We start from the raw sequence: 57,192 nt of genomic DNA on the forward strand, positions 1-57,192 counted from the left end.
CCACCCGCTACGGGCAACGCGCCCAGGCCGAGACCACCATCAGCATGCTCAAACGCCTCCTCGGGCCCCAGCTGCGAGCACGAAAAAAGCCCATGCAGCGACGCGAAGCCGCCCTCAAGACCCTCACTCTCAACCTCATGATCCTCTAAACATCTAGAAGCTTTCTACAGAGCTACAAAACTCGCCGCACACCGCCGCCCCGATTCCGCTAACTGCTTTAAAAACAGTCGGTTGCGCCGATCGCCCCCCAACCACACGGCAGGGTTTTGTCCGTTCACGCGCGCCGGAAACGGACAAAACGATCCGAGCTACGAGCCGCCGACCCGACCCCTAACCGGCATCACAACGCCGACAGAGCGGCCGCCAACCCCTCATTGGACCGCGCGGGGTGGCCGGTTTCTACAACATTCCCGATAGGAGCCGAACTAGGTGCTGCGACCCAGGGCGCCACTGCGGGCTCGCCCGCAGTGCGAGTAGTAATAAGCAACCGGCAGGTTCCCGCCCCAGTGTTTGCTCCCAACATCCCGGCTAACTATCCAGGCGAGGATGCCCGGCATGCCTCCTCACGGAAAACGGGTCCGGCGCCTAGACAACGGGCCGATCCGCACAATCATCAACTCCCACCCACCTGCGCCTACCGAGAGAACACCGGGTCCTGGGCCGGAAGGTTGTGGTCGCCGCGCAGGATCTCGCCGCCCAGCCGTTCGATCTGGAAGGCGCGGGCCCAGCGGTCGTTGGCTCGCAGGCCGTGCGCCGCCTGGGTCACCGCGTTGATCACGCCGTACATTGAGAAGTCGGCGGCCTCGTCGAAGGCGCGCTGGATCGAGTGCTGCTCGTCGTCGGTGATGAGCCCCTGGGCGTAGAGGTTGCACAGGAATTCGTACGGCGTCATGACGATCTGCTGCGTCGTGGCGCGGAAGCGGGCGGCGTCGACGTCGATCCCGTCGCCACAGAACGACCGGTCGACAACCTCCTTGATCTTCTCCCGCCAGGCGCCGGGCCTGTCGCCGCCGGCGGCGACACAGAACGACTGCCCCTCGTCGCACTCGAGCAGCATGCCGTTCCAGCAGGCCACGCGGAACACCCGGGCGCAGGCCAGCGTGTCGAACCGGCCGGCCTCCGAGTTCTGCAGGAAGAACCCGGCGTTCACCTCGTCCCCTTTTTCGAGACTCCGCCCCAGGTCGGTCGCTAGCACCGCGACGTGCAGGCTCCCCTCCTGCTCGTGGCAGTGATCCACCATGATCTTCCAGGGGAGGTCGCGGAGCACCTCGACAAGGTGGTCGAGCAACTCCAGATTGCTAATCGAGCCCGCGGAGACCGACCGCGCGCCCGACGCCAGGGCGGCGCGCAGATCGGGGCGGCCCGCGTAGTCGCGCTCGCGGGTGTAGGTCGGGAACGGGAGCAGCGCGTAGTCCATGGCTTTCGCCTCCTCCAGAGAATGGCGAGTGGTACGGACGGCTTCGCAAGCCGCGGAGTTGCTCGGCAAACCTGACCGCGATTATTCAGGCACGACGCAGCCGGGTCAATTCGTGGACGCTAGTCAGTCTAGAGCGAACCTTTCCCCGCCGGGTTCGCTCCCGTCTTGTCGAAAGGAGAACGCTCATGGCTTACGTGGTTACCCCGCCGTGCGACGGCTGCAAGTACACCGACTGCGTCGTGGTCTGCCCCTGCGACTGCTTCCGCGAGGGCGACCGGATGCTGTACATCGACCCGGAGTCGTGCGTCGACTGCGACGCCTGCCGCAGCGAGTGCCCGGTTGAGGCGATCTTCTACGAGGACGAGGTGCCCGACCAGTGGCGGTCGTCGATCGAGCTCAACGCGCAGCAGGCGGCCGTCTGCCCGCCGATCACCGAGAAGCAGGAACCGCTGGCCTGACGCCGCCCGGCGGCCGATACTCCTACTTCCCCTCCCCCGCGAGCCCGCCCGATGCCCACGCCGACCGGCTGCCAGTTTGTCCCCTACCTCAGCATCCGCGACGCGGGACCGGCCGTGGCGTTCTACGCCCGCGTGTTCGGCGTCGAGCCGAGCCTGCGGCTCGACATGCCGGACGGGCGGGTGATGCACTGCGAGTTCCGCGTGGGCGGCGGGCGGTTCTTTGTCAGCGAGGAGCTGCCCGAGCACGGAGGCCAGGCCAGCCCGGCGGCCCTGGGCGGGACCACCGTGGCCGTGCACCTGTACGTGAACGACTGCGACGCGGTGGTCCGTGCGATGGCCGACGCCGGCGCGACCGTGCTGGCCGACCAGTTCTGGGGCGAACGCTTCGCCCGCGTGCGCGACCCGTTTGGCCACGAGTGGGGCGTGGCGACCCAGCTGCAAGAGATGACGCCCGCGGAAATCGAGTCCTCGGCGGCGGCGCTGTTCGCCAAGATGGCCGAGTGACGGGACGCCAGGCAGAGCGGTTTTTCATCGCTAGGCCGCGGAGGAACCTCGCGGCCTAGCGTGCGAACGCGGCGCTGCCATGCTCGAAGGACTAGAGCGGCAGTATGCTTTCGATTAACTGGGACTCCCCGTGTGACGACGCGCGACGCATCGAGCAGAAGCTAGGCGAGCCGTAGCTTTTCGCCCGGCGCAATACCGCCTACCTTACCTAGCCGGCGTGCTCGGCGGCCGGACTGACCCCCCATCGCGCATCCTGGTCACGGGGCGTGCTGTGCATTCTTCCGAGGCACGGGAATAACCCGTGACGTTCTCGATTGGCGCACGAGTTGCCAAACGAGGTGACGAGGCACTCTGCCTGTTTATTCGCCTTGTTACTTCATCGAGCTGGAGGACGCCCCATGAACGAACACACACACGAAACCGTCCACGAAGTCGCGCGACCGGTCGCGTTGGCGCCGCGCATCTCCTGGGCCGCCGTCCTGGCCGGCGTGGTTATCACGCTGAGCCTGTGTTGGCTGCTGCACCTGCTCGGCTTAGCCCTAGGGGTCAGCATCGGCGACGCCTACGACTCCGCCACTATGGAGGGCGGACTGGATGACGCCGCCGCCATCTGGACGATCGTCAGCTGGTTGGTGGCGTTCTTTATCGGTTCGCTCGCCACTGCCCGTCTGGCCGGCTCGATCGACGACTTCGCGGGCATGCTCCACGGCCTGACGCTGTGGGGCGTTGCGACGCTCGCCGTGATCGTGACGACCTACTTTGGACTGTCGATGCTGATGAGCGCCGGCCAGCGGGCGTTGTCCGCTACCGCGGACGCGGCGGCAGCGACGTCTCAGACGATCGGCGCAGCGGCGGTTGGCGCCGGCGAAACAGTCCAGTCGGCCATGCAGACCGACGTCGCCCAGCGGGTGAAGGACCGGCTGGCGGACCAGGCGGTCGAGCTAGCCGCCAACAGCAGCGAGCGTCTGACCGAGGACGAGATCCGCAGTGCGGTCGAGGATCTTGATCAGCGCACGGTGCGCCGCCTGTCGCAGGACCTGATGGACGACGACGCCGAGGGCGCAGCCGAGCTGCTGGCCGGCGCGACCGAGCTGTCGCAGCAGGACGCCGAGGCGCTAGTCGACGGCTTGTACGAAGAGGTCGAGGAGCTGATCGGCGACCCGGAGAACGAGGCGCCGCTCCGCGAAGACTTGAAGAACCGCCTCGCTAATCAGGTTGCTCCCTACGCCGCGTCGCTCGACGCCCGAGGGGGCGCAGACGTGAGCCGGAGCGAGGTCCGCACCGCGATCCAGCAGCTCGACGCCAACGCCGCTCGGTCGATCTTCGTCAGCCTCTACAACGGCGAGCCCGAGGAGGCGCGTCAGGCCCTGGCCCGCAACACCACGCTGAGCGAGTCCGAAGTGGACGAGCTGTGGGACGGCGCCGCCGAGGACGTCGAGGCCGAGGTGGAAGAGTACCGCGAGGCGGCCCGCCAGACGGCTGAAACAATCGGCGACTATACGCAGGCGGTGCTGTGGGTCTCGTTCGCCGGCGCCGCGACGTCGCTGGGCATCGCCCTGCTGGGTGGTTGGCTCGGCGCCCACGCCGGCCGCGCCACCTACCCGGTGACGGCCTGATCAACGCCGGCCGACCTCCGTTCCCTGCACCTACAACCTACAAGGACACGATAATGCGTCTTGGACTAATCGGTACGGTGATCGTCATCTTGATTGTGGCGGCCCTAGTGCAAAATGTCGCGATCGGCGGCATCGGCGGCTTGCTGCTGCTGATCCTGCTGGTGCTGCTGCTGACGGGCCGCATCTAGCACCGCAAGCCGACGACACGTTACTAAGCAACGAGAGCCCGGGCGCGCCCGCCCGGGCTCTCGCCGTGTCTGCCCGCGCGGTGGTTATCCTTCCGCGGCCCCCACCACCTGCACGTCCAGCGGCCCCTGGGCGTCGTCCTGCTTCCAGAACGAGTGCCGCTGGGGCAGCGACAGCGGGATCGCCTCGACCTCGAGCCCGCGGAGGATGGCGAGGTTCAGCCGGTCGCCGAAGGCCTTGAACTCCCAGTAGTCGGGCGGCGAATACCAGTAGTTGAACTCGACGACGAAGCCCTCGGGGGTGAACTCGTCCAGGTAGACGCGCGGCGGGCGTTCGGGGTCCATGCCCTCGTGGTCGCGCAGCAGGTCGCGGACGATTACCACCGCCCGCTCGACCTTCTCGGCGCCGGAGTTGATCGGGATCATCAGCCGGCCGGTGCGGCGGATGTAGGGTCGGCGTTTGACGTTCTCGATGTCGGCGTTGGCGAGCTGGTCGTTGGGCGCCTTGACCTGGTGCCCCGAGAGCAGCTGGATGCAGGTGGACCGCAGGCCGATGTCCTCGACCACGCCGTCGTACCCCTTGAAGATGATGCGGTCGCCGACGCGGAACGGCTTGTCGGCCAGCAGGTTGAGCGTGCCGAATAGCGTGCGGAGCGTGTCCTGCGACCCGAGCGCGACCGCAACACCGCCGATGCCGGCGCTGGCCAGCAGCGTGGCCACCGGGATGCCCAGGTACTGCCCGCCCACCAGCCACAGGGTGACCGTGGCGAACAGGCTCGCCAGCCGCGACACGATGCGGATGAGCTGGGCGTTGAGCCCCGCGGAGTTGATGTACCGCGATGAGATCACGGTCGCCGCCAGGCGGTTGCTGAACCCAAAGATCACGACCGTGGCCGCCAGGATCGCCGTCAGGATCGCCGCGAAGTCGACCACGTACAGCGGCAGGCTCCGCAGCGTCAGGTAGTGGTGAGCAACGTAGCGGAGCGCCAGCGGCGACAGCGCCGCGGTGACCGGCAGCGCAAGGGTCAGCCAGTACCCCAGCAGGCTGCGCTCCGCCGCCCGCTGCGTCAGGCGGATCTGCAGCCGGTAGCACAGCACCATCACCGCCAGCGAGGCGGCCGTGGTGACCAGCAGCCCGATCCATTTCCAGTTGGCCAGCCCGAGCGTGCGCCCCACGCGGACGCCCTCCGGCAGGCGGTCGACCACCCTCGCCAGGAACTCGTTGCCCGGCGCCGACAGGTACCACCGGTAGAAGCCCTTGGAAACCGGCGGCCCGCTCGTGCGGTAGGGCCGGCCCTTGATCGCTTCGTAGTAGGGCTGCGCGAGCTCCACCGTGCCGGGCGTGAACAGGTACTCGTGCCGCCGCGGTCCGTCCTCGACCCGCGCGATCGTGATGCGGGTGTTGGGGATGCGGTAGTAGCTCAGCTGCTCCATGCCGCCGGCCTCGGCGATCTGCTCGGCGTCGGGGATCTCGTCCCAGGGCGGCAGCTCCGCGCGGTCGAGGATCTCCTTCAGGCACACCGCGACCTCGCCCGCTTTCTCCGCGCGGGCGTACGCCGGGATCTCGCTGTCGTCGATGCAGTCGAGCGCCATCTCGGCGACCGCCAGGTGGAGCGGGTCGCTGCGGTCGAAGCGTTTGTCGGTGCGGATCCGGCGGTCGAGCTCGTTGCAGGCGGTGATGAAGCTCTGCAGCGTGTCACGCGGGCTCGTGGTGTCGGCCACCAATGAGGTTGGGGATTCCTGCGCCGCGAGCGGCGGACCGATGGCGAGCACCCACACGGCAGCGACGAGACGCAGGTGCTTCACGCACCCGGCGCGTAGGCGGGACGGAGGTTCGGTCATCGGCAGAGCCCTGTGCCAGCGTTTCGCGGTCGCCCATCCCCCCAATTCTGTTTTCGGCCACCCGAGAGCCGAGGCTTGGCCAGGCAGGTAGGTTGTCGTGTCGCGCCGACCTGCACGGATGGCACGATCGCGCCGGAAGGTTGGGATAGCACGCTAAAGCAGGCGGGAACGCCGCGGAGATAGCGCTGCCAAGCGCAGTCGGGCAGGTCGTTGGACCGGCTGCCGCAAAGGGCTACTTCAGAACTAGAGGATCGGCTAGTCGCTGCCGGCGAGCGGGAGGCGCAGCGCCCGCAGCCGCCCGTGCGGGCTACTGCTTGTCGGCTAGCGGCATCTGGACCTCGAAGAACCGTTGGTCGCCGCGCACCATCGGGCTGTTGTAGCCCATCACCACCACCGGGCCGGCGGCTTCCAGTTCGTCGTGCCGCTTGATCCAGGCGGTCAGCTGCTCGTTGGCGGCGGCGATCGCCTCGGGCGAGGCGTCGCCACGGACGCCGATCGCCAGCACCCGCTGCGGCCGCGCGTCCTTCACCTCGACGCGGCCCTGTCGGCCGGCCTCGCCGATGCTGGGCGCGCCGTAGTAGAAGCTCATGTTCTGCTGACGCATGCGGCCGCCGTCGGCCTCGGCGAACTCCATGCGAACCGGGGTGGTCATCGCGATGCCGTTGGACGTGATGTGGTTGAACAGCGTGAAGAACTCGCCGGCCTGCGCGCGACGGAGCGCCGGGTACTCCTTCACCTCGATCACGCCGACCGGCGTGTACGTGGGGAACTTTTTGGGCAGAGCAGCCTCGCTGCGGGGCGTGAAGGCGAGCATCTCTCGCGCGGCCCGCACCGCGTCGGCGAGCTGCTGAGCATCGCCCGAATCGAGCGCCACGCGGAGCGCGGCACCCACCGGCATCGGCGGTGGGAGCAGCTCGACAACCCGGCGGGCGGCGGCCTGCTGGTCGGCGCCGGGCTGGCTCGCCGCGGTGAGAGCTTCGAGTGCTTCGCGGCTAGCGCCCTCCGGCGTGGGGAAGCCATCCGGCTCGTCGCCCCGCTCCGCCCCCAGAGTCAAGCCCGCCAGTGCAAGAGCTACGATCGAGCAACCGATTCGCCACATGCCCACCTCCACGGCCAACCTGAGCCGCGGACACCTGCGAAGGGCCCACGGTTCGATAACTGAATCCTCATCACGATGCTAGCGCGCAACACCCGGTTGCCAAGCCTCGGGGACCTAAGTACTGCGTTTCTGCGGAGCCGCCAATCGGTGCCGTGCTACTCGGGCGCAGATTGAACTGGGCTGTCCACCTTCCATCCACGCAGCGTGGCGGGGTCCTTGAACGGGTGCGGCGTGTCGCGGCTGGCGGCGTAGCGGTGGGCGGTCATCCAACCGTACTCGCGTTGTGACGCGTCGGCCGGGTCGGGCTCTGGGAGCGGCTCGCCGTCCGCTTCGGCGTAGAGCGTGCGAACCACGTTCACCCGGCGGCCGGCGGGGGGCGCCAGGTCGTAGTCGGCGCCACGCGTCATCAGCAGCCACGCCGACTCGCGGAAGCCGCTGTGCAGGCGGCCGCGGGCGGCCGCACCGAGAGACTCGCGATTGGATTCAGGGACCGACTTGTCGGACTCGATGCGGTCGATCAGCTTCTGGGTCTCCGAGACGTCGAAGCTCACCCAACCGTAGGGCGGCAGGAAGGCCTCCAGCTTGCAGTGCGATGGGGAGTTCTTCGGCACGAGCGCCAGCCCGTAGGTGACGCGCGTCGGGAACCTGAGCGCCCGCCCAAACGCCGAGCAGAGGCCGTGGTAGTCGCTGCAGTGCCCGGTGCGCTGCGTAATAGCGTGCCGCGAGCTGGCCTGCAGCGACGCCCGCGAGTGGTCGTACGTCAGGTTGGCGTCAACCCAGTCGATCGCGTTGAGCAGGTTACCGAAACCCGACTCGGCCGGCCGCGACACCTGCCGCACCACGCCCTCGATCTCGGGCGTAATGGCGACCGACTCATCGGTCCGCAAGTAGGGGGCAAAACTGCTGGGCCACTCATCGACCGAAGCCACGCGTCCCGCCTCGACTCCCCACTTCACCTCGCGGGTGACAACAGTCAACTGCCGGCGGATGATCTGCGCGCCCTGCGGGTGGTCGAACTCAAAGTAGGCGAAACGGTTGCCATACAGGGGTTCGCTGGCGTGGGTCGGCTCGACCTCTGCCGGGAAGGTGCTGAAGCGGTCGGAGACGACCTGCTGGATCGCGTCGCTCGGCGGCGTGGGGATCCAGACCCGCAGTTTCTCGGTGTGGTACGGCGCGGTCAGGACCGCGCGGAAGTCGATCTCGTAGGTGACCGGCTCACCGAACTGGCCCTCATAGGGTTGATGAGGCGTCAACTCCGTCGGCGCGACGGCGGAGCTCCGCGGCGCCAGCCCGTAACCGGCCAGTAGCACAACAGCGGCAAGCAGGGGGCGAGGCATGGGCGGCGAGTCCTGTCAGTTGGTGGGCGCGGCGGCGAGGCCCGGATCATTCTATCGAATCGGGACACCGGCTGCACTCAAGCGCAACATGGCCGAAACAAGTCATGCACAACCTCGACGGCCCGCGGGGCCATTGGTACGGTGGCCGGATGTCGACCGACACAGCTCCGCCAGCCGCCGCACCGGACCACGCCCGCCCGACAGCCGGGCTGGTGGTGCTGCTGGGTACGCTCACCGCGTTCTCGCCCCTGGCGATCGACATGTACCTGCCGGCGTTCCCGCAGATCCAACGCGACCTGGCCGCGCCCGACGGCACGATGGAGCTGACGCTCTCGCTGTTCCTAGCGGGGCTGGCGGTTGGCCAGTTCGTGATCGGCCCGCTGAGCGACCGCTACGGGCGGCGGGCGCCGCTGCTGGCGGGCTGCGTGGGGTTCGCGGTCGCGGCGGTGGGGTGCCTGCTGGCGCCCGCCGTGGGCTGGCTGATCGCGGCGCGGTTCGCGATGGGCTTCGCCGGCGCGGCGGGCCTAGTGATCTCCCGCGCGGTGGTGCGTGACCTGTTCGACGAAGCGGCTTCGGCCTCCGTGTACTCGCTGCTGATGATGGTGACGGGCGTCGCGCCGGTGGCGGCGCCGCTGGTCGGCGGCCAGCTGCTGACCTTCGCCCCGTGGCGGTCCGTGTTCTGGGTGCTGGCCGCGATCGGGCTGGCGTGCGCGGCGGCGGTCGCCGCGACGCTCGAAGAGTCCCTCCCGCGCGAGCGGCGGGCGCCTCGGCTGGCGGGCGTGCTCCGCCGCAGCGCCGGGCTGCTCGCCCACCCGACGTTCTTTGGCTACGCCGCGGCTATCGGCTTGTCGTCCGGCGCGTTGTTCGCCTATATCGCCGCCGCGCCCACCGTGTTCATGGACCGGTTCGGGCTCTCGCCCCAGGCGTTCAGCGGCTTCTTCGCCGGCAACGCGGTGGGGCTGATGGCGATGGCGCAGGTCAACCGCCGGCTGCTGCCGCGCTTCGGCCCGCACGCGTTGCTGATGTTCGGCGCGCGGGTGTCGGCCGCGGCGGGCGTGGGGCTGCTGATCGTCGCGGCGACCGGGCTGGGCGGGTTCTGGCTGTTCTACACGCTGCTGTTTGTGTGCGTGGCGATGCTGGGGCTGTTGTTCCCCAACGCGGTCGCCGCGGCGATGGCCCCGTTCGCGGGCCAGGCGGGGGCGGCTTCTGCCGTGCTCGGCCTGCTGCAGTACGCAGTCGGGGCATTGACCGGCGCCGCGGTCGGCCTGCTGCACAACGGCACCGCGGTGCCGATGGCCGCGGCCATCGCCGTTTGCGAGCTGGGCGTGTGGCGGGTGCTGAGCACGGCGGAAAGACGACGCGCAGCAGATCGCATCGCCGCGTGACCCGCCCTGTCCGCTACTCTTACCGCCGCGGCTCCAGGTCCCACAGGTGGCGGACGAAGAAGTCGCGCATCCGCCGCTGGCCGTACCGGCTGCCGCCGGCACCGTGGCCGCCGCCGGGGAACACGATCAGCTCATAATCCTTGTCGGCCTTGATCAGCGCGTCGACCACCTGCATCGTAGACGCGGGGTCGACGTTGCGGTCCAGCTCGCCGACGGTCAGCAGCAGGTGGCCCTGCATGCGGTGCGCCTGGGCGGCGTTGGAGGCCGCCTCGTAGTGGGGGCCCACCGGCCAGCCCATCCACTGCTCGTTCCACCAGATCTTGTCCATGCGGTTGTCGTGGCAGCCGCAGTCGGCGGCGGCCGCGTCGTAGAAGTCGCCGTGGAAGATCAGAGCGCCCATGGCGTTCTGCCCGCCGGCCGAGCCGCCGTAGATGCCGACGCGGTCGGCGTCCATCCACGGGTAGCGCTGGGCGGCCGCCTTGATCCACTTGACCCGGTCGGGGAAGCCGGCGTCGCCCAGGTTCTTCCAGCAGACGTCGTGGAAAGCCTTGCTGCGGTGCGACGTGCCCATGCCGTCGATCTGCACGAGGATGAACCCCAGCTCGGCCATCGCTTGCGCGCGGTGGTAGGGGGCGAACCGCTTGGGCACGTGCGCGGAATGGGGTCCGGCGTAGATCGCCTCAATGACGGGGTACTCTTTCTCGGGGTCGAAGTTGGTGGGGCGGTGGATGATGCCGTAGATGTCGGTCTGGCCGTCGCGGCCCTTGGCGGTGAACCTCAGCGGCGGCTGCCAGCCGGCGGCGAGCAGATCGGACCAGTCGGCGCGTTCCAGTTCGCAGACCAGCTTGCCGTCGTCGCTGCGGCGCAGCTCGGTGACCGGCGCCAAGTCAACGCGCGAGTAGCGGTCGAGGTAGTAGCGCCCGTCGGGCGAGTAGGTCAGGTCGTGCGTGCCGTCGCCCTCGGTCAGGCGGACCAGACCGGAGCCGTCGTAGTTGATGCGGAAGTGGTGGACGTGGTAGGGGTCCTGATCGGAGTCGTAGCCGCCGGCGTGGAACCAGACCTGGCGTTTCTCGTCGTCCACGCGGTCGACGCCGCGGACGGCCCATTCGCCGCTGGTGATCGGGCGGACCGAGCCCTGCTCGTCGACCAGGTACAGGTGGCACCAGCCGTCACGCTCGGACATCCAGAGCCACTCCGGCTTGTCCGCCACGCGGTGCAGGTAGAGCTTGCTGCTGTAGCAGAGGAAGGTCTCGGCCTGCTCGTCGATGAGGGGGGTGGCCTCGCCGCTCTCGGCTTCGATCGCCACGACCCGCAGCACCTGATGGCCCCGCTGGTTGTAGAGGAACGTGAACCGGCTGGAGTCCTCCTCCCACGCGAAGCGTTCGATGCTCCACGGGTTGTCGAACAGCTCGTCGGAGACCTCGACCTGCTCCTTGTCCTCGATGTGGAACAGGCAGGGCCGCGTCTTGGCCAGGCGGTCACCCGGCTTCACGTACTCGAAGGTGTGCAGCTTGGGCTGCAGCTGGTCGTCGGGCGTGGACTCGACGAACGAGATCTCTCGGTCCTGCCCCGGCTGCTCGCGGAGCACGATCAGCTTCGCCGAGTCGGGCGACCAGAAGAAGCGCGAACGGTAGGCGTCGTCAGGGGTTCCGTCATCGGTGAGCTGTCTCCGCTCGTCCGACTCCAGATCGATCAGCACGACGTTGTCGTCCTGGATCTCGGCCCGCCAGCGTCCGTCCGGCGAGGCCGCGCCGCGGTCGCGCTGGCCATCGCCCTGCCGGCCCCGGCCACGCCGGCGCCGGTCGCGGGGCTCCCACGAGCCGTCCACCACCGCGGCGCCGGGCGGCGACACCGCCTGGTACACGCCCACGGTTTCCCCATCGTCGTCCTCGGCCACCCAGACATGGCCGTCGTAGGTGTGCTGCACGTGCGACTTGCCGGGCTCGAGCGTGGCGTACTCGCGCCGCGACCCGGACGAGACCCACGCCAGGGTGATCGGCTTCTCGGTGCGGTTGATGAACGTGATTTGCGTCTCCTCACCGGTACCGCGTTCGGGGCGGATGCCGCCGAGCACACGGACGGTCGACTTCTCCGGCGCGTCGTCGGCGCTGGCCTCGGTCAGGTTGTAGGTTTCCAGGTCGCACCGCCAGCCCTTGCCGTCGAGGCTGAAGCCGAGCACGCCGTCCGCCGGGAAGTCGATGGTGCGGAACGGCAGCTGGTCGGCGTCGTGCCGCTGGCCGGTGCGGGCGAACAGCGCGGCGGCCAGGCGGTCCTGGTCGAAGGCGGGAGCGCGGCTGCCGGCCTCCGCGTCGACCAGGATGAACTGCGCGCGGTCGTCGCCCAGGTCGACGCGGTACCAGAACCGCGAGCCGCCCTCCAGCCAGTTGGGGCGCACGTCCATCCGGGTGACCTTGCCGCGGACCTTGCTGGCCAGCGCGTCGGCGCGGTCGTAGTCGGCCTGCGTGCCCTGGGCGTGGCAGGGGCGCGCGGTGGGGACGGCGGTTACGGCTGCGATCAGCAGCCACGCGGCGAGGGGACGGGGCATGCGGTCGGTTGGTGAGCGGTAAGGGGGGGACCAGCCGCCAGCGGCGGCGATGGGTTGCATTGTACTCAAAAACAAACCCCCGTGCCGCCTGGTCGCTAAAAAGCCCGCAGAGCACCTCCGAACCGGGTCCCAGGTCGAGAGGATCGCCCCGGGGGCTCGCGAGTTGGCGTGGGAGGATCCCCTCCCCTACACTGCAGCGGCGACGCTGCAGCCCCTATTCTGACACCAAGGATTTGTGTGGAGATAGAAGAGAGCGAGCCGGCGGACATTGTGCCCGCCGACCCCCTTGCGACCGTGGACGACGACCAGCCGGCGCCGCGGCGGGAGTACGACCTCCTCGCGCTGCTCGCGTTGGCGGTGCTGCCAGACATCGCCAACTGCTTCCTGTACTCCGACAGCGCTTGGGCCGGTGAGTACTCGGTCGTCGATTTCACGCTGCAGCTGATCGTGCGGAGCATCCAGGTCTCGGTTCCGCTACTGGTGATCATGCGGCTGATGCGCGTCGACTGGGCCGAGTACGGGTTCCGGCCGTACCGCCTGGCCCGCGACACCGCGGTGGCTTTCGGCTTGATTGTGCTGTCGTACTTCATGGCCGGCGTGGCGGCCGGGCTGCTGACCGCGCTGGGCTTCGACCTGCACGGCGTGGGCGAGGCCGTCGAACACGTCTCCTCAGAATCGACGAGTCCGCTGCTGGCGCTCACGCTGGTGCTGATCTCCAGCCTGGCGAACGGGTTCGCCGAAGAGTTGGCGATGCGCAGCTTCCTGATCACACGGCTGCGGTCGCTGGGCGTCCCAACCGAAGGTGCCGTGCTGGGGTCAAGCTGCCTGTTCGCGGCCTACCACGCCTACCAAGGAACCTACGGAATGGTCTCGGTGCTCGGCGTGGGGCTGGTGTTTGGCGCCTACTTCGCGTGGGCCCGCCGCCTGTGGCCCGTGGTGACCGCGCACTTCCTGATGGATGTCATCGCGATGGTCTACTACTTGGACCTGTCGGGGGGCTAAGCCCGCGCTCAGTCGTCTGCCTGCCCCCGCTACCGCACGATCCACAGGAAGCCGCCGATCAGCGCGGCAACCATCACCCAGCCGGCGGAGAAGCCGAGCCAGCTGGTAGCGGACGGCATCGGGACCTCCAGGCCGCCCCAGGTCAGCAGCATGCGGCGCTCGGCCGGCGCGACGCCCGGCGGCAGCGTGCAGGGCTCGGCGATCTCTTCGTCCGGCGTGACCGGCGTGCGGGTGAGGTCGTAGAACCGCTGCAGGCGCTCGGCCGGCGTCCGCGGGGTCACCAGGCTCACCGCCACGCACGCCGCCACGCCGGCGACCATGTAGGTCAGGATGACCCACGGGTCGTTGACCTGCAGCGCGTCGCCGCTGCCGCTGACCACGTGCCACTCGCGGGCGGCCTCGAACTGGGCCAGCCACTGGGCGGTCGCGCCCCGCGAGGCAGCGAACCAGCCGGCGATCGCGCCGAGCGTGCCGGCCCAAGCGCCCAGCGGAGTCGCGCCACGCCACAGCAGGCCGATCCAGAACGCGATGCCGATGGTCGGCGAGATCTTGAACCAGAAGTTCAGCGCCTCGACCACGTCGGGCGTCCAGAACGCGAACAGCACGCCGCAGGTCACCACCACCAGCGACGAGACGCGGCCCACCTGGATGTAGTGCCGCTCCGACCGCCGCGGCACGACCGGCTTGTAAACATTCTCCGTGAAGAGCGCGGCGGACGAGATCATGATCGCGTCGCACGAGCTCATGATCGACGCCAGCAGGCACGCCAGGAACACCCCCAGCAGCCCCGGCAGCACGTCGGGCAGGAACTCGCGGGCGATGTTGCCGTACAGGTGGTCGGGCGTGACGTCCGTCAGCGTGACGCCCGACTGCAGGTACCAGGCCACCGCGCCCAGCGCGGTCAGGCTCCAGGCGGCCGTGCAGACCCGCTTGAGGATGTTGCCGCACATGAACCCGACGCGGCCGTCCAGCTCGGTGCGGCCGGCGCCGCACACGCCCATGATGAACGGGTACGCCACGATGCCCACCAGCGCCTGCAGCGAGAACATCACGACGAAGAACGCGTCGATCTTGCCCGGCACCACCAGGCTGAGCATCTGCGGGTTGTGCGCGGCGATGGTCGCCTTGACGCCCTCCAGGCCGCCGGTGGCTTGCAGCACGAACGGCAGCAGCAGGAACGAGAACAGCACGGTCATCAGGCCCTGCACAAAGTCGGTGACGATCGCCGCCCCCAGCCCGCCCGCCATGCCGTAGGTGACGAACAGCGCGGTCACAACCATGATCGCCAGTGTAGCGCTGACCGCGCCGCCGGTGCACGCGTCGACCATCGCGCCAACGCCCTCCAGCAGCAGGCCGATCTTCGCCATCAGGCTCGCCACTCCCACCACAGCGAACAGCACGCCGACGCTGCGGTCGTAGCGCAGCTCGTACACGTCGGCGGTAGTGATCGCCCGCAGCCGGCGCATGACCGGGGCGATCAGCCAGTAGAACGGCGTGGCCGGCAGCCAGAGCCACTGCCACCAGATGGCCGACAGGCCGTTGGTGAGCGTCTTCGACGCGACCGTCACGGCCTGGTCGCTCGAAGTGCCGGTGCCGAACGCGAAGGTGACCATCATCGCCTTGCCGAACCGGCGGGGCATGAAGAAGTCGCCCGAACTCTTCACCCGCCGCGCGGTCCACGCGCCCAGCGCAGTGATGCCGATCAGGTACAGCGGCAGAACGGCCCAATCAATCGGCTGCATCGTGCGAGAGGTCTACTGTCTGCGTTCGGGATGAGTTGTTGAACGGCGGAGGAACCACGAAGCCATCCAGTCATCGAGTCCAATGCTGATCGCGCGGGACGAGGCGGCGCTGCGAGCTAGTCTTTCGTGACTTGGTGTTCCATCACTGCGTCGTCGTAGCGGCGAGAAGCTCGAGGTAGTGTTGGTAGGCGTCGTTGATCTTGTCCGACGTGAGCTCCGCGCCCGCGTACAGCAGCACGCCGTAGCGGAGCCGCAGGCTCTCGCCCGGCTTCACCTCGGTGCGGGAGGCGGGGCCCAGCTTGAACGCCGCCGTGGAAAACGCGTTGGCGCAGATGTAGCCGTAGTCCCGCGCGTGGAAGTAGGTCGGCCGGAAGTTGGACGGCGGGCAGAAGAGGGTCACGCCGGCCGGCTGGCCGTCCTGCACGCCGGAGTAGTCGACCCAGTCGGCGGTCTGGCCCCACACCTCCGCGGCGTTGACGCGCCCCTTGGCGTCGAGGATGCGGCCCGTGCCGTCGGGCAGCCCGCCACCGGATTCGACGCGGAGCGGGGTCGCCATGCGAATGCCCAGGCCCATCTCCTCCTGGTCGCCAAACGAGAACGGCCGATCGCCGTAGAAGGTGCTGTCCCACGTCAGCAGGTAGCCCCACGGCGTGGCGTGCAGCTCGTACCGGCAGCGTTCGCTGCACAAGGGCTCGCCGCCAGCGGGGTTCGCGTAGCGGTTCTCGACGGCCAGCGACGCCACCCCGCCGTCGACGGTCGGAGGCTGCAGCATCCGCGCGTGCTGGACCGGCGCCTTCAGCCGCCAGTTGTCCGCGCCGCTCAGCTCGCCGAACGCCAGCCACAGGCCGGGGTGGTACTCGGGGTGGTCCGCCTTGTCCTGCCCGGCAATCGGCGGGTGGTTGCGCGACACCCGCACCCCGCCGGGACCGAACAGGTCGCAGAAGTACGGGCGGCTGATCTGCTCGTCCTGATAGACGTAGGTGATGACCGGCTCGCCGCCGGCGGTCAGCGCCACGCGGCCGGGCGATTCTGCAACGGCCAACTCAACCTGCTCGCCAGCCCCGCACACGCCGTGCGAACCGGCCAGCGCCGCAACAACCAACAGGCTCCGAAACACCAATCGCCCCGTAGCCTCCGGCTCCGCCGGGGGATGAATTCCCGCGCATCGATCGCCCGCAGGCAATCCCCCGGCAGAGCCGGGGGCTACGGGCGAATCTTGGGGCGATCGGTAAATAGGGCTGCTAGGCATCGCCGTGCTCCATGTCCTGCGGCACGCCCCAGTGGCCGCCCTCGCGGTACGTACGGCCCAGCAGCGCGGCGGCATGGGGATTGTCGATCACGCGCTGCTCGTCGGGGTCGAACTTCAGTCCCCCGCCCGTCTGCAGCGCGATGTTAGCCAGGTGGATCAGGCCGATGCTGCGGTGGGCTTCGATAAGCGGGGCGTTGAGCTTGGCGTCGCCGCGGATGGCGTCCACGAAATTCGCTACGTGCGCGTAGCTGTCCTCCTTGCCGGGGCGTTTCTCCAGCACCACCTCGTTCTTGGGGCCCAGCACGCGGAGCTTGCCCCGCTTGCTCAGGAACATCTGCCCGGCGGTGCCGTAGTACTCGACGCCGGAGTCGCAGTTCATCGGGTAGTTGCGGCTCCACAGCCGCATCTCGAACAACAGCTGGCGTTTCTTGCCGTCGGGCAGGTCGAACTCGAACCCGCAGTTGGCCGTGTCGGGGAACTGCTGGTCGTCGTCGTAGAAGTACTTGCCGCCCAGCGCGGTCACTCGGTTGGGCAGCGCGTCAACGCCCAGGCCCCAGCGGGCGTAGTCGACCTCGTGGGCGCCGTCGTTGCCGATGTCGCCGGTGCCGAAGTTGCGCCACCAGTGCCAGTCGGAATGGAACCGGTTCTCCTGGTACGGCATCCACTCCGCGGGGCCGACCCAGGCGTCGTAGTCGACGGTGGCCGGCGGCTGGGAAGGCTTGTGCTTGCCGATCGAGCCCCGGTGCTGGATGTTCCACGCCTTGGCGACCAGCACGTCGCCGATGGCGCCGTCGTGCAGCATGGCGATCGCCTCGCGGGTGAACGGCCGCGAGCGCTGCTGCGTGCCGTGCTGCACCTGCACGCCGGCCCGCTCGGCGGCCGCCATCAGCAGCTGGGTCTCACGGAAGTTGTGGCTGACCGGCTTCTCGACGTACACGTGCTTGCCCGCCGCGCACGCCAGGATCGCCGCCGGCGCGTGCCAGTGGTCCGGTGCGGCGATCACGACCGCGTCGATGTCCGGCCGGTCGAACAGCCGCCGCATGTCCGACACGGCGTCCGCCTCGCCGACGCCGGCCGACGCCGCGGCCGTAGCCAGGCGTTCGCTGTCGGGGTCGCACACCGCCACAACGTGCTGCAGGAACGACCGCCCGCGCACGCCGCAGCCGACCAGCCCAATCCGCACTTGGTCGTTGGCGCCCGCTGCCCGGGCGGGGCCGGCTAGCGTCATCCCGGCGGCCGCGGCGGTCGTGAGTTTGAGGAAGTCGCGGCGGCTGGTGTGGTTCACGGCTGGGCGCCTGAGGGTTGGGTGTCTTGAACGGCCTGCGGGCGGGCTACCGCGCTGCGGCCTCGGGTTGTTGCGCGGCGTGCTCGATCGCGCGGATGATGACGCTGTTGTCTTGTTCGCTCATGCCGAGCCGCTCGCCGAGCTCGAGCAGCTCGAGGTGCTTCGCCGTGAGCGGCAGCCGCAGGCCCTGCTGGGCCGCCTGCTCGGCGATGATCCGTACGTCCTTGGCGTGCTGGGTGAGCTTGGCCTGGGTCGAGAACTCGCCGTCGACCATCTTGGCGCCCTTGGTGTCCATGACCCCCGAGTACGCGTTGCCCTGCCGGAGCACCTCCAGCGCGGTCTTGGGCTCGAGCCCCAGCCGCTCGGCAAACACGAGCCCCTCGGCCAGCACGGCCCGGTTGAGGCCCAGGATCAGGTTGTTCACCAGCTTCATCTTGGCCGCCGCGCCCCACCCGCCAACGTAGTGCGCCTGGGCGGTGATCGCTTCGAACAGGTCGGCCGACGCGTCGAACGCCGCCCGCGGCCCGGCGACCAGCGCCATCGCCTGGCCCTGCCGCGTCTGCTCGCTGGAGGCGGCGATCGGCGACTCCAGGTAGTCCACGCCGCGGCCGGCCAGCCTTGCGCCGAGTGCGGCGGTCTGGTCAGGATCGCCGGTGGTGCAGTCGACCAGCGTGGTCCCCGGCTGCAACCCGGCGTCCATCTGCCGCAGCACCTGCTCAACGACGTCCGTCGTGTAGAGGCAGACCACCGCGCGGCGACAATCCGCCAACGGATTATCCGACCAGACGGCGCCGCGATCGATCAGCGGCTCGGCCTTGTCGCGCGACCGGTTCCAGACGTGCACCTCGTGCCCGGCGGACAGCAGCCGCTCGGCCAACGCGGCGCCGAGCAGGCCCAGACCGATCATGCCAACGGGTTGTACGCCGCTTGCCGGCTGCATGCACGAGACTCGCTATCGAGAAGGGAGCAACAGAACCCGTTCAGCTTACCAGCCTCACCACCCGCCAGCACGGGCGGGCGGTGGGCTGTCGCAAAAGGGGGCTTGTTGCCAGCGGCGAAGAGTAACGTCCGAGTCCGCCCTTTATTCAGACAACAACGCGTTTCGGAATTGCAGTGACCCGCGAACTACGCCAAAGATAGCCCTCCAGCAGACCCATGAGCAACTCATCTCCCTCGACCCCGCTCACGATTGACGACCGGTCAGCTCCGGCCGCCCATCCGACGCGCGTGGAGTCCAACCAACCCGGAACAGCCAGTCGAGCAGACGTGCCGCGTTTCCAGCAAATCGCCCTCGCCTTCCCCCGTGGCGCCCACCAAGAACACTTCATCGAAGGGGTGACGCGGTACGCCTCGGAGAAGGGGCTGTGCTGGTCCTTCACGGTGGCGCCGGAGTCGCTGGCGTTGTCGGTGCTCGACCTGGTCGAGTGGCCCGGCGACGGCGTGCTGGCGGCGATCAACACCCCAGTCGAGGCCGCCTGCGCCGCCGAGATGTCCATCCCGGTGGTGAACATCTCCAGCACGCTCGCCGAGTCGCCGGTGCCGCGGGCGATGGTCGACAACCTGGCGATCGGCAAGCTGGCGGCCGAACACCTGCTGAGCCGCGGCTTCACCAACTTCGCGTTCTACGGCCTGTCCGACGTGGAGTACTCGCGGCAGCGGTGGATCGGCTTCAGCGAGCGGCTCGCCCAGAACGACGCCACCTGCGAGCGGCACCTGTCGACCCCGACGTTCGGTTTCCGCGGCACCGTCTGGCTGGAGCAGCACCAGCAGATCTCAACCTGGCTGCAGCAGCTCCCGACCCCCTGCGGCGTGTTCGCAGTGTCCGACTATCGGGCCCGGCACGTGCTGGACGCGTGCCGCCAGTACGGCCTGTCGACGCCCGACCAGATCGCCGTGCTGGGCGTCGACAACGAGCAGGTGATCTGCGAGCACGTCCACCCGACGCTGTCGAGCGTCTCGCGGAACGACCAGCTGGAGGGCTACCGCGCGGCGGAGATGCTCGACCGGCTGCTGAGGGGCGAGGAGCTCTCCGACCGCGACGCCTTCGTGCCGCCGCTGGAGGTCGTGGAGCGCGACTCCACCGCCACCTTCGCCGTGACCGACGAGCGGCTCCGCCGGGCGCTCTCCTACCTGCACGACTACATCGCCGACCCGATCACCGTGGACGAGCTGGCCCGCCAGTCGGAGGTCTCGCGCCGGTGGCTGGAGTACGCCTTCCGCGACGTCCTCGGCGAGACGCCCTACCAGTACCTCCGCCGCCAGCGGCTGCTGCTCGCCAAGCACCTGCTGAAGGAAGACCCCAAGCAGAGCATCAGCCGCATCGCGCAGCGGGCCGGGTTCTCGTCGGTCAAGCAGATGCGCGTCGCGTTCCAACGCGAGTTCGGCGTCACGCCCGGGCACTTCCGCCAGGTGATGAACCAGTAGCGCCGCCGGAGGCGGCGCTTGCCGTTTGCAATCGCTCCGCCGATGGCCGCATCCTCAAGCCAGTCGCGTGCGTGCCGCCCGGCCCGCAGTTAACCTGAAAGCTGCGCGGCTCATCCCCTTCGCTGCCCTTCCCCCCTTGCACGCCCCCCGCGACGAATGCCCCCCCACCCGCTCCGCTGGCTCGCCTGCCTGCCGCTGCTCGTTCTGCCCGCCGCCGCCCAGCCGCTGCCCACGTTCCCGGGCGCCGACGGCGCGGGATCGGTCGCGACCGGCGGACGCGGCGGCCTGGTGTACCACGTCACAAAGGTGGACCAGAACTTCAGCGACTCCGGCCCCGGCACGCTCCGCTACGGGCTGAGCGACAGCAACTTCGGCGGCGCGGCGCGGACCATCGTGTTCGACGTCGCGGGGACGTTCTGGCTCGGGCGGTACGGCGCCGAGCGCGGCCACGACAACGGCTGGGACACCCAGTCGCGGCTCAACCTGGGCAGCAACGTCACGATCGCTGGCCAGACGGCGCCGGGGCCCGTGATGATCATGGGCGGCGTGATAAAGGCCAACGGCCAGAACACCGTGCTGCGGAACGTCACTATCGCCCCCGGCTACGGCATGCGGAACTTCGCCAAGCCGGAGGACGGCGTCGAGCCCACGCCGGGCGACTTCCCGGACGCCTACGTGTACGACGCGCTGGACATCAGCGGCCAGCAGGTGATGATCGACCACGTCACCACGCTCTACGCCACCGACGAGACGGTCTCCGTCAACGAACTGGCGGACGAGCTCACCGTTCAGTACAGCAGCATCTCGCAGGGGCAGAACTACCCGCAGGCCGACGCCGAGGGGGGCGGCAACTTCACCGGGCACGGCCTGGGGTCGCTGATCCAGCCCGGCTCCGGCGCCAATGTCAGCTTCCACCACAACCTGTACGCGCACCAGAAGGGCCGCCTGCCGCGCGTCGGCACCGAGACCGGCGACCTCACCGACCCCTCGGTCGGCGGCTACAACGACTTCCGCAATAACGTCTTCTACAACTGGTTCGGCACGGCCGGCCAGGGCGCCGGGGGCCAGCCCAGCCAGAACAACTTCATCGGCAACTTCTACCTCGCCGGCCCCGGCGGCGACGACCCCATCGGCGGCTCCAACCCGGGCATCACCCAGCGGAGCGGCGGCACGGGCGTGTTCAGCGGAAGTTCCAGCACCAAGGTCTTCTTCGACGACAACCTCAAGGACACCAACAAGGACGGCGACGCCAACGACACCTCCACCGCGACCTTCTCGGGCTCGATCCAGCGGGGCGCGTTCACCCAAACGCCCTACCACGGCGTAACCGACAGCGCCGCCGACGCGTACAACCGCGTGCTCGACTACGCCGGCGCCACGTGGTGGGACCGCACGTTCGTGGACCAGCGGCTCTTCAACGAGACCCGCACCGGCACGGGCAAGATCCTCGCCTGGGCCGACGACCCCTTCAACGACGACCCCAACGAGGGCGTCGAGTGGCGACAGATGCTCGCCCTGCGGGCCGACCCGTCGACCGGCGCGGCGCCGTTCCAGCACAGCCCGGGCTGGGACGACGACCAGGACGGCATGCCCAACTTCTGGGAAGAGGTCCACGGCCTGCCGACCGGCGTGGCGAACAACAACGCCGACTTCGACGCCGACGGCTACACCGACCTCGAAGAGTACCTGAACGACGTGGCCGCCTGGCCCGCGACAGCGCCGCTGGTGTTCACTGGCGCGAGCAGCAACCGCTACGCGCTCACGCAAAACTGGGATATTCCCTGGCAGCCGTCCCGCTTCGACCAGGTGCGCGTCGAGAGTGGCGCCGCCCTGGTCGACGCGGTCGGGCAGCACGCGGGCGGCGTGTTCGTCGGCGATCAGGCAGAACTCCGGGTCGAAGGCGGCTGGCTGATGGTCGAGGCAACCGGCGTCAGCAACGGGCTGATCGAGCTCGGCGAGTCCCCAACCGACGCCGCGAGCCTGAGCGTCAGCGGCGGAGAGCTGTACGCCCAGCGGATCGAGAAGGCCCCCGGCGGAATGCTGCAACTCACCGGCGGCAAGCTCCACGCCGACGAGGTGGGTTTCGGCTTCACCGTCGAGGGCGGCGCTGTCGCGCCCGGGTGGTCGATCGGCCAGACCACCGTCGAGGGCGACCTCACATTCGCCAGCGGGTCGCTCGAGGTGGAGCTTGATGGCGAGTCCGCCGACCTGCTCAGCGTGCTCGGCGACCTCAACCTGGGCGGCGTCGCGACGCTCGACGTTGTGACGCTTGGAGGGTCGTCCGCCGGCCCGCTGCTGATCGCCGAGTACACCGGCGCGCTCAGCGGCGCTTTCGCCGCCGTAACCGACGGGTACCGCGTCAGCTACGCCACGCCGGGCCAGATCCTGCTGCTCATCGGCGACGGCCCCGCCCTGCCGGGCGACTTCAACGGCGACGGACTGGTCGACGCCGCCGACTACACGCTCTGGAGGGACAACCTGGGCGGCGCGTTCGACCTGGCCGGCAACGGCGACGAGTCCGGCGCCAGTCAGGGCCTGGTGGACCAGCAAGACTACTTACTATGGCGGGCCAACTTCGGCGCCTCGTCCGCCGCGCCAGGCGCCGCCCCGGCGCCGGAGCCAGCCGCCATGGTGCTGCTCCTCGCCGCATCAGGTTTGCTCGGCGCTGGTCGCCGCCGCGGCTAGTCATCTACAGCGGGCGACCGCTTCTCTCTCCTCTTTGAGCTGCCCAATCACGCCAAACCTCGTGCGTGTGACCGGCGTTTGCCGCAACTCTAAATGCCAGTTGCAAAACATGGATTGCGGCGCCCGTGAAGTGCATTTTTGCGCACACCTTTCTTCACTTTTTCTACATCTGCTTTTAACTCTGGCTTCACCTACCCGCAGATCGATGCCGCTATCCTCTGGGCCTTAGGAACGCGAGGAGGCGCCCAAGGTCTGATTCCTTGCGCCTAGAGACAATTCTCTGGGCCTGGGCCCTACGGATTCATCGGTCAAGCAATGGCATGCCAAGTTACGCGTCGCGCCCGTCGCGCGGCGTCCGAGCTCTTTCTCGTATCAGACATTCGCAAAGCTGACGCCTGCGCAGGCCGCTACGCTCTGCGTGGCGCGTTCACGCTGGTTGAGCTGCTGGTGGTGATCGCCATCATCGGGATCCTGGTGGCGTTGCTGTTCCCGGCGATGACCGCCGCCCGGGCCGCCGCCGCCCGCACCGAGTGCAGCAACAACCTCCGCCAGTTCGGCGTGGGGCTGCACTCGCGCGCCGAGCGCAACCGCGGGCAGCTCTGCAGCGGCGCCTTCGACTGGCAGAACGAGGGCTGCATCACCGAGAAGGGGTGGGTGGCCGACATGGTTAACGACGGCATCCCTGTCGGCAACATGCTGTGCCGCGCGAACCCCGCGCGTGGTTCGATCGTGCTGGACCAGCTGCTGACCTTCAGCAGCGGCGCCAACTTCCCCAGCCCCGGCTTCTCGCCCGGCTGCGAGGAGTTTGACGGCAAGGGGAGCGAGGGTACGACCAACCCGGCCGGCGAGAAGATCATCAACCCCTGCCGGCGGATCCTGGAGAACAACCTGACCGAGGCCAGCCGGGCCGACCAGATCCGCGCCGATGTGATCGATGAGAACTTCAACACCAACTACACCGCCAGCTGGCTGCTGGTGCGGGCGAAGCCGCGGCTCGACGGCAACGGCAACGTCCATAGCGGGAAGAAGGGCTGCGGCATCGCCGACCGCAAGACGCTCCGCAGCCGTCAGACCAGCGTCGGTCCGCTAACCCTGGCGTTGGTGGACGCGTCCAAGTCCGCCAGCAACCTGATCCCGCTGCTCGCCGACGGTGGAATCGGCGGCGAGCTGAGCCAGGACATCGGCAACCTGAGTCGCGGCTCGCTGCTGGTCGGCTCGTTCACCCGCGGCCCCGTCTGCCGGTCGGCCGGCGCTACCGGATGCAGCCAGGCAATGCAGCCGCCCCAGTTCCCCGACGGCACGCCGCGTGGAGGGCCGTCCGGCTGGTGGAAGACCTGGGCCCAGGAGGTCCAGCAGGACTACCGCGGCTTCTCGCCGGTGCACCGCGGCGTGTGCAACGTGCTGATGGCCGACGGCAGCGTGCATATCTTTAACGACGAGAACCGGGACGACCTGATCAACAACGGCTTCCCCGCCGACGGCCAGAACGGCTACGAAGACGAGATGGTCGAGGCGCCCGACACAACGCTCTTCAGCAAGACCGCGCCGCACGGGTTCTAACCGCCCGGCGGCCGCTTCTCCCGCCCGCCTCTGCCGGGCGCCCTCGCGAGCACAGCACAACCACCACTGAAAGGAGACGCTCAGCTAGCACCCACAATCCGGATACCGGCTCACTGATCGAGCACCACGCACCAACAAAACGAGCCCAGACCCGCTGGCGGCTTCATCGGCAAATGAAGCCATGGCGCCAGGGGCCGGGCCCGCGAGTCGTGAAACTCTTAACTTATTATTCACACGCCGAGCGGCAGCAGCAACTGCGGTTCGGACACCTGCAAGGACAATACAGATGAAACGCAACCCCAAGGGTTTTACCCTTGTCGAGCTGCTGGTGGTGATCTCCATCATCGGCGTGCTTGTCGCTATCCTGCTGCCCGCCGCCGGCAAGGCACGTGAGGCCGCCCGCCGCGCCCAGTGCAAGCAGCAGCTGAAGGAATTCGGCATCGGCTTCCAGGTCTTCATGGACTCCGACCCGGCCCACCGCCTGTGCACCGGCGCCCACGACTACCGCCGTGACGGCTCGCCCGACACCTACGGCTGGGTGGCCGACCTGGTGAAGATCAAGGCCGCCGACCCGAACGCGATGCTCTGCCCGTCGAACCCGCTGAAGGGCTCGGAGAAGCTGAACGACTTCTACGGCGCCGAGACCGACGACGGCAAGGACGGCGCCCCGCTCGCCAAGCTGCAGGCCGGCCTGGCCGGCGCCGATTCGTGGAACGGCTTCACCGGCGGCGCCACCGGCGCCGGCTGGGGCGGCACCTCGCCCGGCTCGCCCGAGCGGATGGCGTTTGTCGCCCGCGCGATCGTCGCCCGCGGCTACAACACCAACTACGCCGCGAGCTACTACTTTGTCCGCACCGAGCCCAAGACGCAGGGCTCCGCCAGCGGCGCGATCACCGACATCGAGTCGTCGTCGATCGGCAGCTTTAAGGGCCTGGCCGGCTCTTTCGGCCCGCTGACCCAAGCGGTGATGGACAACGCGACGGTCGTTACGAGCAAGATCCCCATCCTCGGCGACGCCGGCCCCGGTGACATCGACGAGGCCCTGCTCGCCCAGGCGCCCATGTCGTCCACCGGCGCCGTGCCCGCGAACCCGGTCGACCTGGCCTACGGCCCGACGCTGCAGGCCTCGGCCGGCGTGTTCGGCAGCACCGTGGACCCGTTCGCCAACAACAACCAGGAGTCGGTCACGTTCATCCGCACCGGCGAGCAGCTGACCGAGGCCTTCAACGACGGCGCCGCCTTCGTCGACCCCTCGAACATGACCGTCAAGCTGATCGACTCGAACGAGAACCTGACCGCTCAGCTCGAGTGCGACAACAACGGCTCGTGCAGCTCGCCCTACGGCGCCAACTCGGGCCCGAACGGCGAGCCCGCCGGCTACTACCTGCAGGACACGCGTGACTGGTTCGCCGTGCACGGCGGGTCGGCCAACATCCTGTTCGCCGACGGCCACGTGGAGCAGTTCGCCGACGACAACGGCGACGGCTTCCTGAACCCGGGCTTCCAGATCGACCCGAACGCCTCGGGCTTCGACCCCGGCAAGACCGGCTACACGGACTCCACGCTGGAGCTGCCGCCGGCCCGGATCTTCAGCGGCATCTTCCTGCGTCAGATCTCCGGCAAGCGTTCGGCCTTCGAGGACTGATCCTCAGCCGAGCCGCCTTTGACGGCTTCTGATTGTGTTTCCCGGCGGCCGGCCCTGCAGGGCCGGCCGCCGCCTTTCTCACCAGCCCCACCAAGGCTGGAACAAGCCACCTTTCCGGAGTACGCCCGCGTGCCTTGCGTGTCCCTCCGCCCGGCCCCCCGTGCGACCGCCCTCAAGATCGCCTGCCTCGGCGTGCTGCTGCTGACCGGCTGCGTCGGCGAGTCGGCCGACGGCCCAACCGCGAAGACTCCTCATACCAATGAGGCAGTCAGCACGACCGCGCTCAAACCGGTCCGCTCGGGCCCGGCAAGCAACGGCGTCGGGTCCGAGCGGCGGCCCAAGCTGGTAGCGGCGGCCACAACGCACGAGTTCGGCGGCATGTCGATCCGCGAGGTGCGCAGCCACGCCTTCACCCTCCGCAACGAGGGCGACGCGCCGCTCCAGATCAGCAACGCGGCCGCCAACTGCAAGTGCTTGTCGCACGAGTTCTCCCGGCAGACCATCCCGCCGGGCGAGGAAGCCACGCTCACGCTCACTTGGCGCGGCGGTGAGGAGCCCCGCGAGCGGCTGACCGCCCGCGTCAACGTCGAAACCAACGACCCCGACCAGCCGGTCGTGCAATTCTCGGCGGTCGGCAGCGTCGGCGCCGAACTCGACGTCGCGCCGGCCCAGCTGCACGCGCAGGAAGTGGCGCCCGGCGAGCCTCTCACCCTCTCGACGGTCGTCACCAGCCCGGTGTGGAAACAGATCTACCTAGTAGACATCGCGTCGCCGTCCGACAAGCTGCGCGTGACGACCACGCCGCTCTCGCCGGCCGAGTGTGTGTCGATCGGCTGCCGGAGCGGCTGCCGCGTCGAAGTGACGGCCAACGCCGACCTCACCACCGGTCCGTACAGTAACTATCTGGAGCTGTCGGCCCAGCCCGCCAGCGATCCGGGAGCCGCCGCGCCGCGCCGGCTGCGGATCCCGATCGGCTGGGCCCCGCGTCAGTCGATCGCGGTCTCCGGCCCCGGCGTCGACGAGGCAGGCGTGATCCACCTGGGACGCATCGACAAGGGCGCCCACACCAAGCGCTACCTGGTCAAGGTCACCGACGAGCTGCCCGAGCTAGTCGTCACCGATCAGCGGGTCAGCCCCGACTTCCTGGGCGTTCAGCTCGAGCCCTACCGCAAGGGCGAGTTGGGCTGGCTGTACCGCATGGAGTTGAGCATCCCCGAACACGCCAGGGCGACCAAGTACGGCAAGGACGGCGTCGTGCAGTTCACGTTTGACCACCCGCGGATCAAGGAGCTGCGGGTGGAACTCGACCTTGGCGTCGGCATCTGACCGCGGCCCGCCCGCCCCGCGCGAGATTGATCCCCTATGACCAACCCAACCGCATCGGACCCCGCCACCCAGCTCAACCATTCCTCGGCGGGCCACGCGGCCCACGCCGGGGCGCAGGTGGTGTGCGCCAAGTGCGAACACGCCAACAGCGCCCAGACACGCTTCTGCGGCGAGTGCGGCGCCCGCCTGTGGGAACCGTGCGCCGCCTGCGGCGAGCCAACCGTGGTCGACCGGCGGTTCTGCGGCGGCTGTGGCGAGTCGCTGGACGAGGCGCTGCAGCGGTTGATCGACGCCGTACAGGCAGCGCTGGCCGACAGCGAGGGCCTGGCCCAGGAGGGCCGCTACGTCGAGGCGGCCGCGCTGCTCGAGCCGATCCGGCTCGTCGAGCACACAGCGTTGACGCCGCTCAGCAAAGAGATTGACCGCCAACGGAGCGAGCTGGACGACCGCCGCAAGGCGGCGGTCGAGTCGCTCTCCTCCCAGCTTGACAGCGCGAAGCAGCTGCTGGCCGCCGGCGAGCTGCGGAAGGCGTTCGCGGCGGTCGACCAGACGCCCGTCGCGCTCCGCAACAACGAGCTCCGCGACCTGCACCAGACACTCAAGGGCCGCATCGGCCAGGCGGACCAGCTCCGCGTGCAGATCAAGCGGGGACTCAAGGAAAAGCAGTTCGAAGGATTGGCCGCGGCCGCCCAGCGGCTGCTCGAGCTCGAGCCGGCCGACCCACAAGTGGTGCAGCTCGCCGAGAAACTACGCTCCAAGCAGTCGCAGATCAACGCCAGCACCAGCGTGGCGTTGCTGCAGAAGGCCTGCGCGGCGCTCCGCTCGTGCGACTACGGGACCGCCCACCAGGCGATCGCCCGGATGCCCGGCGGCGAACTGAACGACGAGCAGCAGAAGGGGCTCCGCGGCGCCAAGGAGCGGGTCTGGCTGGCCACACACCTCGCGCGAACGAGGTACCTGGACGCGGTCTGCCTGAAGGCGGCCGAGCGGTTCGCCAAGCTGCAGCCGCAGGACGAGAAGGCCGCCTCGCTGGTCGAGTCTCTAGCCAAGCAGCGACGCGACTCGATGGCCGCCGCGCCGGGTCAGCCGATCGTCTGGCGGAAGAAGGCGCCGCCGGAAAGCCGCCTGGGGGCGCCCCTGCTGCTGGCGCCCACGCCCAAACTGCTCGCCGCGCCCGCCGCCGCCAAGGGAATCCCGGCCGGGCAGCTACTGACCGCGTACGGACTGGCGCTGCAGTCGATCGGCGAGGCCGACCACTGCCTGAACCTCACGCCGAAGAAGAAGTCGTGGCTCGCGTCCCGCCCGCGGCGCGCCAAGCCGGCGCCGGGCGGCGGCTGGGGGATCGACATCGGCGCGTCGTCGCTCAAGGCGATCCACCTGACGCGGGACGCGGACGGCGAGCTGTCGGTGGAGTCGATCGTCTGCCTCCCCTACGAGCGCGGCGGCGACGTCCGCAGCAAGCCAGAGCTGCCGCTGGGCACGCCCGAGTACGTCGGGGAGGCGATCGGCAAGTTCCTGGAAGACCGCGACCTCTCAACAGCGGCGGTCACGATCGGCGCTCCCGGCCCCTGGACGCTGTCGCGCTGCTTCCAGCTGCCGTTCATCGACGAGGCCAAGTTTGACGAGGCGGTCCGTTACGAGGCCCGGATGCGGATCCCGCTGGAGCCCGAAAAGGTGGTGTTCGACCGCATCATCACGCCGCTCCCCGAAGAGACCGACCTCGACGCCCGCGCCGTGACCCTGGTGGCCTGCGCCAGCAACCACGTCACCACGCTGCAGGAGCGGCTCGAGAGGGTCAAGTGCAAGTCGCTGCAGATCACCAGCAACTGCGTCGCGTTGCTCAACGTCGCGCGGGCGTTGCAGGCCGAGTCGGCGGCGGCCGACGCGGTCGCGCTGATCGACGTTGGCGCGAAGACGACCAATGTCGCGGTCGCCCACGCCGGCGGGTGCTGGGTCCGTGGCCTGTACCACGGCGCCGACCTGTTCGACCACGCGCTGGTGAAGCAGCGGCAGATCGGCTGGGACGCCGCTGAGCGGCTCCGCCGGGAGCCCTGGCGCGACGCCTGGATGCACGAGGTCGACGAGTGCCTGGCCCCCACCGCCGACGAGCTGGCGGCCGCGCTGCAACGCAACCTGGCCCAGTTCCACAACGAGAGCGTCGCCACGATCGAGCAGCACCTGCTGTGCGGCGGCGGCGCCCAGCAGATCGGCCTTCTCAGGCGACTCACGACCGCGGACTGAGCCCCCGGAGCCCCCATGACCGCACCCCGACTGTTCGCCTGCTCTCTGCTGCTCGCACCGCTGCTGTGCGGCTGCGGCGGCGGCCCCAGCAAGAACGAGATGCTGGAACGCGCCCGCATGCGTTCGGCGATGAACAAGATCAACGACCAGCAGGCCGCAGCGAGCGAAGCGGCGCAGCCCGCTCCCCAGCCGCCCGCCGAGGTCAGGCACGAAGAGCCGGTCGACTCCGCCGCCGTAGCTGACGACGCACCGCCCACAGCAGGCAACCAGCCGCCGGCGGAGAGCCAGCCGTCGGCGCCTGCGGTGGCCCAAACGCCAGCTGCGGCGGCTACCTCCGAGCCGGCAGCGCCGCCCGCGGCCGTTGCGCTCGCCCCGCTGGAGCGGGACCGTCAGGCGGCGGACAAGCTGCGTCGCATCGCCGCCGCCGTGATCGCCTACGCCGAGGAGCACGGCGAGTACCCCCAGCAGGGCGCCGACAAGCTGAGCTGGCGGGTGCGGATCCTGCCCCAGCTGGGCTTTGAGGAGCTGTACAAGCAGTTCAATCCCAAGCAGCCTTGGGACGGTCCACAGAACAAGGCGCTACTGCCTCAGATCCCCGACGTGTTCCGCTCGCCCAGCCGCGCCGACGACCGCACCAGCTTCTTCGCGGCAGGTGGCCAGGCGACCATGTTCTGGCACCCCGTGCGGGCGACCTACCTCCGCACCCTGGAACGCAATGCGGCTAGCACCGTGATGCTGGTCGAGGGCGCCGACGCGGACGCCGTTCCGTGGACCCAGCCGACGGACTTTGAGCGCAGCCTCGAGTCACCGCAGCAGGGCCTCGACAGCCGCGGCGATAGCGCGTTGGTGGCCTGGGCGGATGGGACCGTCAATCGGCTGCTGCTGACGGCGCCCGCCCAGCAACTCACCGACGCATTCCGCGTCTACGAAGAAGACGACACCAAGCGTCTGCAGACCGCCGGCATCACCGCGCCGGTCGACCAGCCGGCCGAGGTCGCCAGCACCGCGGCGGGCGGAGGGTCGGGCGCCGCGCCGGGATCGGCCGGGTCCGGCGGCGGGGCTCGCACAGCGGCCGCTAGGCCGACCAGCGAGCTGGCGCAGTCCTACCTCGCCGCCGCGCAGGCGGCGTTCCTGCAGGGCGAGAGCGGCCAGGCGTGGTCGTGGTGCTCCGGCGCCATCCTGGCCGGCCTGCCCCAGTCGCAGTGGCGGGACGACTTCCGCTGGGTGTCCGGCCTGAAGCGTCCGACGCTCGGGCCGCACATCGCGTTGGGCGTGTTGCTGGACATCGCCCCCAACGGCGCGCTGCCTCGCAACCCCAACCGTGACGAGCGGCTGAAGCTCTCGCTGCAGGCTGCCGCGCCCATCGGCGAGCACCTGGTGCGGATCCTCGACGAGCACGCCGCCGAGCGGCTGCCCGGCGCCCTCCGCCCGGCCGAGGGCGACCGCCGGCGACCCGCCCGGCCCGACGACCTGCCCGGCATCGTCACCTGCCTGACGCCGTCCATGCAGATGGCCACGATCCGCCGCGAGGCGATCGAGAGCGGCTGCGACGTGCTCGCCCTGATGACGGTCGACAACTCCGCGAGCCGCCGCTCGCGGTCCATCGAGCTCCGCCTGTACGACATGCAGCGCGGCGCCGACCAGCTGCTCCGCGTCCGCAAGGTAACCGCGGCCGTCAACGAGTCGCCGCTGCACGAGTCCACCCAGGAGCGGCTGCAGGCGGCCCGCTGGCAGCTGAAGGACTTCCTGCAGGACTCGCTCACGCCCGGCGAGTGGCCGGTGAAGCTGACCGACGAGCTGGCCGCGGGTCGGCTCACCTCGCTGGCCGCCGGCCGCTCCGATCACCCGCTGCCGAGCCTGATCGAGATGCTCCACTACCGCGACCTCGGCCTGGTGGACGACATCGCCGTGCTCCGGGCGTACGGCGGGCTGCTGGGCGACGAGCGGGCGGCGCCGCTGCTGCTCGGCTCGGACCTGAAGAAACGCCGCGTGCTGCGGCACTTCCTCCCCAGCGACGACCCGGACGCCGTGGTCGCAATGACCGCTCGCAACCGCCGCGACAACGACGACGACTGACCGCCAGCCGGGCGGCCGGGGCTGCCGGGCTTGAAATCGCGGGCGGCGGGTGGGAAAACTCGGGCGTTCCCAAACGCTCCTCTCGCCCCGCCGCCGTGCCTTGGTTGCTATCGCGTCGCTGCTGACTGTGTTGACCATCTCGCTGCTCGTCACCCGGGTGGCGACCATGGCGTTGATGCTGACCGGCATGTCCCGCGAGGCGGCCCGCTTCCAGGCCCGCAGCGCGTTCACCGGCTGCGGCTACACCACCACCGAGGCGGAGGACATCGTCGCACACCCGGTGCGGCGGCGGATCGTGATGCTGCTGATGCTGATGGGCAACCTGGGCGTCGGCGCCGTGGTGGCTACGATCATGGTGTCGTTCATGCAGACCGCCCAGTCCGACCCGGGCACTCGGCTGCTCTACCTGGTGACCCTAGTCGTCGGCCTGGCGTTGCTCTGGCTGGCCGCCACGAGCCAGTACATCGAGCGGCGGCTGAACATCTTCATCGCGTGGTTCCTCAAGCGGTGGGGCAACCTGCAGGTGCGCGACTTTGTGGCGGTGCTGCAGCTGCAGGGCGGGTTCGCGGTAAGCGAGCTGCTGGTCGAGCCGACCGACTGGATCGCCGACAAGACGCTCATCGAGCTCCGCCTGCCGACCGAGGGCGTGCTGGTGCTCGGCGTGCAGCGGCCCGGCCGGCCGTACGTCGGCGCCCCGACCGGCGACACCACCATCGAGGCCGGCGACACCCTCATCCTGTACGGCCGCGTGGAGCGGATCCAGGAGCTCGACGAACGCCGCCGCGGCCGACGCGGCGACGCCGCCCACAAGGAGGCGGTCGAAGAGCACGAGCAGGAGAAAGAGGAACAAGAGGAGCAGCTGGACGACGAGAAGCAGTCGGCGGAATCGCCGTGAAACGCCCGGGGTGCACAGCCTCCAACTAGCGCACGGCGGCGCTATCGACGGCGCGGTCCCACGGCTGGCGCCGTGGGCGTACAGGACTCGCGGCCTAGTCGTGCTGTGCTGGTAGGCACTCTGCGAGCCGCTCGTCGACCGCTCGCCGCACCTCCGCGGGGACGCTCAACACGATCCGCTTAGGATAGGTGAGCCGGAAGCGGAGCGTCAGCTCGTCGTCTTCGTCTTCCTCAGGCCGCGCGATCACCGTGACCACCTTCCAGGGGTAGCACCTCGACTCGGACGCGACAAACACGCCATTCTGACCGAGGGCGACCCCACGGATCGAACAATGGTTAATCGCGAACCAGCAGCCGACCCCGATCATCAATGACCAGATGTTGAATCGGAAATAACCCGAGTCGCCAGCGTTGCTTGGCAGGTAGAGTGTGCTCGCCTCAAAGAACGCCACAACAAGCAAGCTTAGAACCGCAAACACGCCGGACACCGGCCCCGGCGAAGAAGTGAGCATAGTGGATCGGCTCTTGATCTCGGGATCCGACTCCGCGCGGACCAGCCACACCAACCCGCCGCCTGCCTTACGGCGTTCCCGCCCCATGAATAATCCCTGCCCCGCGTAGCCCGCGGCGGCAGAGAGTAGCGACACCACTAACGTCCCGCCAAAGACCTTCCACCGCTCTGGCTCCCACCCCCGCATCGTGGGCCCCGCCCAAGCGGCGCCCAACGCCAGCACCGTGGTCAGCAACAGCACCCACCGCACACTGAACCGTGGCGGCGGGTCGATCAGCTCGGCGGGTTTATCGTTAGGATCCATTCGGCGGCGGCCGGCTATTCTACTCTGCCGCAAAGGTCCCCACAGCAACCCCCACCAACCCACGGCTTCCGCCGCGGGTCATACGATGCGGCCCGCGGGGATCAATTGCTGCGCAATCAAAAAAACCCCGGCGAGCATGCTCGCCGGGGTTAACTGGTTTTCGATCTGGCCCGCCCGCTATTACGGGATCGCGAACACCGCACCGGTGACCGCGGCCCCCTGGAAGGCCGCCGCCCGCCAGGTGAACGGGATCGGCTCGATCATGTACGGGGCGCAGCTGCCCGGGCGGTAGTGGCCCAGCGTGTACACGCACTCGTTGGGCGTCTGGATGCCCATCATGTACGGGATCGCCGGGATGCGGGCAAAGAAGTGCACGCCCGACACAATCGGCTGCAGGCAGGGTCCCCAGCTGTGGCCGTAACGCTCTAGCTGCACGTTCTCGAAGTACAGCGGCTTGTGGCACAGGGCCGAGGCCTTCCACATGTAGCAGACCTGGGGCCACTGGCGGTCGGCGAACGGCGTGCCGTCGTCGATGCCGCACTCGAATGGGTAGTCCTCGCCGGCGTCGCCCTCCGGGGTGATCGCCAGGCTGATCTCGTTGATCCGGCTGGCCTTCAGCTCGGCGAGCTCTTCGGCGCAGTCCTTCATCGCCCGCTGGTAGTCGGCGGAGGTCTCGTGCTCGATCTGCGTCGGCGGACGGCGGAGGTCGTCCTCGGCCACGTCCTGCAGGCCGCCGTCGTCGTCGAACATGTCACGGGCCTGGTCGTCGGACGGCGAGGGCGTGGCGGGGTCGACACGGGGCTCGTCGAACGGGTCCCTGGTGGGCTCATCGTCCAGCGGCGGCAGCGGGTCGTCGATCGGGTCGCTGAACGTGGGCTCGTCGAGCACCGGCTCCTCGAACATCGGCTGATCGAGGCCGGGCTGGTTGTCGGCGGGCGTTTCGCCGCTGCCGAAGGGTTGCTCGAAGCCCTGCAGGAGGTCGTCGTCCTGGGCGACGCGGTACCCGCGGCGCTGGCCGTTCTGGTCGACCACGATGCTACGCAAGCGGGCGGCGCCGTGCTGCGCCTGGACGACCTGCGAGCCGTCGGCGTCGGGGTCGAAGGCCACCAGCCGCACCCTGCCGCGGTTGACGGACCGCTTGTGCTCGGCCGCCCGTGAGACGGGGCGGAACTCCTGCACGCGGCGGCTGGGCGTGGCCTGCGGCGTGGGGCCGGTGCTCCGCCAGCCCGAGTCGGAGACCTCGCCGCCGAACGCGCCGAGCGCCGACACGAGCGTCAGCAGCACGGCCATCAGGCCGGCCGGGACCCACAGCGGCTCCGCCCGCGGCAGGTCGGCGAGGTCGATGTGGCGTGTCGCGGCGCGGGCGTAGGCCTCGCGGGCGATCTGCACGCCACACGGCGTGTCAGTCGGAATCGCCGGCCGAGTACTCGGCCGAGTAGTTTGGAGCTTCTTGCGTGATGGCGATGTCATGGGGATGGTTCTCCCTAACCGTTGCCGGCGATACCCGGACAAACTGCGTATCCTGCCGCAGCTCTTGAATAGTTTTGGCGCCGCAGTAGCCCATGCCGGCCCGCAGCCCCCCCACCAGCTGGTACACGTAGGAGCCGAGCGGCCCCTTGTAAGGCACGCGGCCCTCGACCCCTTCGGGGACCAGCTTCCCTTTGTTCTTCTCGCTTCCCTTCTGGCGGTAGCGTTCGCTGGAGCCATGCACCATGGCGCCGAGCGAGCCCATCCCGCGGTACGACTTGTACGAGCGTCCCTGGTAGAGCACGCGGTCGCCCGGGCTCTCGTCGAGACCCGCCAGGAGGCCGCCCACCATGACCAGGTTGGCCCCGGCGGCGATCGCCTTGGTGATGTCGCCGGAGTAGCGGATGCCGCCGTCGGCGATGATCGTGACCCCGCTTCCCTCGGCCGCCTTGGCGGCGGCGTGCACCGCAGAGATCTGCGGGACACCCACGCCGGAGATGACGCGCGTCGTGCAGATCGAGCCAGGCCCGATGCCCACCTTCACGGCGTCGGCGCCGGCCTTGATCAGGTCGCGGCAGCCGTCGGACGTGGCGATGTTGCCCGCAACGACGTCAATCTCAAAGCGGCTCTTAATCTCCTTTACGGTTTCGATGACGTTGGCCGAGTGCCCGTGCGCGCTGTCCACGACCAGGAAGTCGACGTCCTTGGCGATCAGGCTCTCGGCACGGTCCAGGTCCATCACGCCAACCGCGGCGCCGACGCGCAGGCGCCCCTGGCCGTCTTTGGCGGCCTGCGGGTACCGGCGCATCATGTCGATGTCCTTGATCGTGATGAGCCCCGTCAGTTTGTAATCTTCGTCAACCAGCAGAAGCTTCTCGACCTTTTTTGCCATCAAGATCTTCTCAGCTTCCTCAAGCGTCACGGTCCCCGTGGCCGTTACGAGCTGACCGCTGGTCATGACCTCGCTGACCGGCAGATCGTCGCGCTCGAGGAACCGCAGGTCCCGCCGCGTCAGGATGCCCGCTAGCTTGCCGTCGGCCTGCGTGATCGGCACGCCGGAGACCCGCGCGTGGCTCATCCGCTCGCGGGCCTCCGCCACGCTAGCGTCGGGGCGGAGCGTCACCGGGTCGACGATGATGCCGTTGGCCGACCGCTTCACCTTGTCGACCTCGTTGGCCTGGGCCTCGATCGACATGTTCTTGTGGATCACGCCCAGCCCGCCCTCTCGGGCCAGCCCGATCGCCATGCGGTGCTCGGTGACCGTGTCCATCGGCGAGCTGAGGATCGGGATGTTCATCGGGATCCCGGCGGTCAGCCGCGTCGAGACGTCCACCTCCGAGGGCATGGCCTCGCTGTACCGCGGGACCAGCAGCACGTCGTCGAAGGTCAGGCCCGTGGTGATAATCTTGTCTTCCAGCGGCTGCAGCATGTCGGGGGCCCTCGGAGCGTAGTGGAGAATCCCGGATTTTCCGCCCTGGCGGCCCCGCTGGCAAGGTGGTCGCCCGGCAGGTAACCGGCTTTCTGAGCGGCGGCCGCCCTGCGTTCAGCCCCCAATTTGGAAAACCGCAGATCCCCATTCTGGGCGGGTTAGAATCTGGGCCGCGGGAATCTGGCGCCGGCTTTGCATCTGGGTCTCTTGAGTCAATCTGCGCGGAAGTGCGCATTTTGCCGACCACGGTCGGCGCCTCCTCGAGGAACACGAAACATGAAGCTTCAACTTGCATGCGGCCTGCTGGCCGCCGGCCTGACCGTCCCCGCGACGCTGGCCCAGCTCCCGACGCCCGCTGACCCGGGCGCGGATCCAAACGTCCGCCCTGCTGCGGGCGAGCCGCAGGTGCTCGACCATGGTCCGGTCCATGAGGCGTTCGCGGACCCCCTCAAGTATGACCCCACCGCCGAGCAGCTCATGGCGCCTAAGCCGCCGCCCGAGCCGGTCAACGAGATCCCGCCCGAGTTCAAGCCAGAGGGAGAGAACGTCGAGTGGATCCCCGGCTACTGGATGTATGACGAGCCGCGCAAGGACTACATCTGGGTGAGCGGCGTCTACCGCGCCCTGCCCCCCGGGCGGACCTGGGTGGTGGGCTACTGGAGCGAGTCCGACCGCGGCTATGCCTGGACCCCCGGGTTCTGGACGTCCGTTGACGAGCAGTCCGTCCAGTACCTGCCCTACCCTCCGGAAAGCCTGGAGGAAGGCCCAACCAGCCCTCCGCCTGGTGATAACTACTTCTGGATCCCGGGCTGCTGGCAGTACCGCACCAGCGGCTACGCCTGGCAGGCCGGCTACTGGTACCAGGGCAACACGAATTGGGTGTGGACCCCGCACCACTACTGCTACACGCCGCGGGGCGCGATCTACGTCCGCGGGTACTGGGACTACCCCCTTGCCGGCCGCGGCCTGCTGTACGCACCGGTCTACTGGAACTCGGGGTACGCCGTTGGCTACCGGTACCGCCCCCGCAGCGTGCTGAGCACGGTCGGGCTGCTGACGTCGTTGTACATCGGTCCCCGCTACAGCTACTACTACGGCCCGGGCAGCTACTACGCCAACTACAACGGGTTCCGCCCGTGGTACTCCGCGTACTCCGGCTACGGCTACTACGGCCGCCGTGGCTACGACCCGCTGCTCGCCTACTACTCGTGGAACTTCGGCCGGAACCAACGCGGCTGGCAGGATCGGGCCCACAACCACTGGAACGACGACTGGCGCCGATGGAATCAACGTGACGACAGGCGTGGTCGCGGCGACGACAATTTCCGGCGCGACAGCCTGGTCCGCTCGGTCGATCAACTAACCCGCGAGAACCGCAACGACTTCCGCCTCACGCGGGTCGACGACCGTCAACTCGAGCGGTATCGAAACCAGGCCGGCCGGTACGACGAATTCCGCAACCAGCGGCAGCGGCTCGAGAACTCTGGCGACCGCGTCACCCGCGACCAGCTGACCCGCGGCCAAGGCGAGCGGGGCGATCGCGGTCCGCGAGGCGACCGAACCGATCGCGGCGACCGCGGCAACCGGGGTCCCAACACCGGAGAACTCGCCGACCGCGGCAACCGTGGCGATCGCGACGGGAACCAAGGCGGCCGCCAGCGTGGCGACTTCCGACCCGGCGCACGCGGCGAGCTGAGCGACGCCCGCCGCCGGGGCGAAGAAGTCACGACGCCGCAGCAGGGTGACGCGAACCGCGATCGTCGCGCCAGCGGGAGCGTGGCCGACAACCCGCGGCTAAACGTGCCCGATTGGGCGCGGGAGCGTGGGCGGTCGCTCAGCGACTACCGTCGGGGGAATGATACCTCGGCGCAGCGCGCTCAGCAGCAGTCGCAGGCCAACCAGCAGGCGGCGCAGCGCTCGCATTTGGAGCAGCAGGCCCGCGCGCAGGCCGACGCCCGCCGACAACTCGACCAGCAGCGTAGCCGCCAGACGTTGGGCGGTCGGGATGGCAACCCACTCCGGTCGGCCGACCCGCGCAGCCGTGAAGGTCAGCCAAGCCGCGAGATGCGTGCCTACCGTGGGCCCGTCGATCAGGCGGAGCGCGGCGCTCAATCGCCCCCCGCGTTCCGTGGCTTCCGCGGCAACCAGGCGCCTCCCACTCGGCCCGAGTTTAATCGGTCGACGCCCCAACAGGGCACGCCGAACCTGAACCGCGGCACGCAGCTTCGCGGGAGCCAGCCGGACGCGAGCCGTTCGCGTCGGATGCAGGCGCCGCAGCAGACGCAGCGCCGCAGCGTCGCGCCGTCCGCTGCGCAGTCGCGGGGCGCCCCCAGCCGAGCGCCGGCGCAAGCGCAGGGTGGCGGCGGGGGGCCTAGGAACTTCCAGGGCTTCCGCGGCAACCGCGGCCGAGGAAACGGGAACGACTAGCTGGAACAGATCCTCCCCTGGTTGAACCCATAGAGATAACCCTTTAAGCCGCGTCCGGGACTTCCGGACGCGGCTTTTCTTTTGCGATTCGGCCCGGTTGCCGACGTCAGTTCTCGCGCTGGTTTAATTGTTTACATATGGACCCGATGGTCGTGATTAAAACCTTGTCGACAACGTTTGCACGGCGGCCCGCCCGCGGCTAAGCTTAGCGCCACAGGGAAACATCAGCGGCCCTCTTCACTTGCTCTGCCCGCTGACCTCGCCGCATGGAAACGCCGCGTGAGCGCCCGCAACGCCTTTCTGAGCCTGACCGCCCTCGCACTGCTGTGCGCCGCGTTGATTGGCGCGGCGGTCGGGCTGGGGGCTTTCACGTTTGTCTACGCGGAAGGCGCCAGTTACCTGACGAACGACCCCAACGCGTGCGCCAACTGCCACGTAATGCAGGGGCACCTGGACGCCTGGGTGAAGTCTTCGCACAGCAAGTTCGCCACCTGCAACGACTGCCACGCCCCCCACAACTTTGTGGGTAAGTACTACTGCAAGGCGCGTAACGGGTTCTTCCACTCGCTGGCGTTCACCACCGGCGAGTTTCCCCAGAACATCCGCATGCACGAGTACAACCGCGGCGTCACCGAGCACGCCTGCCTGGACTGCCACGCGGACGTCACCCACTCGATCCAGGTCTCGGCCACCGGCAGCGGCGGCTTCGAGGCGGTGTCCTGCATCCGTTGCCACAGCACGGTCGGTCACGACACCTGAGCCGCCGCCAGCAACAACGCCAGCAAAGTCCATCTGATTAGAGGAACCGACCCACCATGCATCACTCCGGCAAAACCTCCGCCTGGCTGCTCGTGCTGGTCGCAATCATCTCCGGCGCGGCGTGCTTCGCGATCGCGTCGCTGCTGCTGAACGTGCAGCAGCACAAGATCGAGGCCCGCACGCCCATCGTGCGTGTGGCGGAGGTGACCGACGACACCACCGACCCGGCCGTGTGGGGGCAGAACTGGCCGCAGCAGTACGACGACTACCTCAAGACCGCCGACATGACGCAGACCACCTACGGCGGCAGCGAGGCGATTCCCAACGCGCCCACCGACGAGGACCCGCGTGACATCGTCTCGAAGAGCAAGCTCGAGACCATCCCGCAGCTCAAGCGCATGTGGGCCGGCTACGCGTTCGCCAAGGACTTCCGCGAGGAACGCGGCCACGCCTACATGCTGACCGACCAGCTCTACACCGAGCGGCAGAAGGTGGGCCAGCCCGGCACCTGCATCAACTGCCACGCGTCGACCTACACCGCGATGAAAGAATTGGGCGACGGCGATATCATGGTCGGCTTCGAGAAGCTCAACATGATGCCCTACATGGAGGCCAAGGAGCACCTGTCGCACGCGGTGGCATGCATCGACTGCCACGACCCCGACACCATGGCCCTGCGGGTCACGCGGCCCGCGTTCATCGAGGGCATCGCCGCGGCCAAGGCCGCCGAAGGGGTCGACGACTACGACGTCAACGCCATGGCCACCCGCCAAGAGATGCGCACCTACGTCTGCGCCCAGTGCCACGTGGAGTACTACTTTAAGGGCGACAAGAAGCGGCTCACCTACCCGTGGAGCAAAGGCCTCACTGTCGACGACGCCTACGCCTACTACGAGGAAACCGGCTTCAAAGACTGGACCCACGCCGAGACCGGCGCCCCCATGCTCAAGGCACAGCACCCCGAGTTCGAGCTCTGGAGCCAGGGCATCCACGCCCGCAGCGGGGTCACCTGCGCCGACTGCCACATGCCCTACAAGCGGGTCGGCGGCACCAAGGTCAGCGACCACCACGTCCGCAGCCCGCTTCTCAACGTGAACCGCGCCTGCGGCACGTGCCACAAGCAGGGCGACGCCGAGCTGGTCGCCCGGGCGGAGAACATCCAGACCACCCACCGGCACATCGTCGACTCCGCGCTCGACGCACTGGTCGACCTGATCGACGACATCAAGGCTGCCAAGGAGGCGGGCGCCACCGACGAGCAGCTCGCCGAGGCCCTGCAGTGGCAACGCAAGGCGAGCTTCTACGTCGACTACGTCGAGGCGGAGAACTCCTCCGGCTTCCACGCCAGCCAGTACGCCGCGCGGGTGCTTGCCGACTCGATCAACTACTCCCGCCAGGGCCAGAACGCGCTGAAGAACCTCAAGCTGGCCGACGCCGGTGACGCTACGGGGAACGACCAGGGCGAGGCGGATCAGACCGGCGGCTGATCCAGCGCCGCCCGCACCGCGGCAACCGCTTCTGGGTCGACGACCCGCAGCTCGCCAGCGGCAAGGCGATTCAGGTCGCAGAGCGACGCGGCCTGCGCGCCGGTGATGGAGGGATCCCACGCAGAGGTCGCCGCGCCGATGTGCACCTGCGTGCAGCCGGCGCGGCGGACCAGCTCGCCCACGCCGCCTGCCGTGACGCCGCCGCCCGGCAGCACCTCGATCCGCCCCTTCGCCTGATCGATCAAACGCCGCAATGACTCGGCGCCCTCGACCGCCGACGGTGCGCCGCCAGTGGTCAGCACCCTGGTAACGCCAAGCGAGATCAGTTCTTCGAGCGCGGCAGCCGGGTCGGCAACAAAGTCGAACGCGCGGTGGAAAACGGTTTCGCTGCCGGCGGCCGCGTCGACGAGTCGCCTCACTCGCTCGGCTTCGATGCCCCGCTCGGCGGTAAGGGCGCCGAACACGATGCCGCTGGCGCCGGCGCGGATCAAGTGCGACGCATCACGCAGCATCGCGGACCACTCGCCCGTGTCGTACGCGAAACCTCCGCCCCGCGGGCGGAGCATCACCACCACCGGAAGGTCGGCCGCGTCGAGCACCCCCTCAAGCAACCCGAGCGAAGGCGTGAGCCCGCCTAGCTCAAGTGCGCCGCAGAGCTCCACACGGTTCGCGCCGGCTCTCCGAGCGGCTGTCGCGTCGGGGACGGATCCTACGCAAACTTCGAGGATAGGCATTGCAAAGCGAGTCTGTTGGAGCCCTTGAAACCTCTGACATGACCGCCTCAATTCGCTGGAAGTCGCGAGCGTGGGTCGAAGTTACGACGAATTCAGAACGTTCTGTCAGGGCTTCTTAGTTCTCGTTGTGCCACCAATGGCGGTCTGAAACGTATAGCGGCGCATAGAAAGTCATCAGTGTTAGATTCCATTCCATACCGTCCTCTGAGGCAAATCCTCGCGGCGCCCAACCGTAGGATCGAGGGCCTTCGATTCCGTATGTGGCAGGCCGGTACTCGCCCTGCACTGTAAGCAGAAGATAAGACCCAACGTAGAGTACGAGTACAGAAACCAGAAGCACTGCTGTCGATCTACTCACTCCCTTCTTACTCTCTTGCCGGATAGTCATCTAACCTTGTGTCCGTTGCGGGAGTGGAATGGCTCGAACCCCGGTAATTCCCATTTTACTGTACCAAGCGACGCTATTTCTGAATGGGTCGCTGCATGTTTTCTCAACAACACCGGGAACCAACCCGCTTAACACAACGTCTTAGGGGGACACGGTATCTACTTGCTTGCATATTCTCCGGAGTTCTCCCATGACCGCCCGCCTTGCGCCAGCCCTGCTGGTTCTGCTGTCCTCCGCCCTCCCCCTCCACGCCGCCGACCCCATCACCACCGAGGGCCGCGTGGCGGCCGTCACGGTCTACCAGGGTCAGGCCCTGGTGACGCGCGACGTGGAGCTTGGCGACGCCGGCGGGCTCACGGAGATTGTGGTGACGGGCCTGCCGGAGAAGGTGCAGCCCGGCAGCCTGTACGCCGAGCCCGGCGACGGGGTCGTGGTCCGCAGCGTGCGGTACCGCACCCGGCCGGTCGAGCAGGACGTGCGGGCGGAGGTTCGCGAGCTGGACGAGCAGCTGCAGGCCGTGCGCGACAAGCTGAACGCCAACGCGCGGCGGCGGGCGCTGCTGGGCGAGCGGACCGAGTACCTCAAGAAGATGGAGGGCTTCACCACCGGCACGGCCAACGCCGAGCTGAAGTCGGGCGTCCTAAACGCGGAGACGCTCAAGAGCCTCACCGAGTTTGTGTTCACCGAGCGGACCGAGATCGCCGAGCAGGAGCTCGCCTCGCAGGTGGAGGAACGGGAGCTTAATCAGGAGCTCGAGCTGCTGCAGCGCAAACGCAACGTGCTGACCCAGGGCTCCGCCAAGACGGTCCGCGAGGCGGTGGTGTTCGCCGACCTCGGCGAGGAAGCCGCCAAGGCGCTGCGTCTGACGTACATCGTCTCGGACGCGACGTGGTCGCCCTCGTACAACCTGCGGGCCGACGCCGATCAGAGCCGCGTGCTGGTAGAGTACAACGCGTCGATCCAGCAAATGAGCGGCGAGGACTGGACCGACGTGGACATGACGCTTTCCACAGCGACGCCGTCCCTCGTAGCCACTGCGCCGCGGCTCGACCCGCTCGCCATCCGCCTGGCGGCGCCGACCCAGCAGCAGATCGAGGCCCGCCGCGACATCGCCAAGGCGAAGAGCGAGCTGCTGGCCCAGCAGCGCAAGCTGGCCAACTTCCGCAACCTCTACGCGGCCGACAGCCCCGTGTTCACCGAGGGCCTCAACGCCGAGGCGGCCGACGAGCTGTTCTCTCGGCAGGCGGCGCAGACGCCCGCGTCCAGCATGCCCAACGCCCCCGCCATAAGCGGCGAGTTCCGCGGAGGGCGGGCCGCCGGCGGCTTCGGCGGCATGTACGCGTCGGCTGCCAACGGCGCCATCGCCGACGCCGGCCTCAACCGCATCAGCAACGAGATGCAGCTGCTCGACTACAACGGCGACCTCTCCCGCGGGCGCCGCGCGGAACGCGGCCCGTCGGACAGCCAGGGGATCAGCGTCAGCTACACGCTGCCTAGCGCGACCTCGCTCCCCAGCCGGTCGGACAGGCAGCTGATCCAGATCGCCGCGCTGCCGCTCGAAGGGCAGTTCTACCGCATCGCCACGCCGGTGCTGACCGAGTTCGTCTACAAGGAGGCGATGCTGATCAACAGTACGGACATGGTGCTGCTGGCCGGCCCGGCCGCGACCTTCCTTGGCGGCGAGTTCGTCGGCCGCGGCACGGTCCCGACCGTAGCCGCCGGGGAGAGCCTTCACGTCGGGCTCGGCATCGACACCTCGCTGCGGGTGTCGCGTGAGCTGGTCAAGAAGGAGAGCCGCACGCAGGGCGGCAACCGGCTAGTGACCTTTGACTACCAGCTGGCGCTGGAGAACTTCAGCGGCCAGGAGGTGGACGTGCGGCTCATGGACCGCCTGCCCAAGCCCGAAAGCAACGAGATCAAGGTCACGCTGGTCGACCCGGGCAAGCCGCTCTCGGAGGATCAGGAGTACCTGAAGAACCAGCGGAAGGACGGCCTCCTGCGGTGGGACCTGCAGGTCCCCGCCGGCGCCACCGGCCTGAACCAATCGACCGTCGACTACACGATCCAGCTGGAATACGACAAGCAGCTGCAGATCGTCGGCATGCCGGCGAAGTGATTGCAGCTAGGCCGAAGACAAGAGCCGGGAGCGTAAGCGACCGGAGCAGCAGCCCGTAGTCGCTTCGCGCTCGCACAGTGAGGTCCTGCTCCAGGCGCTGACGCTTCTGGCTCTCGGCTGCGCGGCTGGCCGCGGTTGGTGCGTGGGGTACAATGGCGGCCCACCCGCCACCTACCACCAGCTGCGCACCGCTGCCCCATGGACCTCTTCGCCGCGAGCGAGCAATCGAACCTAGACCGAGTCGCGCCGCTGGCGGAGCGGATGCGGCCGCGGTCGCTGGCAGATGTCGTGGGCCAGACCAAGCTGCTCGGCGAGGGCGGGCCGCTCAACCGGCTGCTGAAGGTCGGGCGGCTAGGGTCGATCATCCTGTACGGTCCGCCCGGCGTGGGCAAGACCACGCTCGCGCGGCTGCTGGCCAAGGAGATCGGCGCGCGGTTCCAGCAGCTCAGCGCAGTGACCTCCGGCGTGAAAGACCTGCGCGAGGCGATCGACGCGGCGCGCGACTCGGTCGCCACCGGCGGGTCGAGCACCGTGCTGTTCGTCGACGAGATCCACCGCTTCAACAAGTCGCAGCAGGACGCGCTCTTGCCGAGCGTCGAGCAGGGTTTCGTCGCGCTCATCGGCGCCACCACCGCCAACCCGTTCTTCGCGGTCAACAGCGCACTGACCAGCCGCAGCCGCGTGCTGCAGCTCGAGCCGCACTCGCCCGAGGAGATCCTCACGCTGGTTGACCGCGCGCTGGCCGACCCCGACCGCGGGCTCGGCCGGTACCAGGTAGAGCTGACCGAAGACGCGCGGCGGCAGCTCGCCACCCTCTCCGACGGCGACGCCCGCCGCGCGCTCAACCTGCTGGAGGTCGCCGTCAAGTCGGAGGCCAGGACCTCTGGCGACCCAACCTCCATCAACGGCGCCACGATCATCGAGGTAAACGGCGCCCGCGGCGTGGTGTACGACCCCACCGGCGACGAGCACTACGACTGCGCCAGCGCGCTGATCAAGAGCATCCGCGGCAGCGACCCCGACGCCGGCCTGTACTGGCTGGCCCGCATGCTGGAGGGCGGCGAGGACGTGCGGTTCCTGACCCGCCGGCTGGTGATCCTGGCGAGCGAGGACGTCGGCAATGCCGACCCGCAGGCGCTGCCGCTAGCGGTGGCAACCATGCAGGCGTGCGAGTTCATCGGACTGCCCGAGTGCCAGCTCACGCTGTCGCAGTGCGTCACCTACCTGGCGTGCGCGCCCAAGTCGAACGCGGCGACCGTCGCGATTGGCGAGGCCCGCCAAGACGTCCGCGAGGGCGAGGCCGTCCCCGTCCCCCGCCACCTGCGTGATGGCCACTACGCCGGCTCCAAACGGCTGGGCCACGGACAGGGCTACGAGTACGCCCACAACGCCGAGGACGGCATCGCCGAGCAGGACTATCTGGGCGTGGAGCGGGAGTACTACCGCCCAGTGGGGCGGGGGTTTGAGAAGGAGCTGGCGGAGCGGCTCGAGGCAATCCGCAAGAAGCTGGGTCGGACGGTATCCCCTCCCCCTCCGGGGGAGGACTAGGTGGGGGCGCCCTGGTGAGAGGCTTCGCTACCCCACCGCACAAGGATGCTGGCGCCACTTCCAAAACTGCCGTAGCAGGCAACCGCGCCTTCCCCTATTCTCCGCCCCGACTGTTTGCCGCGGGCCGGTCATCCGAGCGCCAGGACCACAATCATGGCGAGGATGCCGGCCAACCCGAGGGCGACCCACCAAGTGGGGCGGCCGGACCAGGGGCTCGTGCTGTGCGTGATGTATTCGCCGCACACGGGGCACCGCTCCGCCTCCTCGTAGACGGGCGCGCCGCAGGCGGGGCAGTCGACCAGTTCCGCTTCGTCATCGTCGTAGTAATCGTCGTCCGGCTCCTCGTCATCGGGGAGGGGGCGATCGCTGGAGTCATAATCGAAGTGCGGCATCGCGAGGGGCGCCTGCTGGGCCAGAAGGGTTTCTGGCCAACATAAGGCGCAGCGTCGCTGTCCGCTACGCAGGCCTCAAACATTCGTCATGGAGGACGGATCATGAGCACCATCCGACCACTCGCCACGATCGCCATCCTCGGCTGCCTGGGGATCTTCCTGGCCCACCAGATCAACCAGTCGCCCGTTGAGGACGACGCGCTCACCGCCAACTGGGAAGAGGCGCCTAGTTACGACCCGTCGGCCGTCGAGCCGCCCCCGGCGATCGACACGCCCGCCCCGGCCTTAAACGCCGCGCCCCCGCTGGGCGCTGTGGAGCCGGTTGCGGTGGCGGCGCCGCCCGCCGGCGGCCCCAGCATGCCGCCCCTACCCGCCACGCCACCCACCGCCGGGATGCCTGCTCCGCCTGTCGCGGCGGCGCCGGTCGCTCCCGCGGCGCCGAGCAGCCCGCTGGCCGGCCTTCCGCCGGCGGCAGCGCCGCCGGTAACCGCGCCCGTAGATGACATCCCCCTGCCGGACGACATCCCCGAAGCCAACCTGGGCGGTCTGCCTGTTGCGCCAGCGGCCGCCACGTCGCCCCTGGCCGGGCTGCCTCCCGCCCAACCCGCCCCCAACACAACCCAAACACCTGCGGCCGACCCGTACGCGCAGTACGAGCCCGCCGTCCCGACCCAGCCGATCGACGTCACGCCCGAAGGGCCCGGCGCCGAGCCGGACTACGAGTCGCTGGGCCAGATCGGCGGCCCCGCCGGGTCGAGCTACGCCGAGGCGATCGTCCAGATCAACGAAGCCCTCGCCCGCGACGAGCTGCTCCGCGCCCACACGATGCTCTCCAACTGGTACAACGACCCCACCCTCACGCCCGAACAGCGCGAGGATGTAGCGTCGCTGCTGAGCCAGCTGGCGGGCACGGTCGTGTACTCGACCGACCACCGCATGGAGCCGCCCTACACGGTCAAGCCGGGCGACACACTCGAGACGATTGCCCAGCAGTACGGCGTGCCCTGGCGTCTGCTGGCCAAGATCAACGGCGTGCCGAGTGCGACCGCCATCCAGGCCGGCCAGACGCTCAAGGTGCTCCACGGCCCGTTCCAGGCGTTCGTCGACGCGTCGAACAGCGAGCTGGTGCTGATGATCGACGGCAAGTACGCCGGCAAGTTCGCGGTTCAGCTGTCGGGCGCCGCGGCGGCCGACGGGCACTGGACCGTCGCGCAGAAGCCTGACGGCCAGCCCACCGCCTACGGCGCAACGCCCGACGGCAAGCAGCTGGTGCTGAAGGACGCCAGCGGCATGAGCACGCTGGTAATCGGCTCCACCGGCGGGTCGCCGATGGAACGCGGCCGCGTCACCGTGGCCGCCGCCGACCTGGACGAGCTGCACGACATCCTGTCGGTCGGATCGGAAGTGATCATCCGCCGGTAGCAACGGCGCCCTCCATTCGGGCCACTTCCGCTAGCGGCGCTCGCGATTTAGCATTCGGGGAATCTCGGACCACCACCCGCTATTCCCCTAGCTCCGCCCCGACCTATGTACGACCGCGCCGCCCTCGCCGCCCTGATCAACGACAAGGCCCTCCAGTTCGGGCAGTTCACGCTCGCCAGCGGAAAGCAGGCCAGCTTCTACCTGGACTGCCGGCAGGTCACGCTCGACGCGCAGGGCGCCCGTCTGATCGGCGAGGGCATGCTGGACATCATCGGCGACGACTTCCCGCCGCTGGTCGGCGGAATGGCGATCGGCGCCGATCCGATCACGGCGGCCATCCTCACGATCGCCGGCCTCCGCGACAAGCCGCTCCGCGGCGTAATGGTCCGCAAGGAGCCCAAGGGCCACGGCAAGGGCAAGCAGGTCGAGGGCCCGTACCAGGCGGGCGAAGAGATTGTGATCGTCGAGGACGTGGTGACCACCGGCGGATCGAGCCTCAAGGCGATTGAGCTGTGCGAGGCCGAGGGCCTCAAGGTCCGCCGCGTGCTGGCGATCATCGACCGCCTGGAAGGCGGCCGCGAGGCTTTCGAGGCGAAGGGATACGAACTCACCACGCTGTTCACCGTCCGCGACTTCGGCATCGAGGCCTAACGTTGGATTGTGGTAGGTGGTGGGTGGCAAGTTGTATCGCCTGACTCTCTGCAACCATCACCCACTCCCCACGCACCACCTACCACCTTGGAAACCTCGCTCCACCAGCAGCTCAAGGCCCACTACGCCGGCGACGACGGCGAGGTGGAGGTCCGGCTCGGACGCTACCGCATCGACGTGGTGCGTGACGACCGACTAATCGAGATCCAGCACGGCGGCCTGGCCGCCATCCGCGACAAGGTGCGGTCGCTCTGCAAGCAGCACCGCGTGCTGGTGGTGAAGCCGATCGTCGCGACCAAGACGCTCATCAAGTGCAAGCAGAAGGGCGGCCGCGTGGTGTCGCGGCGGCGGAGCCCCAAACGAGGGGAACTGCTCGACCTGTTCGACGAGCTGGTCCACTTCACCCGGGCGTTCCCGCACCGCAACCTGACGCTTGAGGCAGCGATGGTCGAGGTCGAGGAGTGGCGGTACCCAGGCCACGGCAAGCGCCGCCGTTGGCGGAAGAACGACTTCGTCGTCGAGGACCAGAAGCTGGTCGACGTGGTGCGGGTGCACCGCCTGCAGAGCCGCCAGGACCTGCTGGGTCTGCTGCCGGCCGACCTGCCCCAGCCATTCAATACGGCGCAGCTGGCCGAGGGGCTCGGGAAGCCGCGTTGGGTGGCTCAGCGGATCGCGTACTGCCTACGCGAGATGGGCGCCGCCAAGCCGGTGGGCAAGCAGGGCAACGCCATCCTCTACAAAACCATCCGGCGTCAGCCGGCGTCCGCCGCCAGCCGCAAGCGGGCCGGCTAGCCGGCGCCGGCCAAGCCGCCGGTGCGGACGCCCACCGGGGTTGCCCGGGTTGCCTGGAAGCCTTAGCTTGCAGGTTTTCCTGACCCCCTCGGGAGCGGGCTGGGCGGGGGCCAACGCCCGCCGCAGCCAGGCCCGCCCCGCTCAATCCACCGCCGCCCGGCCACCAATGGACGACACCACGCCGAACCCCCGCCGCCCCCCCGCCTTCAAGGTCACGGGGGTGCAGGCGCTGGGCACCGGCAGCTACCTGCCGGAGAACGTCGTCACGAACGAGGACCTGGCCCGGCTGGGCTGCGACGCCGAGTGGATCATCCAGCGGACCGGCATCCGCGAACGCCGCCACGCACCGCCCGAGATGTCCACCGGCGACATGTCCGTCGAGGCCGCCCGCCGCGCAATGCAGGCGGCCGACGTCACGCCCGACCAGATCGACCTGGTTGTGCTCGGCACCTTCACGCCCGACCACCTGGTGCCGCAGACCGCCACGTTTGTGCAGGACAAGCTCGGCCTCAACTGCGGCGCGATGGACGTCGCGGCCGCGTGCGCCGGCTTCATGTACGCGTTGGTGACCGGCGCCCAATTTGTCGCCAGCGGCAGCTGCCGCCGCGTGCTGGTGATCGGCGCCGACACCAACAGCCGCGTGGTAGACCCGGACGACAAGAAGACCTTCCCGCTGTTCGGCGACGGCGCCGGCGCGGTCGTGCTCGGCCCCGGCTCGCCCGAGCAGGGGCTGCTGGCCGCTACCCTGGGCGCCGACGGCGCGGGCATCGAGCTGCTCTACCGCCGCGAGGGCGGCATGCGGTTCCCGTTCCTCAAGTCCGACGACCTGCAGCTGTCGTGGCTCAAGATGGAAGGTCGGCCCGTGTTCAAGTGGGCCGTCCGCCTGCTGGAAGACACCTTCAATCAGATGCTCGAGGCGTCCGGCCGCGGGCGGGACGATGTCGGCCTGTGGATCATGCACCAGGCCAACGTGCGGATCCTCAACGCCGCCGCCGACGCCATGGGCATCGACCACGACAAGGTCCTCAAGCACCTGGACCGCTACGGCAACACCTCGGCCGGCAGCATCCCGATCGCCCTGGACGAGTCCGTCCGCGCCGGCCAGATCCACCGCGGCGACGAGCTCATGATGTGCGGCTTCGGCGCCGGCCTGAGTTGGGGCGCGGCGCTCTGGAAGTGGTAAGGACTTACGCTGCCTCCCCCTCTGGGGGAGGATGGGGGTGACCCATGCACCCGGGGCGCCCCCTACCCTAGCCCTCCCCCACAGGGGAAGGGAATATGACTCCCAGCAATCGAACATAGAACGGAAGCTCTCCCAATGGCGAAGAAGAAGACGCTGCCCACCCGCGACAAGGTCAAGGCCGCCGACACCTGGGACCTGTCCAGCCTGTTCGAGTCCGACGCCGACTGGGACGCCGCGTTCTCAAAGTGGGAGAAGCAGGTCAAGAAGTACGCCGCGTTCCGGGGCACGCTGGGCGACGGGCCGGAGCAGCTGGCCAAGCTGCTGAAGTTCGACAGCCGGTTCGACCGCCAGGGCGAGCGGCTGGCCTACTACGCCATGCTCAAGACCACCGAGGACCAGGCCAACAGCACGTACCAGGCGATGATGGGCCGGTACCAGAACGTGGCGACCAAGGCGGGTGAGGCCGCCAGCTTTATCCGCCCGGAGGTCCTCGGCCTGCCGGCGACCAAGCTCAAGAAGTACCTCGCCGCCAAGCCGCTGCAGCCGTACCAGCTGATGCTCGAGCGGCTGGTGCGCTACAAGCCACACACGCTGACCGACAGCGAGGAGCGGCTGCTCGCCATGCAGGGCGAGATGGCCGACGCCGCCGACCAGATCTTCACCCAGCTGACCGACGCCGACATGAAGTTCGGCACGATCAAGGACGCCGAGGGGAACGAGGCGGAGCTGTCGCAGTCGTCGTTCAGCGTGTTCCTGCACTCGCCCAAGCGGCCCGTCCGCAAGGCGGCGTTCCACCAGTTCTACCAGGAGTTCTCCGACCACGAGAACTGCCTGGCCGCCGCGCTGAAGGGCTCCATCCAGAAGGACGTCTACTACGCCAAGGCCCGCAACTTCCCCAGCGCGCGCGAGGCGTCGCTGTTCGGCGACAACGTGCCGGTCAGCGTGTACGACAGCCTGATCGAGGCGGTCCGCAGCAAGCTGCCGGCGGTGTACAAGTACCTGGACGTGCGCAAGCGCAAGATGAAGCTCAAGGAGATCCACCACTACGACACCTACGTGCCGATCCTCACCGAGCTCGACAAGCGGCACACCTGGGACCAGGCGGTGAAGGTGATCCTCGAGTCGCTGCAGCCGCTCGGCTCGGAGTACTGCGCCACGCTCGAGGCCGGCCTCCGCGGCCGCTGGTGCGACCGCTACCCCAACAAGGGCAAGCAGTCGGGCGCGTTCAGCGCCGGCAGCTTCGACGGCGACCCCTACATCCTGATGAACTACCAGCCCGACGTGCTGGACCACGTGTTCACGCTCACCCACGAGGCGGGCCACTCGATGCACAGCCACTACTCGTCGAGCAACCAGCCTTACGAGTACTACAACTACACGATCTTCGTGGCCGAGGTCGCCAGCACGTTCAACGAGCAGCTGCTGGCGCGTCACCTGATGGCCAGCGCCAAGACCGACAAGGAGAAGGCGTACCTGCTGAACCGTGAGATCGACGCCATCCGCGGCACCATCATCCGCCAGACGATGTTCGCCGAGTTCGAGAAGCTGACCCACGAGCTGGCCGAGGCGGGCGAGCCGCTCACGCTCGAGAAGTTCCGCGAGGTGTACCGCGGCCTGCTCGACGCGTACTTCGGCCCCGACTTCGCCATCGACAGCGAGCTGGAGCTGGAGTGCCTGCGGATCCCGCACTTCTACCGCGCGTTCTACGTGTACAAGTACGCCACCGGCCTATCGGCCGCCATCGCGCTGAGCCAGCGCGTGCTGGGCGGCGGCCAGGAAGAACTGAACGATTACCTCACGTTCCTCAAGGGCGGCTGCAGCAAGTACCCGCTCGACCTGCTGCGCGACGCGGGCGTCGACATGGAGAAGCCCGAACCGGTCCAAACCGCCCTCTCGTACTTCGAAGGCCTGGTCGACGAGCTCGACTCGCTGCTGTAGCGCGGCGGGGTTTGCGGATGGGTTGCGGCTGTTGAACCGCGGAGCTGCTGCCGGCGAAGGCCGGCGGTTTGCTAGCGCTACTCCAGGACCTGCCCGTCTTCGAGCAGCCGCTCCCTGAGCTGCGTGTACCGAACCTCTTGTACGCTGACGCCGTTGTCGATCGCCAGCGCGGCGGCCGTTGCTGCACTCTGGCCGAGGATCATGAACACCGGCTCCATGCGTATTGAGCCGAACGCGATGTGCGAGCTGCTCACGCAGACCGGCGCCAGCAGGTTCTCGCACTCCTCCCGCTTGGGGACGAGCGACCCGTACGAAATCTGGTAGGCGGACTTCGTGCTGACTCCGATGTCGCCCTCATTCTGCACGTGGCCTTCCGGCGTCACGTACCGTTGCACGTTGTGCGAATCGATCGCGTACGATCCCATGCCAACCGGCTGCGGCGTGGGGCGACGTTTCAGCAGCTCGTTCTCGGTCATGACGTGTTCGCCCACCATCCTCCGCGCCTCGCGGACGTAGAGCTGGTGCGGCCAGTGGTGGTTGTCGACGAACTCGTCCTTGGCCAACCCCCACTGCGACACCTGGTCGCGGACCTCCTGCGGCACGCGCTGGTCGTTCGCCAGGAAGTACATCAGGCCCTGCTGGTACTGCTCGTGCTCGGCGACAATCTCGCGCCGCCGTTCGTAGCTCGCGTCCGGGTAGTCGTAGTTGTAGCCGATGTTGTCGGTGCTGAACGGTCCGTGGTTGTTGGTGTCGGTCTTGCAATTGGGCATCGGGTCGAACTTGTCGAACGTCTCACGCCAGCCCGCGTCGTACACCCGGGCCAGCAGCTCGTACTGCGCGGGATCGTAGCCGGTGGGCCGCGGGAAAGGGATGCGGTTCTCGGGGCAGTTGGTTAGGCACATGCGGAAGCAGTACGCCTGGATACGTTGGTCGGCGGCGCCGTTGATACCTGGCGGCTCGCTGCTGATACGGGGCAGCAGGCCGCTGGCGGGGTCGCCGGGAACCAGGTAGGGATCGATCGGCCGGTTCAGCACACTGAAGTTGTGGCGGTGGTGGAACGCGCCCGTCTGCACCCCGTTCCATTGTTCGTCGTACTGCTGAGAAGACTCCCGCCCCACCGCGTACGATACGCCGCTGGCGGCAATCAGGTCGCCCTCATAGGTGGCGTCGATGAACACCCGCCCCGCGAACCGCTGACCGTCCAGCGTCTTGATGGCGATGACCCGGCGGCCCCGCCGCTCCACGCCGCCCTCGCGGTCCAGCCACGCGTCACGCACCACCCAGACGCCCTCCTCCTCCAGCCAGTCGTCAAGAATCTGTTCGGCCACGTGCGGCTCGAAGGTCCACCGGGTCGGTCGACCGCGATCGCCCTTGGGCACGACCAAACCGACCTTGCCGTACTCTTCGGGGGTTTGCCAACGCCACGCCTGGGGCTGCTCATAGTGGCGCCAGACGCGGTGGTAGAACTCAGCCGCCAGGCCGCCGACCTTGGATTTATTGCCGCTGTCGGTCCAGCCCAGTCCCCCGCTCGTCAGCCCGCCGATGTGCCGATCGGGGCTGACGATAACAACGCTCTTGCCCATCTGACTGGCCTGCACCGCGGCGGTTACCGCGGCGCTCGTCCCGCCGTAGATCACCAGGTCGTACTGGTCGCTGTCCGCCGCGAGGCCGTCCGGCGTGGCGCCGAGGGTCAAGAAGAACCCAAACAACGCCACAACGATCGCGCGAACGCACTGATGCCGCATCTGTATCCCCTGCGAGTATCCCAACGACTGGCGCCGCGAGCGTCTGATCCGCGCGGCGGGCGATCAGGCCCGCCGAGGACCTGAAACCCGCTAGGGTAACACACGGCGGATGCGCAGTGCGACCTTTTACAACGCCGGCACTGCCCCACTCGGACGCCGCCCGCCCCGCGTGTCGGCTGGCGCCCAGCCCCGTCCGCGGCTACCGTGAGCGTTTCACGCCCGCCGGGCGTCTCGCCTCCTCGCAACCGCAGCGTGCCCATGCCCCCACTCAAGCGCGAGGTCGGCCTCGTCGGCGCCGTGATGATGGGCCTGGGGTCGATCCTCGGCACGGGCGTGTTTGTCAGCATCGGAATCGCGGCGGGCGTGGCGGGGCCGGCGGTGGTGCTGGCGATCGCGTTGGCGGCGGTGGTCGCCACGTGCAACGCGCTGAGCAGCGCGCAGTTGGCCGCCAACCACCCGGTCAGCGGCGGCACGTACGAGTACGGCTACCGCTGGCTGACGCCCACGCTCGGCTTCTCGGCGGGGTGGATGTTCCTGTGCGCCAAGTCGGCGTCGGCCGCCACCGCGGCGCTCGGCTTCGCCGGCTACCTGCTGAACGCCGCTGGGCAAGACACGCGCTGGCTTGTGCCGGTGGCGCTGGCCGCCGTGGCGGTGCTGACCGGCGTTGTGCTGGCCGGCGTCCGCGCGTCTAACCGGGTGAACATCGCCATCGTGTCGGTGACGATCGCCGCGCTGCTGGCGTTCGTAGCGGCCGGCGCATCGCGGGTATCGGCCGAGCGGCTGGCGATGGACCTGCGGCCGGCGTCGCTGCTGCACGCCAGCGCGTTGATGTTCGTCGCCTTCACCGGCTACGGGCGGATCGCCACCCTCGGCGAGGAGGTGCGGGCGCCGCGGGTCACGATCCCGCGGGCGATCATCGCCACGCTGGTTGTGTCGATGCTGCTGTACATCGGGGTGGCCGTCGTCGCGGTGGGCGCGGCGGGGGCCGACCAGCTGCAGGCCGCGGCCACCGACAAGGCGGCGCCGCTGGAGGTGATTGCACGGGGCTTCCCGCTCCCGGTCAGCGGGGTGGTCGCCGTCGGCGCGATGACCGCCATGCTCGGCGTGCTGCTGAACCTGATCCTCGGTTTGTCGCGCGTGGTGCTGGCGATGGCCCGACGGGGGGACATGCCGCGGCCCGCGGCCGCGCTGCCGGTGGCGGTGCTGGCGGTGGGCGCGCTGATCGCCGCGCTGGCGTCGATCGGCAGCATCAAGGCCACCTGGACCTTCAGCGCGTTCACCGTGCTGATCTACTACTCGATCACCAACCTCTCCGCCCTGCGTCTGCGGGCCGACGAGCGACTCTACGCCCGGCTGTTCTCCTGGGTGGGGCTGATCGCCTGCCTGGTGCTGGCGTTCGCCATCCCGCCGAAGGTGCTAGCCGCGGGGCTAGGCGTGCTGGCGGTGGGGCTTGCGGGGAGGTGGGTGGCGGGCACTCTACGGAAGCGACGCCGCAAAGAACCTTAGGGCGTCGAGGCATTGTCGTTTCCTCAGGTCATCACAAGGATTGTCGAGGAGTCGACGCTTAGGACTTTCATGCCTGTCTAGTAGTCGAAACGAAACTACAGCTGCCGGGTCGCGCGACGGCCCCCCCCGGAGCCACTACCACCGCCGCCCGCAATTCCGGTATCATTCGCGTTCTACCCTCGTCCGATTCCCGGAACCCGAGTTCCGTCTTCCAAGCTGAGGCGACGCCATGCCCCGTCCTGTTACGCTGTTCACCGGCCAGTGGGCCGACCTGCCGATTGATGACATGTGCCGCAAGGCGGCCGACTTTGGCTACCAGGGCCTGGAGCTGGCCTGCTGGGGCGACCACTTCGAGGTCCGCCGCGCAATGGAGGACCCCAACTACGTGGGCGACGTCCGCGACCGCCTGGACCGCTACGACCTGGAGTGCCACGCGATCAGCAACCACCTGGCCGGCCAGGCCGTGTGCGACCCGATCGACCAGCGGCACCAGAGCATCCTGCCGCCGCACGTGTGGGGCGACGGCGACCCGGCCGGCGTGACCCAGCGCGCCATTGAGGAGATGAAGAACACCGCCCGCGCCGCGCAGAAGCTGGGCGTGTCGGTGGTGAACGGCTTCACCGGCTCCGGCATCTGGCACCTGCTGTACTCGTTCCCGCCCGTGCCCGAGTCGATGCTGGAGGAGGGCTTCCAGCAGTTCGCCGACCGCTGGAACCCGATCCTCGACGTGTTCGACGAGTGCGGGGTGCGGTTCGCGCTAGAGGTGCACCCGACCGAGATTGCGTTTGACATCTACACCGCCAAGCGGGCGCTCGAGGCGGTCGGCAACCGCGAGGCGTTCGGCTTCAACTTCGACCCCAGCCACCTGCTGTGGCAGGGCGTCGACCCGGTGGAGTTCATCCGCGCGTTCCCCGACCGTATCTACCACGTGCACATCAAGGACGCGATCGTCACGCTGGACGGACGCACCGGCATCCTGGCCAGCCACCTCAACTTCGGCGACCCGCGCCGCGGCTGGGACTTCCGCTCGCCGGGCCACGGCGCGGTGAACTTCGAGGAGATCATCCGGGCGTTGAACGTGATCGGCTACGACGGCCCGTTGTCGGTCGAGTGGGAGGACTCCGGCATGGACCGCGAGCACGGCGCTACCGAGTCGGCCGAGTTCGTCAAGAAGATCGACTTCGCGCCGAGCAACGTGGCCTTCGACGCGGCGATGGCGGATCAGGGCTAGCTGCGCGGCGGTTGGAAGTTGGAAGCTGCTGGTGGGCGTTGGGAGAAAAGAGTCGTCAGGAACCGAACTGGCGTTTGGGGGTCCTGACGCCTTGGCGAACCTCCCCTGTTCCCCCCCGACTTTTGAGTAGAAACCGGCCACCTAGCGCAGTCTAATGATGGGTGCTAAGGCGGCTGGTAGCTCGCCGGCGGTATCGTTGGCGCCCCGGCCAGATGCTATCCGCGCGGCGCCCTATTCTAGCCCTCCGCCAAGCGCGGAGGGGATGGATCGGTGGCCGCCGTGGTTGGCTTGTGCCAGGGAGTTTTTCGTAGTTTTGTCCCTATGGGCGCGCACTGGGGGACAGAAGTCGGCTGGGCCGGCGCCGTCGTCGGCGCGCAGACACTGCTATACAAGCGTGGAGCTCGAGCCGGCGGGCGAGGTCGTGCCGGACTTTTGTCCCTAAGAATCGTGTCGCGAATAAGGGACAAAAGTAGCTCTGTAGAAAGCTTCTAGATGTTTAGAGGATCATGAGGTTGAGAGTGAGGGTCTTGAGGGCGGCTTCGCGTCGCTGCATGGGCTTTTTTCGTGCTCGCAGCTGGGGCCCGAGGAGGCGTTTGAGCATGCTGATGGTGGTCTCGGCCTGGGCGCGTTGCCCGTAGCGGGTGG

Annotated in this window: 41 protein-coding genes; 26 read left to right on the plus strand and 15 right to left on the minus strand. The window is 68.6% G+C overall.

The genetic code is table 11. The annotated features are described in order from the left end of the window. Positions 1–634 precede the first annotated feature (634 nt). Positions 635–1,417 carry a hypothetical protein gene (locus KOR34_RS25945; protein ID WP_146569068.1) on the minus strand — a complete coding sequence of 261 codons (783 nt, stop codon included), beginning with the start codon at positions 1,415–1,417 and terminating at the stop codon, positions 635–637. Positions 1,418–1,602: 185 nt separating this feature from the next. Between KOR34_RS25945 and KOR34_RS25950 the strand changes: the two genes are divergently transcribed. The 4 genes from KOR34_RS25950 (at position 1,603) to KOR34_RS27360 (ending at position 4,183) form a co-directional block, all read left to right on the plus strand. Beyond that, the gene (locus tag KOR34_RS25950) at positions 1,603–1,875 is read left to right on the plus strand and encodes a ferredoxin family protein (RefSeq protein ID WP_146569069.1); all 273 of its coding nucleotides are present in this window, start codon (positions 1,603–1,605) and stop codon (positions 1,873–1,875) included. Between the two features lie 51 nt (positions 1,876–1,926). Then, positions 1,927–2,379 carry a VOC family protein gene (locus KOR34_RS25955; protein ID WP_146569070.1) on the plus strand — a complete coding sequence of 151 codons (453 nt, stop codon included), beginning with the start codon at positions 1,927–1,929 and terminating at the stop codon, positions 2,377–2,379. Positions 2,380–2,777: 398 nt separating this feature from the next. Further along, a complete protein-coding gene (locus KOR34_RS25960; RefSeq protein WP_146569071.1) occupies positions 2,778–3,995 on the plus strand; it encodes a hypothetical protein in 1,218 nt (405 codons plus the stop codon). A 53-nt stretch (positions 3,996–4,048) separates the two neighbouring features. Then, positions 4,049–4,183 (plus strand): hypothetical protein, encoded by a 135-nt coding sequence (locus KOR34_RS27360; protein ID WP_261342706.1) that lies wholly within the window; start codon positions 4,049–4,051, stop codon positions 4,181–4,183. Between the two features lie 84 nt (positions 4,184–4,267). Here the strand turns inward: KOR34_RS27360 and KOR34_RS25965 are convergent, their stop codons facing one another. The 3 genes from KOR34_RS25965 to KOR34_RS25975 form a co-directional block, all read right to left on the minus strand. Next, positions 4,268–6,022 carry a mechanosensitive ion channel family protein gene (locus KOR34_RS25965; RefSeq protein ID WP_146569072.1) on the minus strand — a complete coding sequence of 585 codons (1,755 nt, stop codon included), beginning with the start codon at positions 6,020–6,022 and terminating at the stop codon, positions 4,268–4,270. A 307-nt stretch (positions 6,023–6,329) separates the two neighbouring features. Continuing rightward, positions 6,330–7,121 (minus strand): heme-binding protein, encoded by a 792-nt coding sequence (locus KOR34_RS25970; RefSeq protein ID WP_146569073.1) that lies wholly within the window; start codon positions 7,119–7,121, stop codon positions 6,330–6,332. 155 nt (positions 7,122–7,276) lie between these two features. Then, a complete protein-coding gene (locus KOR34_RS25975) occupies positions 7,277–8,458 on the minus strand; it encodes a transglutaminase-like domain-containing protein (RefSeq protein ID WP_146569074.1) in 1,182 nt (393 codons plus the stop codon). A 149-nt stretch (positions 8,459–8,607) separates the two neighbouring features. Between KOR34_RS25975 and KOR34_RS25980 the strand changes: the two genes are divergently transcribed. Then, positions 8,608–9,843 (plus strand): multidrug effflux MFS transporter, encoded by a 1,236-nt coding sequence (locus KOR34_RS25980; RefSeq protein ID WP_146569075.1) that lies wholly within the window; start codon positions 8,608–8,610, stop codon positions 9,841–9,843. A gap of 19 nt (positions 9,844–9,862) precedes the next feature. Here the strand turns inward: KOR34_RS25980 and KOR34_RS25985 are convergent, their stop codons facing one another. Then, a complete protein-coding gene (locus tag KOR34_RS25985) occupies positions 9,863–12,388 on the minus strand; it encodes a prolyl oligopeptidase family serine peptidase (RefSeq protein ID WP_197531758.1) in 2,526 nt (841 codons plus the stop codon). A gap of 237 nt (positions 12,389–12,625) precedes the next feature. On the opposite strand from KOR34_RS25985, the gene KOR34_RS25990 reads away from it, so the two are divergent. Beyond that, entirely contained in the window at positions 12,626–13,390 is a 765-nt protein-coding gene (locus KOR34_RS25990) for a CPBP family intramembrane glutamic endopeptidase (protein ID WP_146569076.1), read from the plus strand. 29 nt (positions 13,391–13,419) lie between these two features. On the opposite strand, the gene KOR34_RS25995 is transcribed toward KOR34_RS25990, so the two are convergent. The 4 genes from KOR34_RS25995 to KOR34_RS26010 all read right to left on the minus strand — a co-directional run bounded on the left by KOR34_RS25995 (position 13,420) and on the right by KOR34_RS26010 (position 18,606). Beyond that, entirely contained in the window at positions 13,420–15,132 is a 1,713-nt protein-coding gene (locus KOR34_RS25995; protein WP_146569077.1) for a sodium:solute symporter family protein, read from the minus strand. Positions 15,133–15,274: 142 nt separating this feature from the next. After that, a complete protein-coding gene (locus KOR34_RS26000) occupies positions 15,275–16,249 on the minus strand; it encodes a DUF6807 family protein (RefSeq protein WP_197531759.1) in 975 nt (324 codons plus the stop codon). 124 nt (positions 16,250–16,373) lie between these two features. Beyond that, positions 16,374–17,666: a Gfo/Idh/MocA family oxidoreductase gene (locus tag KOR34_RS26005; protein ID WP_197531760.1), complete on the minus strand. Its 1,293-nt coding sequence runs from the start codon at positions 17,664–17,666 to the stop codon at positions 16,374–16,376. Positions 17,667–17,712: 46 nt separating this feature from the next. Beyond that, a complete protein-coding gene (locus tag KOR34_RS26010; RefSeq protein WP_146569079.1) occupies positions 17,713–18,606 on the minus strand; it encodes an NAD(P)-dependent oxidoreductase in 894 nt (297 codons plus the stop codon). Between the two features lie 215 nt (positions 18,607–18,821). Here KOR34_RS26010 and KOR34_RS26015 point away from each other — a divergent pair, with 215 nt between their 5' ends. The 8 genes from KOR34_RS26015 (at position 18,822) to KOR34_RS26050 (ending at position 32,518) form a co-directional block, all read left to right on the plus strand. Next, entirely contained in the window at positions 18,822–20,090 is a 1,269-nt protein-coding gene (locus KOR34_RS26015) for an AraC family transcriptional regulator (protein WP_146569080.1), read from the plus strand. Positions 20,091–20,246: 156 nt separating this feature from the next. After that, entirely contained in the window at positions 20,247–22,775 is a 2,529-nt protein-coding gene (locus KOR34_RS26020) for a pectate lyase family protein (protein ID WP_146569081.1), read from the plus strand. Between the two features lie 315 nt (positions 22,776–23,090). Beyond that, positions 23,091–24,335, plus strand: a complete 1,245-nt coding sequence (locus KOR34_RS26025) for a DUF1559 family PulG-like putative transporter (protein ID WP_146569082.1) — start codon at positions 23,091–23,093, stop codon at positions 24,333–24,335. Between the two features lie 286 nt (positions 24,336–24,621). Continuing rightward, complete coding sequence (locus tag KOR34_RS27390; protein WP_146569083.1) at positions 24,622–25,980, plus strand: prepilin-type N-terminal cleavage/methylation domain-containing protein; 1,359 nt, start codon at positions 24,622–24,624, stop codon at positions 25,978–25,980. Between the two features lie 129 nt (positions 25,981–26,109). Further along, the gene (locus KOR34_RS26035) at positions 26,110–27,306 is read left to right on the plus strand and encodes a DUF1573 domain-containing protein (RefSeq protein ID WP_197531761.1); all 1,197 of its coding nucleotides are present in this window, start codon (positions 26,110–26,112) and stop codon (positions 27,304–27,306) included. A gap of 36 nt (positions 27,307–27,342) precedes the next feature. Further along, the gene (gene pilM, locus KOR34_RS26040) at positions 27,343–29,547 is read left to right on the plus strand and encodes a pilus assembly protein PilM (protein ID WP_146569085.1); all 2,205 of its coding nucleotides are present in this window, start codon (positions 27,343–27,345) and stop codon (positions 29,545–29,547) included. Positions 29,548–29,562: 15 nt separating this feature from the next. After that, positions 29,563–31,623, plus strand: a complete 2,061-nt coding sequence (locus tag KOR34_RS26045) for a DUF1559 family PulG-like putative transporter (protein ID WP_146569086.1) — start codon at positions 29,563–29,565, stop codon at positions 31,621–31,623. Positions 31,624–31,723: 100 nt separating this feature from the next. Next, positions 31,724–32,518 (plus strand): TrkA C-terminal domain-containing protein, encoded by a 795-nt coding sequence (locus tag KOR34_RS26050; RefSeq protein WP_146569087.1) that lies wholly within the window; start codon positions 31,724–31,726, stop codon positions 32,516–32,518. Between the two features lie 94 nt (positions 32,519–32,612). Here the strand turns inward: KOR34_RS26050 and KOR34_RS26055 are convergent, their stop codons facing one another. From KOR34_RS26055 to guaB, 3 genes are all read right to left on the minus strand, one after another. Further along, positions 32,613–33,332, minus strand: a complete 720-nt coding sequence (locus KOR34_RS26055) for a hypothetical protein (protein ID WP_146569088.1) — start codon at positions 33,330–33,332, stop codon at positions 32,613–32,615. 180 nt (positions 33,333–33,512) lie between these two features. Then, positions 33,513–34,721 carry a hypothetical protein gene (locus KOR34_RS26995; protein ID WP_197531762.1) on the minus strand — a complete coding sequence of 403 codons (1,209 nt, stop codon included), beginning with the start codon at positions 34,719–34,721 and terminating at the stop codon, positions 33,513–33,515. Positions 34,722–34,734: 13 nt separating this feature from the next. Continuing rightward, entirely contained in the window at positions 34,735–36,228 is a 1,494-nt protein-coding gene (gene guaB / locus KOR34_RS26075) for an IMP dehydrogenase (protein ID WP_146569091.1), read from the minus strand. 276 nt (positions 36,229–36,504) lie between these two features. Here guaB and KOR34_RS27000 point away from each other — a divergent pair, with 276 nt between their 5' ends. The 3 genes from KOR34_RS27000 to KOR34_RS26090 all read left to right on the plus strand — a co-directional run bounded on the left by KOR34_RS27000 (position 36,505) and on the right by KOR34_RS26090 (position 40,901). Beyond that, the gene (locus tag KOR34_RS27000) at positions 36,505–38,655 is read left to right on the plus strand and encodes a hypothetical protein (protein WP_197531763.1); all 2,151 of its coding nucleotides are present in this window, start codon (positions 36,505–36,507) and stop codon (positions 38,653–38,655) included. 279 nt (positions 38,656–38,934) lie between these two features. Continuing rightward, on the plus strand, positions 38,935–39,414 hold the full coding sequence (gene nrfH / locus KOR34_RS26085) for a cytochrome c nitrite reductase small subunit (RefSeq protein WP_146569092.1): 480 nt from the start codon (positions 38,935–38,937) through the stop codon (positions 39,412–39,414). A 56-nt stretch (positions 39,415–39,470) separates the two neighbouring features. After that, the gene (locus tag KOR34_RS26090; RefSeq protein WP_146569093.1) at positions 39,471–40,901 is read left to right on the plus strand and encodes an ammonia-forming cytochrome c nitrite reductase subunit c552; all 1,431 of its coding nucleotides are present in this window, start codon (positions 39,471–39,473) and stop codon (positions 40,899–40,901) included. On the opposite strand, the gene KOR34_RS26095 is transcribed toward KOR34_RS26090, so the two are convergent. Further along, entirely contained in the window at positions 40,886–41,635 is a 750-nt protein-coding gene (locus KOR34_RS26095; protein WP_146569094.1) for a copper homeostasis protein CutC, read from the minus strand. The genes KOR34_RS26090 and KOR34_RS26095 overlap by 16 nt on opposite strands. 578 nt (positions 41,636–42,213) lie before the next feature. Between KOR34_RS26095 and KOR34_RS26100 the strand changes: the two genes are divergently transcribed. Continuing rightward, positions 42,214–44,139, plus strand: coding sequence for a mucoidy inhibitor MuiA family protein (locus KOR34_RS26100; RefSeq protein ID WP_146569095.1), 1,926 nt, complete (start codon positions 42,214–42,216; stop codon positions 44,137–44,139). Positions 44,140–44,337: 198 nt separating this feature from the next. Beyond that, positions 44,338–45,687, plus strand: coding sequence for a replication-associated recombination protein A (locus KOR34_RS26105; RefSeq protein WP_146569096.1), 1,350 nt, complete (start codon positions 44,338–44,340; stop codon positions 45,685–45,687). 128 nt (positions 45,688–45,815) lie between these two features. On the opposite strand, the gene KOR34_RS26110 is transcribed toward KOR34_RS26105, so the two are convergent. After that, positions 45,816–46,079, minus strand: a complete 264-nt coding sequence (locus KOR34_RS26110; protein WP_146569097.1) for a zinc ribbon domain-containing protein — start codon at positions 46,077–46,079, stop codon at positions 45,816–45,818. Between the two features lie 102 nt (positions 46,080–46,181). Here KOR34_RS26110 and KOR34_RS26115 point away from each other — a divergent pair, with 102 nt between their 5' ends. From KOR34_RS26115 to pepF, 5 genes are all read left to right on the plus strand, one after another. Beyond that, entirely contained in the window at positions 46,182–47,501 is a 1,320-nt protein-coding gene (locus tag KOR34_RS26115) for a LysM peptidoglycan-binding domain-containing protein (RefSeq protein WP_146569098.1), read from the plus strand. A 105-nt stretch (positions 47,502–47,606) separates the two neighbouring features. After that, positions 47,607–48,152, plus strand: coding sequence for an orotate phosphoribosyltransferase (gene pyrE / locus KOR34_RS26120; RefSeq protein ID WP_146569099.1), 546 nt, complete (start codon positions 47,607–47,609; stop codon positions 48,150–48,152). Between the two features lie 87 nt (positions 48,153–48,239). Continuing rightward, a complete protein-coding gene (locus KOR34_RS26125) occupies positions 48,240–48,944 on the plus strand; it encodes a hypothetical protein (RefSeq protein WP_146569100.1) in 705 nt (234 codons plus the stop codon). A 166-nt stretch (positions 48,945–49,110) separates the two neighbouring features. Further along, positions 49,111–50,127 carry a 3-oxoacyl-ACP synthase III family protein gene (locus KOR34_RS26130; RefSeq protein WP_146569101.1) on the plus strand — a complete coding sequence of 339 codons (1,017 nt, stop codon included), beginning with the start codon at positions 49,111–49,113 and terminating at the stop codon, positions 50,125–50,127. Between the two features lie 135 nt (positions 50,128–50,262). Continuing rightward, positions 50,263–52,065: an oligoendopeptidase F gene (pepF, locus tag KOR34_RS26135; protein ID WP_146569102.1), complete on the plus strand. Its 1,803-nt coding sequence runs from the start codon at positions 50,263–50,265 to the stop codon at positions 52,063–52,065. Positions 52,066–52,142: 77 nt separating this feature from the next. Here pepF and KOR34_RS26140 read toward each other — a convergent pair whose 3' ends face one another. Next, positions 52,143–53,810, minus strand: coding sequence for an FAD-dependent oxidoreductase (locus KOR34_RS26140; protein ID WP_146569103.1), 1,668 nt, complete (start codon positions 53,808–53,810; stop codon positions 52,143–52,145). Positions 53,811–54,068: 258 nt separating this feature from the next. Here KOR34_RS26140 and KOR34_RS26145 point away from each other — a divergent pair, with 258 nt between their 5' ends. Together KOR34_RS26145 and KOR34_RS26150 are read left to right on the plus strand one after the other, a co-directional pair. Continuing rightward, on the plus strand, positions 54,069–55,316 hold the full coding sequence (locus KOR34_RS26145) for an APC family permease (RefSeq protein ID WP_146569104.1): 1,248 nt from the start codon (positions 54,069–54,071) through the stop codon (positions 55,314–55,316). Positions 55,317–55,545: 229 nt separating this feature from the next. Then, positions 55,546–56,547 carry a sugar phosphate isomerase/epimerase family protein gene (locus tag KOR34_RS26150; RefSeq protein ID WP_146569105.1) on the plus strand — a complete coding sequence of 334 codons (1,002 nt, stop codon included), beginning with the start codon at positions 55,546–55,548 and terminating at the stop codon, positions 56,545–56,547. Positions 56,548–57,192 lie beyond the last annotated feature (645 nt).

It is taken from the genome of Posidoniimonas corsicana (assembly GCF_007859765.1).
Taxonomy (GTDB): domain Bacteria; phylum Planctomycetota; class Planctomycetia; order Pirellulales; family Lacipirellulaceae; genus Posidoniimonas; species Posidoniimonas corsicana.

Bases quoted from the DNA above. Each gene is read 5' to 3' on its own strand.
- KOR34_RS25945 (WP_146569068.1), bottom strand. From the start codon at position 1,417: ATGGACTACGCGCTGCTCCCGTTCCCGACCTACACCCGCGAGCGCGAC.
- KOR34_RS25950 (WP_146569069.1), top strand. From the start codon at position 1,603: ATGGCTTACGTGGTTACCCCGCCGTGCGACGGCTGCAAGTACACCGAC.
- KOR34_RS25955 (WP_146569070.1), top strand. From the start codon at position 1,927: ATGCCCACGCCGACCGGCTGCCAGTTTGTCCCCTACCTCAGCATCCGC.
- KOR34_RS25960 (WP_146569071.1), top strand. From the start codon at position 2,778: ATGAACGAACACACACACGAAACCGTCCACGAAGTCGCGCGACCGGTC.
- KOR34_RS27360 (WP_261342706.1), top strand. From the start codon at position 4,049: ATGCGTCTTGGACTAATCGGTACGGTGATCGTCATCTTGATTGTGGCG.
- KOR34_RS25965 (WP_146569072.1), bottom strand. From the start codon at position 6,022: ATGACCGAACCTCCGTCCCGCCTACGCGCCGGGTGCGTGAAGCACCTG.
- KOR34_RS25970 (WP_146569073.1), bottom strand. From the start codon at position 7,121: ATGTGGCGAATCGGTTGCTCGATCGTAGCTCTTGCACTGGCGGGCTTG.
- KOR34_RS25975 (WP_146569074.1), bottom strand. From the start codon at position 8,458: ATGCCTCGCCCCCTGCTTGCCGCTGTTGTGCTACTGGCCGGTTACGGG.
- KOR34_RS25980 (WP_146569075.1), top strand. From the start codon at position 8,608: ATGTCGACCGACACAGCTCCGCCAGCCGCCGCACCGGACCACGCCCGC.
- KOR34_RS25985 (WP_197531758.1), bottom strand. From the start codon at position 12,388: ATGCCCCGTCCCCTCGCCGCGTGGCTGCTGATCGCAGCCGTAACCGCC.
- KOR34_RS25995 (WP_146569077.1), bottom strand. From the start codon at position 15,132: ATGCAGCCGATTGATTGGGCCGTTCTGCCGCTGTACCTGATCGGCATC.
- KOR34_RS26010 (WP_146569079.1), bottom strand. From the start codon at position 18,606: ATGCAGCCGGCAAGCGGCGTACAACCCGTTGGCATGATCGGTCTGGGC.
- KOR34_RS26015 (WP_146569080.1), top strand. From the start codon at position 18,822: ATGAGCAACTCATCTCCCTCGACCCCGCTCACGATTGACGACCGGTCA.
- KOR34_RS26020 (WP_146569081.1), top strand. From the start codon at position 20,247: ATGCCCCCCCACCCGCTCCGCTGGCTCGCCTGCCTGCCGCTGCTCGTT.
- KOR34_RS26025 (WP_146569082.1), top strand. From the start codon at position 23,091: ATGGCATGCCAAGTTACGCGTCGCGCCCGTCGCGCGGCGTCCGAGCTC.
- KOR34_RS27390 (WP_146569083.1), top strand. From the start codon at position 24,622: ATGAAACGCAACCCCAAGGGTTTTACCCTTGTCGAGCTGCTGGTGGTG.
- pilM (WP_146569085.1), top strand. From the start codon at position 27,343: ATGACCAACCCAACCGCATCGGACCCCGCCACCCAGCTCAACCATTCC.
- KOR34_RS26045 (WP_146569086.1), top strand. From the start codon at position 29,563: ATGACCGCACCCCGACTGTTCGCCTGCTCTCTGCTGCTCGCACCGCTG.
- KOR34_RS26055 (WP_146569088.1), bottom strand. From the start codon at position 33,332: ATGGATCCTAACGATAAACCCGCCGAGCTGATCGACCCGCCGCCACGG.
- guaB (WP_146569091.1), bottom strand. From the start codon at position 36,228: ATGCTGCAGCCGCTGGAAGACAAGATTATCACCACGGGCCTGACCTTC.
- KOR34_RS27000 (WP_197531763.1), top strand. From the start codon at position 36,505: ATGAAGCTTCAACTTGCATGCGGCCTGCTGGCCGCCGGCCTGACCGTC.
- KOR34_RS26090 (WP_146569093.1), top strand. From the start codon at position 39,471: ATGCATCACTCCGGCAAAACCTCCGCCTGGCTGCTCGTGCTGGTCGCA.
- KOR34_RS26095 (WP_146569094.1), bottom strand. From the start codon at position 41,635: ATGCCTATCCTCGAAGTTTGCGTAGGATCCGTCCCCGACGCGACAGCC.
- KOR34_RS26100 (WP_146569095.1), top strand. From the start codon at position 42,214: ATGACCGCCCGCCTTGCGCCAGCCCTGCTGGTTCTGCTGTCCTCCGCC.
- KOR34_RS26105 (WP_146569096.1), top strand. From the start codon at position 44,338: ATGGACCTCTTCGCCGCGAGCGAGCAATCGAACCTAGACCGAGTCGCG.
- KOR34_RS26110 (WP_146569097.1), bottom strand. From the start codon at position 46,079: ATGCCGCACTTCGATTATGACTCCAGCGATCGCCCCCTCCCCGATGAC.
- KOR34_RS26115 (WP_146569098.1), top strand. From the start codon at position 46,182: ATGAGCACCATCCGACCACTCGCCACGATCGCCATCCTCGGCTGCCTG.
- pyrE (WP_146569099.1), top strand. From the start codon at position 47,607: ATGTACGACCGCGCCGCCCTCGCCGCCCTGATCAACGACAAGGCCCTC.
- KOR34_RS26130 (WP_146569101.1), top strand. From the start codon at position 49,111: ATGGACGACACCACGCCGAACCCCCGCCGCCCCCCCGCCTTCAAGGTC.
- pepF (WP_146569102.1), top strand. From the start codon at position 50,263: ATGGCGAAGAAGAAGACGCTGCCCACCCGCGACAAGGTCAAGGCCGCC.
- KOR34_RS26140 (WP_146569103.1), bottom strand. From the start codon at position 53,810: ATGCGGCATCAGTGCGTTCGCGCGATCGTTGTGGCGTTGTTTGGGTTC.
- KOR34_RS26145 (WP_146569104.1), top strand. From the start codon at position 54,069: ATGCCCCCACTCAAGCGCGAGGTCGGCCTCGTCGGCGCCGTGATGATG.
- KOR34_RS26150 (WP_146569105.1), top strand. From the start codon at position 55,546: ATGCCCCGTCCTGTTACGCTGTTCACCGGCCAGTGGGCCGACCTGCCG.